Here is a 56,106-nt window from a genome sequence, read left to right as displayed (position 1 = left end):
GTGTTTTTTAAAAAGATAGAAAAGAAGAAAGGTGGTTTGGCGATTGCCAAACTTCTGATTATGGGGGCTGGGGATGGAAGGCTCGGGGGTATGGCGCTTGGTTCTGGCTGAGAGCGGTTGTCGAGAATTAGCGAACGGCCTTTATTTTTGCTTTTAGACTTAATTGTGGTCTGTTCCGACTTAATTCGCTCTCATTTCGACTTAATTTTTCTTATTTAGACTTAATCCGAGCCAGGAGATACCCATCGTGGTATTCGTGGGACGCGCACTTAACGCTTAAAACCCCCTCACAACCCTCAAAATACGAAGAAGATGGCCAAAAACCATCTTCCACCTCGCGATATTCTACAGCAAAAAGCTCTAAAATCCACCCCAAAACCCTCAAGCAGCTCCTACAACCAACATCCAAGCCAAAACCTCACTTAAAAACATCAGATGCCACACACAAATCCCCTAATCAGCTCTCCCTATCAACTCCACTCCACATAATTTCACGGTAAACGTGATTTTATTCACGGTAATACTCCATATATTCACGGATAAGCTTCATAATTTCACGGATAATACTTTTTATCGAATTTTCGACAACTACACCCACTAGCTAATACTTAAAACTACGCCAGCAACTAACTAACACACAACACACACACTAACCAACATTTCTCTACACAATATCCCACCAATTTTATGCTAAACTAAAAGATAAAAAACAATGGGGAGGCCATATATCATGAAGAATGTTCATTTTGATACATCCAGCGTACATGCAAGTGGTCATAATAGTGTGAAGTCTGTAAGTAAGATCAATCCGATCTATCAGACATCAGCTTTTTCTTTTAACGATTTAGACGACCTAGAGGATTATTTTAGAGGAAAGAACGATTACTTATATACACGTATGAACAACCCCAACCAAAACGATTTTGCGAATGGTGTCGCAAACCTTGAACAAGCTCCTGCCGGTGTTGTGACATCATCCGGTATGTCAGCCATTTTAGTTGGTATCTTAGCGGTCGCACAAGTTGGTGATCATATACTAGCATGTGATGATTTGTATGGCGGCACCTATCAGCTTCTTTCTGATGACCTCAAAAGCTTTGGAATCGAAACGACGTTCGTTTCATTCAAGGACCTAGATGAGGTTAAACGAAACATCCGTAACAACACAAAACTCATTTATTCAGAATCCATAACAAATCCTTTATTGCGTGTAGAGAATCTAGAGGGACTTGTTGCTCTTGCAGAAGAACATAATCTTACTACGATGATTGATAATACATTCGCCACACCTTATGTACTTCAGCCGTATACGAAAGGTGTCGATCTTGTTGTTCATAGTGCGACGAAATATTTAAATGGACATAGCGACGTGACAGCAGGTGTAGTAGTAGGAAAAGAGGAGTTAATCGCAAAAGCTCAAGCGAAAATGATTCACCTGGGCTGTAATCTAGGACCGTTTGATGCGTGGTTAGCATCCAGAGGATTGAAGACGTTAAGCGTGCGTATGGAGCGTCATATCTCGAACGCCACAGAATTAGCGAACCAGCTTAAACAGACAGAGGGAATTAAAACCGTCTACTATCCAGAATACGTGAGTGAAAACGGAAATTCATCAATTGTTACGATCGAACTCGACGAGAAAAGCAGCGTGCATACGTTCTTTAAGTCATTGGATTGGGTTCATATCGTTCCAACGCTTGCTGGTGTAGAAACTACGGTCTCGTATCCACTCGGAACTTCTCACCGTTCACTACCAGCTGAAACATGTGAAAAATTGGGGATCAATAAGAATGTAATCCGAATATCTGTGGGTATTGAAAATATTGAGGATATCGTAACTGTCTTTAAAGAAGCTGCCAAAAAAGCCCTGTTACAATAGGGCTTTTGGGCTTTTTACTGTAATAAAAACGAATTGTTTCTTTTTGTCGAAATGTGATATGATACCTGAGTGAAAGCGCTTCATCATATACATCAAGGGAGGCATAAAAATGAAGCCAAAACAAGAATTACATCGTGGGCTCGAAGAACGACATATTACACTTATGTCACTCGGGGCCGCTATTGGAGTGGGCTTATTTTTAGGGTCAGCTTCAGCAATTGAAATGGCGGGGCCAGCAATTTTATTAGCATATGCATTAGGCGGATCTGTAATGTTCATCATTATGCGAGCGTTAGGTGAGATGGCGATTCATCAACCTGTTGCCGGATCTTTTAGCCGTTATGCTAAAAACTATATTGGACCACTAGCCGGTTATTTAACAGGCTGGAACTATTGGTTCTTATGGATCGTAACATGTATGGCTGAAATCACAGCCGTAGGTATTTATATGAAGATGTGGTATCCAGATGTACCTGTGTGGATCTGGGCACTATCAGCACTCGTGATTATGGCGAGCATCAACTTGCTTGCGATAAAAGCGTATGGAGAGTTTGAATTCTGGTTCGCACTTATCAAGATCGTTGCCATCGTATTGATGATTATTACTGGTTTAGGCATGATACTATTTGGTTTTGGTAACGGTGGAGTTGCAACAGGGATCAGTAACCTTTGGGAAAATGGCGGTTTTGCACCAAACGGCATACAGGGAATCCTCATGTCTATGCAGATGGTTATGTTTGCATTCTTAGGAATCGAGATGATCGGTGTTACAGCAGGTGAGGTTAAAAATCCTGAAAAATCTTTAGCAAGAGCCGTAAACTCTGTATTCTGGCGTATCCTGATTTTCTACGTAGGGGCATTATTTGTTATCATGTCCATCTATCCGTGGGATCAGATCGGAACGCAAGGGAGTCCGTTCGTTCTTACTTTTGAAAAAATCGGTATCGGACAAGCTGCTGGTATCATTAACTTTGTCGTACTAACTGCGGCATTATCCAGCTGTAATAGTGGAATATTCAGCACAGGACGCATGCTTTTCAACCTGGCTGAACAAAAACAAGCACCAGCTAAACTTCATAAAGTAAGTAAAACGGGCGTACCATCTGTAGCTGTATTAGTTTCAGCCGGAGCACTTCTGATTGGAGTCGTGTTAAACTATCTTGTTCCTGAAAAAGTATTCGTGTGGGTAACAAGTATTTCAACATTCGGAGCGATCTGGACTTGGTCGATTATTCTTGTGTCTCAGCTTAAGTTCCGCAGAAGCTTAAGTAAAGAAGAAAAGAAAACATTGAAATTTAAAGTTCCGTTCTTCCCCTATGGATCATATATCGCACTAGCTATTCTAATCTTTGTTGTCGGACTCATGGCATACTTCCCAGATACACGTATCGCCTTGATCGTAGGGCCTTGTTGGTTGATCTTATTAACAGCGATCTACTATTTAAAAGGGTTCAACAAACGTCCTGAGAATAACGATAAAGTGGCATAAAATAGAGGGCACAGGAAATAAATAAAATTTCTTGTGCCTAATATTTTTAAAACACTTGCATCATACTAAGATACATGATATATTAATAAATGTCCGAAACAAGTTGTTATCTAAACCAGAGAAAACAACATTTTATAACGTCGCGGGGTGGAGCAGTCTGGTAGCTCGTCGGGCTCATAACCCGAAGGTCGCAGGTTCAAATCCTGTCCCCGCAACCAATTTAAATTTCATGAACTACGTCGAGTAAACGTCTAGCCATGAAATATCGGGAGTGCCCATTGGGTGCAACCAATTAAATTTACTACATCAAATTACATACTAAGCTGGACCCGTGGTGTAGTGGTTAACATGCCTGCCTGTCACGCAGGAGATCGCCGGTTCGACCCCGGTCGGGTCCGCCACTTTTAAAAACGAAACAAGGTTTCGTGTTTTTTTATGTCTAAAAGTAAGTTAAACTAATATACAACTGTCACCTTAGGAGTTTTATTATAATCCTAAGGCTTTTTTATAATTTGAATTGTCTTTAAGTTTATTCTTAGCTGTTTTTTAAGCTGTTGTTTCCGCTCCAGGTGCTTCGCTTTCCGCGGGGCAGGCGGTGAGCCACATTCCTAATGTTTCACATTTAAGTGTCTCACCTGTCTAGTTGCAGTGGCTAAGCCCCTCGAGGTCAAAATTAAACGGTCCAGAAGGCAAATTACGCCTTCCTAGCCCATTCACCTTTTGCTGGTCGGAGCTGAACGAGCCACTTCCACTTTTTCGGACTGCCCACCTGTCCCGCAGGAGTCTCACACCTTGCACTCCAATCAACTTAATCATTGAAGTCTTTTTGAAAAAAGCTAACAGCAATGATCTATTTAGAAAACAAACTAAAGTAAAGACCAGAGAGGAGCACATCCATGATTAAAGATGAATTTGAATGGATCAACAGCATCACGCCTCGGCACTTTTTTCAAAAAGAGGTGGTTCAAGGTATCGGTGATGATGCTGCTCTTTGGTCGGTGAATGAAGAGATGGATCAAATCGTTTGTGTCGATACAATGGTAGAAGGCGTTCATTTTACAAGGAATACGTTATCTCCTTATCAAGCAGGCTTTAAAGCACTTGCTGTGAACGTGAGTGACATTGCTGCGATGGGTGGTATTCCGCAGTTCTACCTCGTCTCGATCGCGATTCCTTCAGAATGGACAGAGGAAGAGCTGCAAGAGATCTATCGTGGCATGAGCGAACTCGCAATGAAATATAAAATGGATCTTATGGGTGGAGATACCGTTTCTACAAAAGGACCGTTAGTATTATCAGTGACGGTTATTGGAAAAGTAGAAAAGGGTAGATCTTTATTAAGAAGTAACGCGAGACCAGGAGACTCTGTATTTGTAACAGGAACAACTGGAGAATCAGCGGCAGGACTCAACGTTCTGCTTGGAAAAACAAGGCATGCTGATTTTAAGGCAAATGAAGAAAAATGGATAAGTCAGCATCAGATGCCCCTTCCACATATCGAGCAAGGAAGACTTTTCGCAGGAAGCGGTTTTCGCATTTCCTTAAACGATGTTAGTGACGGAGTAGCGAGTGAATTGAATGAGATCGCTGAAGCAAGTAACGTTTCCATTCATATAGAAAGAAACAGTCTGCCTGTTAGTGAGTCCTTAAGAGATTTACCAGAGGCGGACGTGCTCAACCACCAGTTGTTTGGTGGGGAAGATTATGTGCTTGTTGGGACGGCGTCAGAAGAAGATTTTAAGGTGCTGTCAGATACTTTCAAACAACATGCACTGCCGTTTTATGAAATCGGTAAAGTTGGAGAAGCTGGTAAGGCAGAAGTCTATCTTCACAAACAGGACGCCAAGCCTGAACTTCTTACGAAAAAAGGATTTAATCATTTTAGGGAAAGGTAAGGGGAAGTCATGAGTACTTATCAATACGAAACAAAGTCAGCGGAAGAAACGATGTCTTTTGCCGAAAAGCTGGGCTCACTTCTTCAAAAAGGAGATGTACTCACACTGGCTGGAGATCTTGGAGCGGGAAAGACGACTTTTACAAAAGGACTCGCAAAAGGGCTCGGAGTGACCCGTACAGTGAACTCTCCTACTTTTACCATCATTAAAGAATACAGCGGTCGACTTCCGCTATATCATATGGACGTGTACCGATTAGAAGACTCGGACGAAGATCTAGGATTTGACGAGTACTTTTCGGGAGAAGGCGTTTGTGTGGTCGAGTGGGCCGTATTTATAGAAGACTATTTACCAGAGGAAAGACTTGAACTCGTTATCTCACATAAAGGCGACGATGAGCGCGAGATTCAATTAAAACCTATCGGAAGCAGATACGAAGAACGCGTTAAGGAGATTATGTAATGAAAGTTCTTGCAATAGATACATCCAATCTTGTGATGGGGATCTCGGTATTGGATGAAGGAAAAGTGCTCGGTGAGTATATTACAAACTTAAAAAAGAATCATTCGATACGAGTGATGCCCGCGATTGAAGAAGTGTTAAAAGAGACCGGGGTAAAACCTGCAGAACTTGATCGCATCGTGGTGGCGAAAGGACCAGGATCTTATACAGGTGTCAGAATCGGTGTAACGATCGCAAAGACACTTGCGTGGACGCTGAAAAAAGAACTCGTTGGGATCTCGAGCCTTGAAGTGCTCGCTCAGAGCGGGAAATACTTTGATGGCTATACGGTTCCATTATTCGATGCGCGCCGCACGCAGCTCTTTACGGGGCTTTACGGAAGAAATGATTCAGGAGAGTTTCAAAATCTTTGGGAAGACGGAATCATCTTATTAAAAGATTGGTTGGACAAGCTTCAAGAGCTAGATAAAAAGATATTATTCGTCGGGAACGATTTACCTCTGCACCAAGAGACGATTCAGAACGTGTTAGGCGATCAAGCTGTTTTTGGACAAGTATCCGATCACAATCCGCGTCCAAGCGAACTCGGACGTATCGGTATGACGAGCGAACCGGTTGAAATCCATTCGTTTACTCCAAGCTATCTTCAGTTGGCAGAAGCAGAAGTGAACTGGCTGAAGTCACAGGGGAAGTAGGGTGGATTTGATGGGAGAGCCTTATACATTCAGACTGGCAAAAGTAAGCGACATAGATGATATCCTTGGAATCGAGCAAGCATCGTTTGCTGTTCCATGGTCCCGAGAAGCTTTTTACAGAGAAATTGTTGAGAACCAGTTCGCTCATTACCTTGTTATCGAAGACTCCTTTCAGCCGGTCGGTTATTGCGGCATCTGGCTCGTTATGGATGAAGCACATGTTACGAATATCGCGATCCTTCCTTCATATAGAGGAAGAAAGCTAGGGGAGATGCTCATGAGAGAAGCGATCAAGCTCGCGAAGATGCATGGCGCTGTATCGATGACGCTAGAGGCACGCGTAAGTAATCATGTTGCACAGAATTTATATAAAAAACTAGGATTTGAAGCAGGCGGTATCCGGAAAAACTATTATAGCGATAATGGTGAAGATGCTTTAGTCATGTGGGTGGAATTATGATAAAAGATGAATTGATATTAGCGATAGAAACAAGCTGTGATGAGACAGCGGTAGCGATTGTGAAGAACGGTACAGAACTGTTGGCAAACGTTGTCGCGTCACAGATTGAGAGTCATAAGCGATTTGGCGGCGTTGTTCCTGAAGTGGCGTCACGCCATCATGTAGAGGAAATTACGGTCGTGATTGAAGAAGCATTGAATCAAGCAGAATTAGAGCCAGGAGATCTCACGGCTGTTGCCGTAACAGAAGGGCCAGGACTTGTTGGAGCACTCTTAATCGGTGTTAACGCAGCGAAAGCGTTCGCCTTTGCACATGGTCTGCCGCTCGTACCTGTGCATCATATCGCAGGGCATATCTACGCGAACAGACTCGTAAAAGAAATGACGTTTCCGCTGTTGTCCCTTATCGTCTCAGGCGGACATACAGAGCTCGTTCTGATGGAGGAGCACGGAACGTTCAAAGTAATCGGTGAAACAAGAGACGACGCAGCAGGTGAAGCGTATGATAAAGTGGCGCGAACGCTTAACATGCCATATCCAGGCGGACCTCATATCGACAAGCTGGCACAAGAGGGAGAAGCAAATATTGACCTGCCTCGCGCTTGGCTAGAGCCAGAATCTCTTGATTTCAGCTTCAGCGGCTTAAAGTCAGCCGTGATCAATACGGTTCATAATGCAACACAGCGCGGAGAAGTGATCAAGCCAGAAGATCTTGCAGCGAGCTTTCAAGCAAGTGTTGTGGATGTACTTGTGGAAAAAACATACCGTGCCGCAGAACAATATAACGTAAAACAAGTCCTCTTAGCCGGAGGAGTAGCGGCAAACAAAGGACTTCGTCATATGTTGGAGAACCGTTTTAGTGAAACGAAGTACGACCTTGTCATTCCTCCGCTTCACTTATGCACAGATAATGCTGCCATGATCGGAGCTGCAGGGAGTGTAGCGTACCAAAAAGGAACGCGTGGAGATATGGCATTAAACGGTGTACCAGGGTTAGATTTAGAAGCGCAATAAGAAAAAAGCTCTTTTCCTTTAATGAGGAGAAGAGCTTTTTTAGTTATCGACGTAATTCGACACAAATCCACTTCGTTTTTGTGGAAAAGTTATAAACAGGTCTGTGGATAATGTGGACAAAGGTTTTGAAACATTTGAAATAAAGGGTTTGTGTTATACACAATTCACATCATGTATACACATGTTCGTGTGGATAACGTGGATAAGTCGTCGAAATAAGTAAAATCCACAGGTCGAACTGTGGATAAGATTTTATAGTAGTAACGTTTTAAGATGTTTTGGGGCTTTTGCTATTGAAATGGTGTGTAGTATGTGTGGATGATATGTCGAAATGTGCGAAGACCAACTTGAAGATGAATAAAAAAAGCTGACATCCTCAAATAAGTAAGGATATCAGCTTTCAACTTAAGCATTCTGAAGTTCTTCCCATTCTTCCATTAACGTTTCCATCTCTTCGTTCAAAGCATCTAGCTGAGATTGGAATTCTTGTGTTTTTTCATAATCCTGAAATACTTCGGGTTTACAAAGTTCAGCTTCGGCCGAAGCGATTTTCGTTTCGAGTCCTTCAAGCACACTCTCAATCTCCTCGATACGACGCTGTCTTTTTCGATCGAGCTTCTTCGCTTCTTTATCGATCGAGTTCTTTGCACCGTTTCCTTGGGTGGAAGAAGGAGTATTAGCCGCGTTTTCTGCTTTCTGACGAGCGGCGATTTCTTCGCGTGTTTTCATCTCATTTTTCTTTTCCGTGTAATAGTCGTAGTCACCTAGATACTCGGTCATGCCTGTTGGCGCGAGTTCAACGACTTTCGTGGCGATACGGTTGATGAAATAACGGTCATGCGATACGAAAAGAATCGTACCAGGATAGTGGATCAGAGCTTGTTCAAGAATCTCTTTGCTGTCGAGATCCAAATGGTTCGTCGGCTCGTCCAGCAGAAGAAGGTTTCCTTTCTCCATCATGAGCTTCGCTAGAGCAAGACGTGCCTTCTGACCACCGCTAAGTTCTGTTACAAGCTTCAATACATCATCACCGCTAAACAGGAACTGTCCGAGGATCGAACGAATCTCTTTTTCCGTTTTTTCCGGATAGTCATCCCATAGCTCGTTTAGTAAGGTCTTGCGTGAATGAAGATCCGCTTGTTCCTGATCATAGTGAGAGATCATAAGTCCGCTGCCATAACGTATATCGCCCGATATGAGCGGCAGCTGCTTACGTATCACTTTTAATAACGTCGATTTCCCGATTCCGTTCGGTCCGACGATCGCCACGCTATCTTGGCGGTTTATCGCTACCGATACGTTCTTAAATAGTGGCTCACCATCTTCATACCCCGTGCTTACGTTATCAAGCTTCAGCACATCGTTCCCACTTTGTCTCTCAATCTCAAAAGAAAAGCTAGCAGACTTTTCTGCACCAGCAGGACGCTCTTTCAATTCCATCTTCTCTAACTGTTTGCGACGACTCTGTGCACGTTTCGTAGTTGAAGCACGCACGATATTACGCTGAATAAAATCTTCTAACTTCGCAACCTGGTCTTGCTGTTTCTCAAACTCTTTCATCTCTTGAGCGAAGCGCTCCGCTTTTTGCTCTAGATAGCTAGAATAGTTACCTGTGAAACGGTACGATCGTTTTCTCGAAACCTCATAAACGGTCGTTACGATCTTATCGAGGAAATACCGGTCATGGGAGACGATCAAGATGCCGCCGGGATAACTCTGCAAATATTGCTCGAGCCACGTTAATGTTTTGATGTCTAAATGGTTCGTCGGCTCATCGAGAATAAGTAGATCTGGTTTTGTTAAAAGAAGCTTCGCAAGTGCGAGTCTCGTTTTTTGTCCACCACTCAAGGTGTTGATCTTCGTATCGCGATCAAAATCGGCAAACTGAAAGCCATGAAGCACCGTACGAATCTCCGCTTCATACTGATAGCCGCCTTCGTCTTTAAACGTAACCTGCAGCGCATCATAGTCTTTCAAAAGACGTTCGTACTCCGCTGCATTCGCAATCACTTCTGGATCACCCATGCGCGCTTCCATCTCACGCAGCTTTTTCTCTTTTTTACGAAGGTCTTCAAACACAGAGAGCATCTCGTTCCAGATCGATTCATCCGAATCTAGCCCCGCATCCTGTGCAAGATAGCCAGTCTTCACGTCTTTCGGAATCATGACATGACCAGAATCATAGGAATACTCACCAGTAATCACGCGAAGCAGCGTAGATTTACCCGCACCGTTCCGCCCAACAAGAGCGATCCGCTCGCCCTTCTGAACCTCTAGTTTTATATTCGATAAAATAACGTCCGCGCCAAACGACTTCGTAACGTCCTGAACTTGTAAAATAATCATTGTAATTTCACCTCTATGGAAAAAGGGTGGTTTTATTAAATGGCTTCCTAAAATGATTGGAATTATTGCTTCATTGTAAAGTTGATTGGAGCGTAAGGTGCGAGACTCCTGCGGGACAGGTGGGCAGGTGAGACACTTATACGTGAAACGTACGAATGTGGCTCACCGCCTGCCCCGCGGAAAGCGAAGCACCTGGAACGGAAATCAACTACATTCAACAATCATGCAATCAGCCTTTATACAAATAACCCTGTCTAACTAGTAGTTTAGCGTAGTTTGGAGATTCGCGCCAACAAAGGGAATGTTCAACATTTTGCAATAATTACAAGTAAAATCTTAACGACAATAAAAGCGGTTTCGTGTATATTCATCATGAGGAGGGGTTTTATGACAGAGTTTACCCATTTTAACGAAGATGGCCGTGCACGGATGGTTGATATTTCGGAAAAAGAAACATCTCACCGAACAGCCGTAGCGGTAAGCGGGGTAACGGTTTCTGAAGAAGTCTTCCTTAAGGTCAAAGAAAACGGATTTAAAAAAGGGGACGTTCTAGCCGTCGCGCAGATCGCTGGAATCATGGCTGCCAAAAAGACCTCTGACTGGATCCCGATGTGTCACCCGTTATCACTAACTGGCGTTGATCTGTCTTTTTCATGGGATGAATTGGCGGACAGCATGTATAAATTAAACATTCAAGTCGAAGTGAAAACGAAAGGCAGCACCGGCGTTGAGATGGAGGCGATAACAGCGGCTTCTGCAGCAGCGTTAACCGTCTATGATATGTGTAAAGCAGCGGATAAAGGAATGGTGATCGGGCCTACATATCTCCAATCGAAAACAGGAGGCAAGAATGGGGACTTTCTACGTTCTTCAAGCCCTGACAAAATATGATACAATAGGAATAGATAAGCTTTCTACACTTGGAGGGCTCCAAATATGAACCAAGATCAGTTAAAAATACCACACGCAACAGCAAAACGGCTGCCCTTGTATTATCGTTTTTTGAAAAACTTATCATCTTCCGGTAAACAAAGGGTGTCTTCTGCTGAATTAAGCGAAGCCGTGAAAGTAGATTCTGCGACGATCCGCAGAGATTTTTCTTATTTCGGCGCATTAGGCAAAAAGGGTTATGGCTACAATGTTAATTATCTGCTGTCGTTCTTCGCGAAAACGTTGAACCAGGATGAAACGACTACCGTAGCATTAATCGGAGTAGGTAACTTAGGTACTGCCTTTTTACATTACAATTTCACCAAAAATAACAATACCAAAATAGAAGTCGCATTCGATGTAGACAAAGCTAAAATCGGCAGCGAAATTGCTGGAGTTCCGATTTATCACACAGAAGACATCGAGCAAGAGCTGAAGAACCGAGGTATTGATGTTGCGATCTTGACTGTTCCAGTCGGAGCGGCTCAACCGATCGCAGATCAGTTAGAGCGCGCAGGTGTAACTGGCATCTTAAACTTCACACCCGCACGATTGACCGTCTCACCAGAGATTCGTGTTCATCACATCGATTTAGCTGTTGAATTGCAATCGCTTGTTTATTTTATGAAAAACTATTCTTAAAACAAGGAGGTAATCGTTATGTTAGGACCAGGAAGTATCGCGGTAATCGGACTTGCAGCTCTTGTTATGTTTGGACCGAAAAAGCTGCCTGAGCTAGGAAAAGCAGCAGGTAAAACGCTTCGCGAGTTCAAGAATGCAACAAAAGGCATGATGGACGAAGAAGATGACAGCAAAAAGGAACGCGAACAACTGAAGAAGTAAGGATGTTTGTCTATGACCTCTGAAAAAAATATGTCGCTATACGGTCACATTGGCGAATTACGAAAGCGCATCATGTGGGCGATCCTAGCTTTCTTCGTATTCTTGATCGCTGGATTTTTCTTAGCCAAGCCCGTGATCGTATATCTGCAAAGTGACCCAATCGCAAAGAACATTCAGATGAACGCTTTTCATCTAACCGATCCACTGAACGTGTACATGACGTTTGCCTTCTTCATCGGCCTCGTCCTATCCGCACCAGTGGTGTTGTACCAACTCTGGGCATTCATCAGCCCGGGGCTTTATGAGAACGAACGAAAAGTAACGCTCATGTACATCCCGATCGCATTCATGCTCTTCTTAACGGGACTCGCATTTTCGTACTTTATTCTTTTTCCTTTCGTTGTCAGCTTCATGGGAAATGTTGCCGTGGCACTTAGTGTAGAAGGTGAATACGGAATTCAGGAATACTTCTCATTCCTATTCAACATCACACTGCCGTTCGGATTGTTGTTCCAGTTCCCGGTCTTGATCATGTTTCTGACTCGACTTGGAATCGTAACACCTGATCTCCTCAAGAGCATACGAAAAGTAGCCTACTTTGGAATTTTAGTAGTAGCCGGATTGATTACACCGCCAGAGCTGCTGTCTCACTTAATGGTTACATTCCCGCTTATTCTGTTATACGAAATCAGCATCATCATTTCGAAGGCAGCTTATAAAAAACGAATGAAAGCCGAAGTCGAAGCACTCGTAAAAGAACGAGAAGCACAAGCAGAAGCTATGTATCATGATTAAAAAGAGGATGACTCCACGCGGGGAATCCTCTTTTTTGTGTGGTTGGAGTGAAGCTGCGGTATGGGAGAGTGGGAGTGGACAGTAAATGTGCAAAAGTGGACAGTATTTCTTCAAAAGTGGACAGTAAAACTCAAAAAGTGGACAGTATTTTCTTAAAAGTGGACAGTAAGCATCGTTTGAGGTGGCTTGCGGGCTACTCAGGTGTCACCTAAAGTACTGAAGCAGCCTTCGTTTTGGTACTGGGTTCGATAATCTGTCGGATTCGAAGATTAATCTGTCCGATTGGCCGTATAATCTGTCCAATCTCCAGCATAATCTGTCCATTTCAGCCAATAATCTGTCCAATCCCACATCGACCATTGGCCAGCCCTACAATGCCCCACCCAAAGTCCAACACAAACAAAAAAACTGCCTCCATCAGAAGCAGTTTCCCCATATTATTTCTTCTTTTTTCTTTTTAAGTGGCTGTTTAATGCAAAATAGCGGATGGCATTCGCGTAGTCGAAGGTAGCTACGATCATCGTGATAATCGTCCAGAAGCTTGTCATGCCGTACTCGCTTGCGTAATGAACGGCTAAGTACGTAAAGACGACTCCGATCCCTAGATATAAAAATGCCATAAACAGTGGTGATGTCTTCATAATAGTCCTCCAATAATCAATTGCGCTGTTTCTAGCTGTTGTTCCATTTCCTTGATTTTATCGGCAAATAATACTTGAATGATCAAAACGAGCGTGTTCATGGCAACGTGTGCCGCGATCGGAACGATAAGACGTTGGGTCCGAACATAAAGAAAAGCGAACGTGAAGCCCATTGCCGTGTAGATTAATAAGTGTGTGAAGTCCGCATGAACAGCAGCAAAGATTAACGAACTGATCAAAGCAGAGATAAAGAAATTAAAGCGTTTATGAAGAGAGCCAAAAATGATCTTTCGGAAGATGATCTCTTCTAGTATTGGCCCAACGATGGCCGTTACAATCATAAAATATTTAACGTTTTTAACGATTTCTACGAGTTGCTTCGTGTTCTCTGATCCAGGCTGAATACCAAACAGGTTCATCTCGATCATGCTCGCGATAATTTGAGCGGCGTACGCCATGAAAATACCGATGATCGACCATAGAACGGCAGATCCTTTTGAGACGCGCTTAGTATTTCGGTGGCGTTCTCTCATTTCAGGGATCAGCATGTAAAGGATAATAACAAGAGCCGCGATAAAGCTGAACGTTCCCCACATTCCAAAAAGTTGATTTCTAGGAACACCAAGTTCATTTAACAGTGGAATCCCAATGTAACCTGAGAATTGCATCACGATATATATGAAGATGATCCACCAATATTTTTTCTTCAAATTACCTTCTCCTTTACGTACATCCCTAAAAATAATTACGTTTTATACCTCTTTATATGCTTACCCATTTTAACATAGAATAGGCAGGGCTCGCGAGGATATCGAATTTGCGGGTAATTCGATTTATATTTATATTTCTCACTTGCAAATTTTTTTAGTTTTATTTATTATTAGAAATGGAGTTAGCACTCACTAACAAAGAGTGCTAATAAGAAATCTTTTAACTATTTAAGGAGGGTGTTTCACTTGTTAAAGCCACTAGGTGACCGTATTATTATTGAGCTTGTAGAAGGTGAAGAAAAAACTGCAAGCGGCATTGTATTGCCAGATTCAGCAAAAGAAAAGCCTCAAGAAGGAAAAGTTGTTGCTGTAGGTACGGGCCGTGTAACGGATAACGGCGAGCGTATCTCTTTAGAAGTTTCTGAAGGCAACACGATTATTTTCTCAAAATACGCAGGTACAGAAGTTAAGTACCAAGGTAAAGAATTCTTGATTCTTCGTGAGTCTGACGTTTTAGCGATCGTAGGCTAATCGTTAGGTAACTGGGAAGCTTCAATATTTTGAAGCTACATAAATCAAACATAAAGCATATGTAAGTCACTAACTTTTAAAATTAATGGGAGGGTTTTTACATGGCTAAAGATATTAAATTTAGTGAAGACGCACGTCGCTCAATGCTTCGTGGTGTTGATGCACTAGCAAACGCTGTAAAAGTAACACTTGGACCAAAAGGACGTAACGTTGTGCTTGAGAAGAAATTCGGTTCTCCTCTAATCACAAACGACGGTGTTACAATCGCAAAAGAAATCGAGCTTGAAGATGCATTCGAAAACATGGGTGCTAAGCTTGTAGCTGAAGTTGCGAGCAAAACGAACGACGTAGCAGGAGACGGAACAACAACTGCAACGGTTCTTGCTCAAGCGATGATCCGTGAAGGATTAAAGAACGTAACAAGCGGAGCAAACCCAATGGTACTTCGCAAAGGGATCGAAAAAGCAACGGCTGCTGCTGTTCAAGAACTAAAAGCGATCTCTAAACCAATCGAAGGCAAAGAGTCTATCGCACAAGTTGCGGCGATTTCTGCAGCTGACGAAGAAGTAGGACAATTGATTGCTGAAGCGATGGAGCGCGTTGGAAACGACGGTGTTATCACGATTGAAGAATCTAAAGGATTCACAACAGAGCTAGAAGTGGTTGAAGGAATGCAGTTCGACCGCGGATACGCATCTCCATACATGGTAACAAACTCTGACAAGATGGAAGCAGAGCTTGAGAACCCGTACATCCTTATCACAGATAAGAAGATTACGAACATCCAAGAAATCCTTCCAGTTCTTGAGCAAGTGGTACAACAAGGGAAATCTCTATTGTTGATCGCTGAAGACGTTGAAGGTGAAGCACTTGCTACTTTAGTAGTTAACAAGCTTCGCGGAACATTCAATGCAGTAGCTGTAAAAGCTCCTGGATTCGGTGACCGCCGTAAAGCAATGCTAGAAGACATCGCAGTTTTAACTGGCGGTGAAGTAATTACTGAAGAGCTAGGTCTTGACCTTAAGACTGCAAACATCACGCAGCTTGGAACAGCTTCTAAAGTTGTGGTTACAAAAGAAAACACAACAATCGTAGAAGGTGCTGGAGATTCTTCTAAAATCGCAGCTCGTGTTAACCAAATTAAAGCACAACTCGAAGAAACAACTTCTGAGTTTGATAAAGAAAAATTACAAGAGCGCTTAGCGAAATTAGCTGGTGGAGTAGCAGTAATCAAAGTTGGTGCAGCTACAGAAACTGAGCTAAAAGAGCGTAAACTTCGTATCGAAGACGCACTAAACTCTACGCGTGCAGCGGTTGAAGAGGGTATCGTATCCGGTGGTGGTACAGCTCTAGTTAACGTGCTAAAAGCGATCGCTCAAGTAGAAGCGACTGGCGACGAGTTAACAGGTGTGAAACTAGTACTTCGTGCACTAGAAGAGCCAGTTCGTCAAATCGCACACAACGCAGGTCTTGAAGGATCTGTAGTGGTTGAGCGCCTGAAGAACGAAGAAATCGGAATCGGCTTCAACGCAGCAACTGGCGAGTGGGTAAACATGTTCGAATCCGGAATCGTTGACCCTACTAAGGTTACACGTTCAGCTCTACAAAACGCAGCATCGGTATCTGCAATGTTCTTAACAACAGAAGCAGTAATCGCGGATAAGCCAGAAGAAAACGCTGGCGGCGGAATGCCTGACATGTCCGGCATGGGCATGGGTGGAATGGGCGGAATGATGTAATAACGCCCACAAAACCCAAGTGGGTTTGTGAGTTTAAAAACTGTGGAATGCTAGCTAGCATTTTGCTGAAATAAAGGATTTACCAGGAGCTTCTTATAAGTTGATTAAACTTATAAGAAGCTTTTTTTATATTATTCATTGGATAATTAAGGAACTTTATTATACTATTTATTGTATAAATGAAAGAAATAAAGTATTAGCCTGCACAAAATACTAATTTCTTTAAACACTGAAAAAGTTGACCCTAAAAATTAAACTGAAAAGGAACAATGAAAAATGATACTGATTAAAAATAGAAACAAACTAGCATTTATGTTTATACTTGTTTTACTTTTAGTAGGATGTACGAATGCGAAAGAAAATAGCTCCGAAAAAGAGAAGCTTGATAAATCCAAGCCTCTGCCCATTGGCACAGTCGTAAAGTTAAAGCAGATGAAGAAAAGCGTCATGATTTATGGCTACAATCAAATTCAAGTAAGTACTGGAAAACAATATGATTACATAGCGGTCCCGTACCCGGAAGGTAATATTTCTCCCGATTATAATGTGTTTTTTAACCGTAACTTTATTGAGAAGGTTATGTACGGTGGGTATGATTCAGAAGAAGGAAAAAAGCTGCGTAAGAAGGTAGAAAGCAACATGAAAGGCAATTAAGGAGAAATTCCAGAGTTATTAATGATTTGACGGAATTTTAATCTTATCATCTAGACACCAATTAAAGCTCAGCTACCTTTTTAACTCAAAAGGATACAACAGCAGTTTGTCAAAATAATAAAGCTATCTATGATACAGCAATGGAGGAACATTACAAAGTAAATGAAAATATCAGACTTAATGAATGTCATTGAACCCGCTGACTTAGTACATATGTCTATGTCCAGTGATAAAAAATGGTTAGCACTTTGTGTAAATGGAGAGTTAGTAGATAAGAAGTCGAATGGTGTTTCGATGGCTGTTGCGGGAACAACACAATGGGTTTGTAATTTGTATACAGGTGAAGCATTTCCGATTGCTCCAGCTGCAAAGAGTAGCTGGGCGGGAGTATGGTCTCCTGAAGGTAAGACACTTGCCTTTTTTGCGGATATTGGAGGAACGGCCCGTTTATGGTTATGGGATTCTACAAACCATAGTCTTCATTTAGCTGCAGATTTAATCGTCCGACCATTCTTTGGCTTTGAAAAACCAATTTGGACAAAAGACGGCAAACAAATCATTATAAAAACTATGCCTGACACACCAATAAATGAAAATGATTTTTACTCGAATTGGGAAAAGTCTGAATCACATACTAAACTACCACAACAGGTAAAGGTATTTGATACAGGTGACATTTCTGATCGAGAAGTGATTGAAGATCTAAATAACTGGGCTGATCGTTATCGGGCAGACATTCGTATGATTTCTGTTGAGAGTCAACGTGTTACAACTCTTTGTAAAGGGTTGCGACCAGTAGGGATGAAACTTTCAACAGATGGTAACTACCTTGCTTTCACGCATTGTTTGGGTGAAGAAAATAGGAATACCCAACAAAATATTTTTGAATTATGGATATGCCCACTCAATCCTAGCGATACAACTGAGGTAAAATGTGTCTCTTCAAAAATACATATGATGTATGGTGTAAGTTTTAGTTGGGGAAACGACAATACATCTATCTACTACACTACAAGCGGGCCATTGTCAGATGGAGGCTTATGGGTTGCAAACACAATTACCAATACAAATGAGCTATTATTCCAAGATAAAACAAATCATTTAGGGCATGATTTTGAATCACCAAAAGTAACAAGTAATGATGATGTAGTCATGATTGCAGGAGGAAAGCTATGGTATTATCGTTCAACTTCTGGTTCGCTAAATCACTTTTCTTTGTCGGAAGGACGCATTATTGTTGCAGGGTTTCCGATCACTAAGGATAACCAAATTGTGGTTCAGACTCATGAACCTTTAGAAGTAAGGGATGGATTTTGGAACATTGATTGTGTTACAGGAGTAGCCAATCAAATACTTGAAGAACCAAAAGGGCACCTTCCATGGTTTGAAGGTGGAGCTGCTTATTGTGACCACATGACAGAAACAATAGCTTATCTATTTCAGGATGCTGATCTTCCACCAACAATAAGGGTATTTGATGCTGCATCTAAAAGTAGTACTGATGTAACGTTATCAAAATTAGAGACAGATACGTTTGGTTCTTCGGAAATCATTCGATGGAAGGGTGAGCATCAAGAGTTGAGGGGAGCTCTACTACTACCTAAAGATAGTAAGGGGCTAGTTCCTGCAATCATTAGAGTTTACCCTGGCTCTATGCAATCCAATAATGTTCGATTATTTGGCATGAGTCCATCCATGTGTGATAATCACCAAATATTTGCTTCACACGGGTATGCTGTATTTTCCCCTGACTTACCTATGAAAAGAACACATGAACCAGCAGAAGAAATTACGAAAATGATCGCTGATGCTTATGAGGCTTTAATTAAACATACAAACATTGATTCAGAGAGAATTGGAATTATAGGACATTCCTTTGGTGGTTATTCAACATTAGTAGCTATAACAAAATTGCCACATTTTAAAGCAGCTATTGTATCGTCAGGAATAGGAAATCTAATCAGCTATTACACACAGTTTGATATTAACTCGAACTTGAACTATGGAAGTATTGAAGACGGACAATTTAACATAGGTGCTACATTATGGGAAGAGCGAGAACGATATATAAGAAATTCTCCATTGTTTGAGTTTCACAAGATACAGACGCCTGTACTAATCACGCAAGGAACAAGAGACCATTTATGCTATGCAGAAGCTGGACCTATATTTTCTTCATTAAATCGATTAAATAAAACGGCTCAGTTGGTATTATATGATGATGAAGAACATTACCAAGGAACGTGGCGGCGAGAAAACCTTGAGGATTATTATGAGCGCGTTCTGAAGTGGTTAGATAAGTACTTATAATTATATTTAATAAAATTTACACAATGGAAGTCATCCTCTAAGAGAAAGGCTTCCATTATGTAATCTGTAGTTAACTATTTCTCAACCTTCTCCCCAAAAGCCTCAGGAATCATCGTAAACCCTTCAATAACTGTATCTTCTTCCACTTCGATCATGAGATACCGTTTACCACTAAGCTGCACTTGCTTCACGTACCTTAGATCTTGTGGACTAATTGAAATTTTAGCTACCTTCGTGTCGATCTTAATTGACTTCGAGTTGTATTTCGGAACAACATTGCTTGCTTTTATTTCATACTTATCATCATCAATCACTTTTTGAAAAGCGGATTCTACCTTTTCCACACTGATATCTTCAACACCGCTCGCTTTCAAAACGCGTTCAACGTCTTTAGAATCCAAGCGTGGGTGTTCTTCCTCTTCGTTCTCTTCAATCATTCGGTTGATCTCTTCATATACATTGGAGAGAGTAGAGGTGTTTAATTGATCTTGCGTTACGTCTTTAATGATTTCTTCAAACACGATCTTATCGTCTTTTGCTGTCATGATTTCTTCGCCATTTAAAACGTCCACGATGAATTCATAATCAGGCTCATGAACTTTACCTGCTGAATACAGGATGTGGTTCACGTCTGCTGCATTATCGCTGAAACAAGGGAAGAGGAATCCTCCGATCGGCGCGTTCAGGTTAATAACAGGATCGACCACGAAATTGTACTTGAACTCTTTTTCCACATAATCAAAGAGCAGTTCTTTCTTCGGTTCTTGTGTATTATTTATGCTGCACAAAATAAAGGGGAAAGAATAGACAGCATCACGTTCACTAATCTCAGCCTCATCATTTTTGCGCTTTGTCGGCTTATAGTATTCTCCCTTAATAAAGGTGATCACGATATCCTTTTCGTACTGACGGTTTAGTAGCATTTTTCCTACCATTTGAAGCATACGTTCTTTCCAGTCTTCTGTATCGCTAGCAAGTAATCCCTGATGCAGAATAAGCTGGCTATTGTTTTCAGCATTTCTATTAAACTTTAATTCAAATAACTTTTCATCGAGATTTCCACCAAGCAATTTTTTAAAGTTATTATAGAAGAGCTCTTGTTGTTCAGGATCTAGCATCTCAAAAGGCTGACTCACGTGATGATAGATTTCGCTGGATTCTTTCGTAATATACACATTAAAAATGCTGGAGATCTTCAGTAGATCATTCTCTTTTTTGAACTGTTTTCGTATTTGAGCGATATCTTTTTTGTTCATGCTTGTATACACTCCTAAGTTGTTGCGATTTAATTCGACACTCTCTATATGTCTAACAGGGAAGTATTCTTTATTTTAACATTCAGAAGGAGTGAAGTGTGAAGGTGAAGTTTTGTTGGTTCATAGATTGGTTGCATTAGTAGTTTAATATCTTTTTTAATTTAACAACATCAACTCGTTGCAGGGTATAACCCGTACTCGTATCGTCGGCATACATAATCAAGCCATTATCATTTTCTTTTTGTAACCAAAGTAAAAAGCTTTCCTTATTACCGTTTAAATCAACAAGAGTCATTTCTAAATTATTTTTTGACACATCTAAAATTCCAGTTATTCTTTCAGCAGATTGTATCGCATCTCTAGCAATTCTAACGGCCTTGTTATTTTTAAAAGTCTTATTCACTTCACCTGTAACGATAAGCGCTTCTTTTTTATCCTGTATAATGAGATTTGGAGCGGTCTCTTTACTTTCAGAATAAACGCTGCACCCAGCAAACAAGATACTTAACGTAATAAGAATTAGTTTAAGTAATGACTTCTTCATTTTACACCCCTTAAAATATCCGTTTTATGGTAAGTCGCATCATATTCTTAAAAGGTTTCAGTGAACTTCTTAAATATAAAAAACCCCATATCGCATAGCGGTTAAGCCGATACGATACAGGGTCTCTGTTACTAAAGAATTCTTTTCTTAATACGTGCTACGAGTGGAACCACAACAAGTCCAGCAAATCCAACTTGCAGAACGTTTCCTGGAATGGATCCGAATGGTACGATCCAGTTGCTGTAAAGCACAACTTCTGCAAAATAATAGCCTACCACTTTAATCAGCATAGCTACCACAACTGCCATTGAGTAGACGAGTACTCGTTTACCTGGTACTTTTTCTGCGATAACGCCCGCTACATAGCCCATTGCACCAACGATAATAAACGTGAACGGAGCCCAAATGGTGTAACCGGATAGAAGATCAAATAAGCCCATTCCGAAAGCACCTGCAATAGCACCTGTTCTTCTGCCAAAAACAAAAGCTGCTACGAATAGAGGAATGTTACCTAAGTGGATAAGACCACCGTTTCCTGCGATCGGAAGCTTAATATTGATGAACATCGTTGCAACAAGCGTTAGTGCCACGAATAGTGCGCTGATGACTAACATTCTTGTTTTCGTCGATTGTATTGATGAATAAGTAGTATTCATACCATAACCTCTTTCATAAAAAATGAATGTAAAAAAATGATTGCACTTATTCATTATATATGTCCTTATTCTTTTAGAAAACAGCTATTTTATGGGTAGGGTGAAGAAATAGAAAAATAAACTAGTGGAATGAGCGAGTTTCTCAAAAGGAAAGAAGGGGAGAACGACACATTTGCCGAAATCTATTTTGTAGAGCATAGACGTATCGATACAGTTCATTGCGAATGCCTATAGTAGAGGAATTAAACGATATGTATCACATGGCGATATAAGGAATAGATGAAGAGAAATGAAGGAGGCCCGATATGCGACGTGATATACAACCGAATGAACGAGCTTTCTCCTCCAAGGAAGTTGCAGAAGAAGTAGGGATTGCAACACCTACTGTTCGAAAGTATGGACAAATTTTAGAACGAAACGGATACGAGTTTTTAAAGGATGGAGATCGACGTATCTTCGTTCAATCTGACATCGAATCGCTCATAGCGCTACGCGATACAGATAAGCCATTAGACGATACAGCTAAAGATCTCGTGCTTCAACAAAAAGAAAGATTGAAAGAAACGATTCAAACGGACGTAGCGTTACCCGATACATATGAGAACCTTCCACAAGACCCTAATCAATTACGAGAAGTCTTGATGATGCTAGCGAATGAATTAGCAGCGACACGCGAGATGAATGCGCAGCTGACAAACGATATGTCAGAGCTTAAAGTAACCGTATCAAGACTTCAGCAAGATCATCATGCGATCAGTGCAAATGTTGGAAATGCAGCTCAGAAAACGAACGCTAAGATTGAGAAGCTGACCAATCAACAGAAAGAACAATACGAAGCATTGCTAGAACAGGAAAAAGAGAAAAGTGAACTTCTGCAACAAGAAATTCAAAAGTTAAGAGAAGAAAATGTTAAAGAATGGCGCCTACAGAACGATTTTAATAGACGACTAGAAATCGTGGTTCAAAGCCGACCGAAAAGCAAATGGGAAGCGATTCTATCTCTATTTAGAAAGTAAGTTTTGTGTATCGGGGGGCGATACGGTCATGCGTTATGAAGCTCTTTTTACAGAGGTATATCGTGACGTGATATGGACTTTATAACGATACAAGAATAAATCTTCAACATTCAATCGTCATATTTCTACAATTTCCCGAGAAATATCTACAAAAACAGCATACTTATTAAGCTTGGGAAATTAGAGTTTAATAACTCAAAACAATATTTAGAAAGAGCGATTACGGTGCACTGTTTAGGGTGCATCTTTTTTATTTGTTCACTAATATCGAATCTGCTCTTTTTTTGTAAAAAAACAAGGAATATCGTCTGTCTGATGAGAATATTTAAAGGAAAGAAAAAATTAAATAATGTAGAGACAGAAATGTTAGAGGGGAGTCTATCATGAGCGCTAGAAATGAAAAGACATTTGAATATCATCCTCATCTTAGAGAGGTCATCGCAAACGTAGAAAAAGTTATGGTAGGTAAGAAGAAGGTTACAGAGTTAACGCTTGTTTCGTTATTAGCAGGGGGACATGTTTTACTTGAAGACGTACCAGGAGTAGGGAAGACGATGATGGTGCGTTCCATCGCTAAATCTCTGGGCCTAACTTTTAACCGCATCCAGTTCACACCTGATTTATTGCCTTCTGATATGACGGGGGTATCGATATATAACCAAAAAGATATGAGTTTTGAATTTAGACCGGGTCCTCTCGTTGGAAACATCATTCTCGCCGATGAGATCAACCGTACGTCACCGAAGACGCAATCGGCACTTCTTGAATCGATGGAAGAAATGAGCATGACGGTTGATGGACAGACGCACATACTGCCCGATCCTTTCTTAGTTATGGCTACACAAAATCCGATCGAATACGAAGGAACTTATCCGCTTCCAGAAGCACAGCTTGACCGTTTCTTAATGAAGCTTACGATGGGGTATCCAACTCCTGAGGAAGAGTTTAATGTACTGAACGTGATTGGAAACGAACACCCGATCCATCTCCTTAAACCAGCCATCTCGCCTGAAGAGATCTCAGAATTGAAAACAGCTGTGAAGAACATCTATGTATCAGATTCGATCAAGCGATATATCGTTGATCTGATCAATCGTACACGTAACCATAAATCCATTGCGCTCGGTGTCAGTCCGCGTGGATCACTCGCGTTATTAAAAGCAGCACAGGCTTTTGCCCTTCTTATGAACCGTGATTTTGTTATCCCTGATGATGTGAAATACTTAGCACCGTATGTTCTTGTTCATCGTGTACTATTAAAACCTGAAGCCCGCTTTGAAGGGGTCTCAGCAGAAGAAGTAATCAATGAGCTTTTGGCACGTGTGCCTGCACCTATTCATAAGGAACAGCATGCATAATGAAGGCGTTTCTTCATAAATTTCGGGAGCGGTATAAAACACCGATCGGGTTTTCAGGGATCATCTTTTTACTACTTGTTACGTTCTCTTTTTCCATGTTTCAAGGTGGATTCGTAAGCTGGTTTCTATTTTACAGTGTACTTCCGCTTGTTCTTTATTCTATAACGATGGCTTTCTATCCGATACAGAGATTGAAAGTCGAGCGATATATCTCTAAAAACAAATTGATGGCAGGCGAAGAAATAGAAGTGACAATTGTCATCAAACGACGCAGCAACTTTCCGCTCTTTTACGTAGTGTTAGAGGACGTGCTGCCAGAGGTGCTGCTTCGTGAAACGCGATACGAGGGCAATACGCATCAGATCCAGTCTCGCATCCTGTTGTTTCCGTTGTTCAGAAAGCATCTGGAATACTCGTATACCATAAATCCCGCACCGCGCGGATTGTTTAAATTCGATCAGATACAAATCAGTACAGGCGACATCTTTGGCTTTGTTTTGAAAAGCACGAGTGTATCCGTTCAAGACCAGATCTTTGTGTACCCGCAGTACCAGGATATTGAGCGGTGGGAAGCAGGGAAGATGCTGCAATCTGGTATGAAAAAGGTCGGAAAGCGTTCGTTTACTGACTATACATCGACAGTCAGTGTTCGTGATTATGTCGCTGGCGACCGAATGAACTGGCTGCACTGGAAAGCGAGTGCGAGGTCGAACAAGCTGCTGACGAAAGTGTTCGAACAGCAACGGAACGATGATTTTGTAATTGTGCTCGATCATTGTGAAAAGAGCTACGGCACGCATGATTGGCTGTTTGAACGCGGCGTATCGCTTGCGGCATCCATCGTTCACTATGCGATCTCAAAGGGTGGTTCGATCGGTTATCATCCGCTATCTGGAAAAGAAATCCCGATGAATATTGGGGTTGAACAAGAGTGGCGGATTCTTCACGAACTGGCAAAAGTGAAGTCAGACGTGAAGCTGCCATTTGAAGAACGGTTGAAGCAGGAATACATGGCTGGTTATATGGAAGGAAAGACGGCACTTATCATATCGCCGAACCTTTCTGAATACACGATGAAAACGCTCGAGCTTATCGCATCCAGACAGCAAACGAACGTGATTTTCTTTTACTTAGCGCTTGATTCTAAACTTAAGAGTCAAGAACTCACGTATATCTCTCGAATCAGACAGTTCGGTGTGCCTGTAACACCGATTATTGGTTCTGACTTTAACGAAGCGCTGAAGGCAGGTGGCACGTATGCCTCAATCTAATCAGCAACAAGCGTCAACACTACACGTTTTAGTTCTGTACGGCTTAGGCTTCCTTCTTTTATGGGAGTGGTTAAGACCGCTTAAAGAGCTTACGACGACGAACGATATCCAGATTTTCGTGATGTACACGTTGTTTTTGTTTATCGTAACGTATTTTCAGCTTCCGTTCTGGATCTCATTTCCGGTGAAATTGGGAGCGATGTTATATGCGCTTCATTCGCTTTACTTTTTTGATGTTTTCTTATCGTTTAAGTGGGTTCCGTTTCTGATTGAAGATATCAAATATAATCTAGGGCTTTTTTCAGACCAGAACTGGAACGAGATGACGTCTCTTTCCAGGAGTCTTCTGTTCTTTATTTTACTCTGGCTCGTCAGTTATTTGATGCATTATTGGCTCGTCCAGACACGCAGAATCTTCCTGTTCTTCTTGATCACGGTTATCTATATTTCGATACTCGATACATTTACGGTGTATGATGGGAAGTTTGCGATCATCCGTACCGTTTTCATCGGACTGATCTTGGTCGGTATCTTACGAATGATGAAGATTATTGAAACGCAAGGGTTTTCTCTTTTAAAAGGAAAGTTTCCTGTTCTTTGGGTGGCACCACTTTCTGGAGTCATTGCATTGTCGTCAGCTCTAGGGTATGTGGCACCAAAAGCATCTCCAATCTGGCCAGATCCTGTTCCGTTTCTTCAGAACATGTCAGGAAAAGATGGAGAAGAAGGACTAGGAAAAGGCGCTGGGATCGCAAAGATTGGTTATGGTGAAAACGACAGCCAGCTTGGTGGGCCGTTTGAGTTCGACTATACGCCGATCTTCACCGCTTATGATAACGGCAGGCATTATTGGCGGATAGAAACGAAAGAATTCTACACCGGTAAAGGGTGGGAAAATAAGATTCCGACTCAAGCGATCTCTTTAGAAGCAGATAATCCTTCAGCCGATACGAATTACACGAGAGTCTGGGAAGATGGATTAGAAATGAAAGACCATAAAGCACGTATTGAAGCGGAAAAACGAAAAGAATATTCATTTTTAATGATTCCAGGAAAGTTAACCAACATTAAAGCAGAATCGGATATCAACTATCAGTTAGATGGTGTAAACGGAAAAATTTCTACCTTTCAAGGTGGGAGAGAAGAGAAACTTTCTGAATACGAGATGGACTACCAGTTACCTGTAATAAAAGAAGAACAATTAAAAGCTTCCAACAATCAATACCCCGTTTATATAACAGAAAATTACCTGCAGCTGCCTGAAACGTTGCCGCAGCGGGTTAAAGATCTTGCGCAAGACGTTACTGCCGACCAACCAACGCTCTACGATAAAGTCAAAACGGTCGAAGGCTATTTTGCTAAAAACGCTTATGGCTATAATACGATCGAAGTTGCGGTTCCAAAGGGCGATGAAGATTACGTTGATCAATTTTTGTTTGAAACGAAAATAGGGTATTGCGATAACTTCTCAACGTCGATGGTCGTGATGCTGCGTTCTGTTGGCATACCTGCTCGCTGGGTGAAAGGCTTCACTCCTGGAACCTTTGAGGCGCTTGGTGATGATGGTCTTCGTGAATATACCGTTACAAACGCAAACGCCCACTCGTGGGTAGAAGTGTATTTTTCAGGAATCGGATGGGTTCCTTTCGAGCCGACGCGCGGATTTGATAATCCGTTCGAGCCGGAGAGTGAAGAAACGGATTCAACACCAGCTGCACCAGTTCCGACTCAGCCGGACAAGCCTGAAAAAGACGTAACGAAGGACGATAGCTCTGCTTCTGGAGAGAAAACGGGTTCAAGTTCAATCCTGAAATCTGTTGGAACGCTAGCTGTAGTTCTGTTAATCGGCCTTGTTGTGATCGCTGGGCTGGCTTATCTGTTCCGCAGAAAATGGCTTCGTCAGTACACGATTTGGCGCTACAAACACAAAAAAGGCGCTGATAGCTTTGAACAAGCCTTTGAACGCTTGATGTGGCTATTAAAGGTATATGGCATAAAAAGAAGACCTGCTTTTACGTTGAGAGAGTATGCTCTATATGTTGACAGAGAGCTTGATACAAAGGATATGAGAATCCTCGCGAAAGCTTATGAAGGCGTTCAATTCAGTCCTAAAAAGCAGTCGGATCTGTGGAATGATTTCCATAAAGAATTGTGGGAAAATTTAATTAAAAGAATCCACCCTTGACCGCTATAACAGGCATTGTTAGAATGTCTTTAAGATTATAGTGTCAGATAATATTCTCCTTCGTATATCCTCGATAATAAGGTTCGAGAGTCTCTACCGGGTTGCCGAAAATGACCTGACTATGAAGGCAGGATTCTTTATAGCTACATTTTAAGGAATTCTGCCTTTGTTTTTGTATGTGGAAAACAAGGGTAGAATTCTTTTTTGTTTTATAAAGAAAGTGTAAAGATAGACAAGCTGACGGATACTATAGCTGATAATAATAGATGGGGTGAGTACATGAGCGTAACGAATGATTTGCACGTAATGAGTGAAATGATCGTTGTGTTAGATTTCGGTGGACAATATAATCAGTTGATTGCACGTCGTATCCGTGATTTAGGAGTATACAGTGAATTACATCCGCACACGACAACGGCGGAAGATATAAAGAAAATGAACCCAAAAGGAATCATCTTCTCTGGTGGACCTAACTCTGTTTATGCAGAAGGGGCACCAGCTTGTGATCCAGCTATTTTTGATCTGGATATCCCAGTGCTTGGTATCTGTTATGGTATGCAGTTGATGAGCTATCACTTCGGCGGTAAAGTAGAGCGCGCGAGCCACCGTGAATACGGTAAAGCAGAAATCACTGTAACAAACACGAACAAGCTCTATGAAAAACTTCCAGAACAACAAGTGGTATGGATGAGCCATAGCGACTTAGTTGTTGCGCCACCAGAAGGTTTCGTAACAGACGCTACGAGTCTTTCTTGTCCTGTAGCTGCGATGAGTGATGTATCTCGTAAACTTTACGGCGTACAATTCCACCCAGAAGTTCGTCATTCAGAGTACGGTATCGAGTTTCTTGATAACTTCGTAAAATCTGTTTGTGAATGTGAAGGCAACTGGACGATGGAAAACTGGATCGAAGACGAAATTCAAAAGATCCGTGACGTTGTTGGCGACAAAAAAGTGATCTGCGCAATGTCAGGTGGCGTTGACTCATCTGTTGTTGCTGTTCTTGTTCATAAAGCGATCGGTGACCAATTAACATGTATCTTCGTTGATCACGGTCTTCTTCGTAAAGATGAAGCAGATCAAGTAATGAAAACGTTCAGCGAAGGGTTCAACATCAACATCATCAAAGTCGATGCAAAAGAGCGTTTCTTAAGCAAGCTTGAAGGTGTTTCTGATCCTGAGAAGAAACGTAAGATCATCGGTAACGAATTTATCTACGTATTTGATGAAGAAGCGTCAAACCTTCAAGGCATCGAATTCCTTGCACAAGGTACGCTTTACACAGATATCGTAGAGAGCGGTACAGCAACTGCACAAACGATCAAGTCTCACCATAATGTTGGAGGACTTCCTGAAGACATGCAGTTCAAATTGATCGAGCCTCTTAACACACTCTTTAAAGACGAAGTTCGTAAAGTAGGTACAGAGCTTGGAATTCCTGAGCACATCGTATGGCGTCAGCCGTTCCCAGGCCCTGGTCTAGGAATCCGTGTACTTGGTGCGATTACAGAAGAAAAATTAGAAATCGTTCGTGAGTCTGATTTCATTCTTCGTGAAGAAATCGCAAAAGCAGGCTTAGAGCGTGAAGTGTGGCAATATTTCACAGTCCTACCTGACATCCGAAGTGTTGGTGTTATGGGTGACGCTCGTACGTACGATTATACGATCGGTATCCGTGCGGTAACATCAATCGACGGAATGACTTCTGACTGGGCACGTATCCCTTGGGACGTTCTTGAAAAGATCTCTACTCGTATCGTAAACGAAGTCGATCACATCAACCGCGTGGTGTATGATATTACGTCTAAGCCACCAGCAACTATCGAGTGGGAATAGGTATGTAAGCGAAAACACGAACGATTATCGTAAAATAACATAAAATCATTCGTAAAAACGCTTGACGTACGACAAAGTTCGACCTATACTCAAATAGTAATTAAAAATTAAATGTATTTCCTACGTATAAATTCGGGGATATGGCCCGAAAGTTTCTACCAGACTGCCGTAAATGGTCTGACTACGAAGGATTTTTGAAACATGGCGCACATGCTCTCTTTGCATAGGCCACGTTTCATTAACTCTTACGTATTCAGACCCAAGGGCTTGTCCCTTGGGTCTTTTTGTTTGAACAAAGATGCTTTTGAAAGTAGTTGATTTCCGCTCCAGGTGCTTCGCTTTCCGTGGGGCAGGCGGTGAGCCACTTGCCGCTTTGCGCCATTAAGTGTCTCACCTGACCGCTTGTCCCACAGGAGTCTCGCACCTTACGCTCCAATCAACTTTTCAATGATGCAAAGTTCAAACCCCATAAGTCAGTAAAATAAGCTTTTTCGATTTTATACGTAGACAGGGTATAGGGGGATATATAGATGGAAAAGTATTTTGGTTTCAAGGAGTTCAACACTTCTTACAAAAAAGAAGCAACAGCGGGATTAACAACGTTCCTTGCGATGGCTTACATTTTATTCGTTAACCCATCCGTATTAGGCGATGCTGGAATGGATAAAGGTGCCGTGTTCACGGCAACTGCACTTGCAGCGGCCCTTGGAACACTTTTCATGGGGATCGTAGCGAAGTATCCGATCGCACTTGCTCCAGGTATGGGACTTAACGCATTCTTCGCCTATTCAGTAGTCTTAGTCATGGATATCCCGTGGCAAACAGCTCTTGCTGGCGTATTGATGTCTGGTATTATCTTTATCTTTATTACATTATTTAAAATTCGTGAAACCATCATAAACGCGATCCCAGAAGATTTGAAGTTCGCTGCAGCGTCAGGTATCGGACTGTTCATCGCATTCATCGGACTGAAGAACGCAGGAATCGTCGCTCCAAGCGAAGCTACACTTGTATCTCTTGGTGACTTAACACAAGGTCCAACACTTCTTGCAATCTTTGGTTTTATCATTACGATTTTAATGATGATCCGAAACGTTCGTGGAGGAATCTTCTACGGAATGGTGATCACAGCTGTAGTTGGTATCTTTGCTGGCTTGATCAATAAGCCTGATCAAATCGTAGGAGCGATTCCGAGCCTTGCGCCAACATTCGGACAAGCGTTCTCTCACTTTGATCAAATTTTTACAATAGACATGATGATCGTTGTTCTAACGTTCTTTATCGTTGATTTCTTTGATACAGCAGGAACATTGATGGCAGTTGCTTCACAAGCCGGAATCATGAAAGACAACAAGCTGCCTCGTGCAGGTAAAGCGTTGCTTGCCGATTCATCCGCGATCGCAGTTGGTGCGATTCTTGGAACATCTTCAACAACAGCTTACATCGAATCAGCTTCAGGTGTAGCTGCAGGTGGACGTACAGGATTCACATCTGTTGTAACGGGTGGATTATTCTTATTAGCTCTTTTCTTCTCACCATTATTAGTTGTCGTAACACCATCTGTAACAGCACCAGCACTTATCATCGTCGGTGTGCTAATGGTATCTGTATTAAGTAAAATCAAGTGGGACCGTTTAGAAATCGCAGTACCAGCATTTTTAACCCTAATCGCAATGCCGCTCACATACAGCATCGCAACAGGGATCGCACTAGGATTCGTTATGTACCCACTAACAATGACAGTAAAAGGACGTTTCAAAGAAGTTCACCCGATCATGTGGGTTCTCTTCATCGTCTTCATCAGCTATTTCGTATTCTTAGTCGAATAGTGAAAAACATTCGTTGGGAATGTCCGTTTTCGGGCATTCCTTTTTTGCATGTGTAGGAAAACAAATAAAAAGATAGCCGATAACTTTAAGGAAGAGAGATGCAAAAAATAAGTTTCTTCATTATAATAGTGTGCAGAAAGAAGATTAAGGGAGAAGTGGGAAATGGAAGCAATGTGGAGCGTTTGGTTTTTTGTAGTAGGAGCCGTATTAGCCTCGTTCGGCGGAGTAATCGGCTATCGTCTGCCAAAAGGAATGAAGATCGTAGGGGTAGAACGTTCACAATGTGACCATTGCGAAAGACAGCTAAAATGGTACGAGCTGTTTCCCATCGTTTCGTATCTCACTGCGGGCGCAAAGTGTAAAACATGTAAGAAGCGGATCCCCCTTTTATATACGATGGTGGAGCTCGCAACTGGTGCTCTTTATAGTTTTTCATACATAAAATTCGGTTTCTCTATCGAATTGTTGTTAGCCTGTTCACTCGTTTTATTATGCGCCATCATTACCGTTTCCGACCTATTGTACTTTATTATCTCGGACAAAGTGCTGATCGTATTTTTCGTGTGGTTCCTAGCCTTACAAGTGATCTTTGAACCAAGAGGTTGGATAGATGCAGGCGTTGGAAGTCTGCTCGGATTCTTATTCTTGTTATTGTTAGCGGTTCTCTCTAAAGGCGGAATCGGCGGTGGAGACATTAAGCTGATGGGCGTATTAGGTCTTGTACTCGGGTTTCAAGGAGCATATCTAACACTGATGGTCGCGTCCATCGTAGGGGTATTAGTCGCAATCGTAGGATTAGTAACGAAGAAATATAACCGAAAGACCGCAATACCGTTCGGACCATATTTAGCGGTAGGCGCGTTAGGGACGTTTTATTATAGTGAAGAGTTGTTGGGGTTGATTTTTTAATGCTATATTAAGTTGAAGAGTTAGAAACTATTTGTTTAGAACTGGCGTAAGAATAATATTATGTTTTTGTTAGAAGATTTTAATACCGAGTAGGAGGTATAATATGCAATTGTGGTTAATTATTTTTTGTAACCTTTTAGCAATTTTCTTAGGGTTAATATTTGGAATTGGATTCTATAAAAAGAAAAGAAATGAAATAGGGGACACAAAAGGAAAAATATTAGGTATAAGTATTTTTGTTTTTGTTATGATTTTTTTTAATGGAATACTTGTATACACTGATTTTAAGGATGAACAGAGAGAGAAAAGTGCACTTAGTGAAATGGAAATGAATTATAAAGAAAACGGGGTTTCCAATCAAGAAAGCTATAAAAACTTAAACTTAGCGGTAAGAACATATAGTATTAATAAAAAGAAATATTATGAAGTGTACGTATCAAATTTTAATAAAAAAGTAACCTTTACTGGAAAAGTTCTTATAACAGTAAAAGATGATAAAGAAAAAGTCGGGGAAATTACAACTGAAAAGATAACACTTAAGCCTGGTGAGAAAATGATGATTGATTCATACACCGGACCTAAATATTATGATGAGTATTCGTGGAAATGGATTGGCGAACTTAAATAGATTTTGTAATGATATGCGAACCCAGTATACTGTTGGAATTGGTGAATACAATTAAAACTTGTTTTAAAAAGCCGCGTAAACATATGTTTACGCGGCTTTTTAAGATTTAAGTCTTTATTCCTAGTAGTTAATGTTTAGTTCAAAAGTATGAAACTCTTGCAATATGGGCTTTTTAGGTTTTAGAATGTAAATTTTGTGGAAATTAAATTTTAGAATTAATGGTTATTTATGTATTATAACTGTGATTATATTCCTAGTATAGTTATTTTGTAGGGTTGTCGAAAAGAGTCGAAGTTTGAAGGAGGATAGTAAGAAGGTTGTGGATAAGTGCTATAAACCTTTATAAGCCAAGGATTTAGAGGGGTTGACGCTCTTGGAAAATATGTGATAGTTTTGGCATAGAAAAAAACAGAAGATATGACAAATTATATTAAAGTTATGATTTAAGTACATTTTTGTAGGAAGTAGGTATATGAAACAATGATTGAGTCAAAACGTCGAGCATTTATCTTTATAACTCTAGCAATTCTTCTAGCACTCATCGCAGGTTTTTTAGTACTTCAAAAAGTACGACAACTTAATGCTGATTTAGGTGGCATGACAAAAATTTATGTGGCAAAAGAAAACGTTCCATCCCGTGAATTATTAACTCCTGATGACGTAACTACTGAGGAAATACCCAATAGGTATATTACAGCTTCTCACATCACAGAACGGAAAGACTTAGTGGATAAGGTTGCCACGGTACCATTGACCAAAGGTGATATTATTACAAAAAACATGTTAAAACAAACTTCCAGTGTTTTGAATGAGGACAACAGATTAGTAATGCTTTATGCGTCAGATAAAGTTCGTTTCGATGAAGAAGTTGAGGCACTTGATCGAGTTGATATTATAGTTTCTCAACAACTAGAAGGTAAGCCGAAAACTGAAATCTTTATGTCAGACGTTAAGGTAAGTAGGGCTTATAGAACAGACAAAAAGCAGTTTTACGGAGTGGCACTAGAAGTATCTATAGAAGACACATCTAAATTAGTTCATATACAAAACTATTCTGATAGTGTTCGTGTAATAAAAGCTAATGTTGGACAAGCAGTTAACAAATCTCCTGAAGCAAATGAACCTAGTAAAGAAGCACCTAAAGCTCCACCAGTTCAACAAGAGCAAAAGGCTCCAAATACTAAAGAGACGAAAGATAAGCCTGCTCAACAACCAACAAAGCCAGCAGAACAGCCAGTAAAAAACTAGAAAAGATCGTTATACAATGGAGGACGAAAAATGCTTCAAGATCGGAAGTTATTAATTGTTAGTGATAATTCGGAGTTAACAGATCAGATTCATTTTCTTTCAGAACATTTTATAAAAGTAGATACCGTAAATTCTCATGAAGTTTTTAAAGAACTTGATAGATCAGCACCTGATATTATTATCGTCATAAAAACAGATGATTCTACTGTTGAATTGGTTCAAAGTATTAATGCAGATAATTCAATACCTATCCTGTTTTTAACAGAAACACAAGACTTTATTTTATTGCGAGATGTAATTCGCGCTGGAGCGGTTGACTATTTTGTTATTCCAGATGAAATTTCTTTATTTGAGAAAAGACTCCAAGCCATTATTAAGAGGTTAGAAACGAATGAAACTGGTGTACAAGAGAGTCATAACACTTCATTTAAAAGAGGCAGGGGACAAGTCATCTCTTTTTACAGTGCAAAGGGAGGTAGCGGTAAAACGTTTGTGGCATCTTCTTTCGCTCAGACACTTAAATTAGAATCAACTGCACAGGTGCTCTTGATAGATCTTAATCTTCAATTTGGAGGGATCGAAACTTATCTTAGTATTGAAAGCACACGTTCACTAATTGATTTAACTCCAGTTATAGAAGAGCTAACTGAATCTCATATACAAAATGTTAGTGAAAAGGAAAATCATTCAAAGCTAGAAATTCTTTTAAGCCCTAAAGATGCAGAAACAGCGGAAGGAATAACACAGGACTTTATAGCTAAATTAATTCGAGCATGTAGAAGAAATTATGATTTTGTGATTTTAGATCTTCCTTCATATATTGACGACAAAACGTATATTGCCCTAGAAGAATCTGATGTTATTAATTATATATTAAATTTAGATACACCTTCTTTAAGAGCATTTAAAGATGCAGAACAATTGTTCCAAAGGCTTGGAATAGATGTAAATGAAAGGCTCCAAATTATTGTAAATAAAACCGGTAAAGAAAATGAGATATCCGTAACAGATATTAAGGACCTTGTAACTGCACCGGTCATAACAGATATACGTTATGACAAAAAAACAGTTCAACCTTTAATTAATAAAGGTTTGCCACTTCAAAAAGTTCCTAATGAAAAGAAGCTATCTCAACCTGCTAAAGATATTAAAAAATGGGTTTTATCAAATCTAAATTAATTTTCAAAAATAAGGAAGGAGGTAAAATATGTCGATTTTTAACCGTGAAAAGGATTTACCTTCTCTAAAAAAAACCAATATAAACAACACTTATTCTAACCCATATATTGACAAGCTTGTCGAACATTATAAAGGGCGTTTATTACATGAGACTAATCTAGAACAACTTACAAGTTTAAGTAGAGGAGAAATGAGGCTATCAATTGAAAAGCTTGTAAGTTCATTCATGTCTGAAGAGAAGGTTATTATTCCAAGGCATGATAAAGAAGCTTTGCTTATTAGATTAATAGATGAATCAGTAGGTTTTGGACCTTTGGAACCGTTATTAAATGATCCAGATATTACGGAGATTCTTATTAATGGACATAAGGAAATATTTATCGAGAAGAACGGACAATTAAAAAAAACCAATATTCAATTTAAAGATGAAAATCATGTGAGGCACATTGTAGATAGAGTTGTTGCTCCACTCGGTCGAAGAATTGATGAGAGTTCTCCAATGGTTGATGCTAGACTTCATGATGGAAGTCGTGTAAATGCTGTTATTCCTCCGGTAAGTTTAAATGGTACTTTGGTTTCAATTCGAAAATTTAGAAAAGACCCATTTAAGATGGAAGATTTGATTGATTTTCATTCTATGGATGAGTCGATGTCTACTTTTTTACAAGCAATTATTAAAGCAAAATTAAATGTCTTAATTTCTGGAGGTACTGGAAGTGGAAAAACTACACTTCTTAATGCGCTTGCAAGAGCAATACCCCCTTCAGAACGTGTTATAACAATCGAGGATTCTGCAGAACTCAAACTTGATAGAGCAAGTGTAGTAGGAATGGAAGCAAGACCTCCAAACGTTGAAGGTTCAGGTGAGATTACCATTAGGCAACTAGTTAAAAATGCTCTGCGTATGCGTCCAGATCGAATAATTGTAGGTGAGGTTAGGGGATCCGAGGCTTTTGATATGCTCCAAGCCATGAATACAGGTCATGAAGGATCAATGACGACCGTCCATGCTAATTCACCATTCGATGCTCTAAGTCGTGTTGAAGGTATGGTTATCATGTCCGGAATGGATTTACCTTCTGAAGTCATAAGAGAATATATTGTAGGAGCTCTGGATTTTATCGTTCAAGGTGAGCGTTTGTCTGATGGTAAACGTAAGATTGTATCTATTGCAGAAGTATTTAAAGATGAAAACGAAAAGGTTCAGATGAAAGAAATTTTTAAATTTAATCGAACTGGCATGGGTGAAAACGGTAAGGTACTAGGATATTTCACGCCAACAGGAAATGTACCTAAGTGTTTAGAAAGGCTTAAGGTGTTTGGAATAAATATTGATGAATCTCTGTTTTGGCCAAAGGAGGTTATGTCGAATGATACCGTCTATTCTGTTTAGTTTTTCTGTTATTCTTTTTATCATCGGCTTCTATCAATATTTAGGATTTAGATCACACAAAAAAGATTGGAGACAAAAGGTCTCGAAGTATTTTCCAACTCAAAAAAGAAAAAGCAAGATTGTTGTTTGGGGAAACAAATTTGATCAGACAGATCTGGCTAAACCATTGAATGATAAATTGCAAAAAGCTAGTGTTTCGTTAACTGCATCAGAGTTACTTGGAGCTCTAATTGTTGGTTGTTTAGGAATAACGGTAATATTTACAAACTTATTTGATGTACCTTTGCTTATTAGTTTTCTATTAGGAATATTTACTGCAGGTCTTACCTATTGGCTATTATTTTTAATAAGACAAAATCGTTATTACGAACGGTTGAACAGTCAACTTTCTGAAGTGTGTCGCTTATTAGGAAACTCCGCCAGAGCCGGAATGACTATTAATCAGGGTATAGAAATGATAGCTAGAGAGGCTGCTTCTCCTGCTAGAGAGGAATTTTCAAGAGTTGCAAGTGAACTTAGGCTGGGTGTTGATTTTGACAAAGCTATGCGTGATTTGCAGGATAGAATTCCCTCGAGAGAATTTCAATTATTTATTGCGACATTATTAATTCAGAAAAAATCAGGCGGTAATCTTTTTTCGATACTTGATGAGATGGCTAACACTTTAGAAGAAAGAAAAATACTAAATCAAACGATTAAAACAATGACTGCTGAACAAAGATATATTTCATATTTTGTGCCAGCTTTACCCATATTGTTATTGCTTATTATGAATCAAATAGTTGATGGATTTCTCGAACCACTTTCTAGTATTCCTGGTATTATACTTGGGACAATTTTTATTATAGGGACAGGCATTACTTTTATTCTTGTTAGAAAAGTAACAAATATAAAGGTGTAATTATGGATACTCTCATTTTATTAGCAATTTTATTTTGTTGGCTATTTCTAATTATTGGCCTATATAGTTGGTATCAATTTAGAAATAAAAAAGCTTTAATACAAACACATATTAAAGAATCTATTTTTTATGAAGAACAACATCTAAGAAAGAAAGATACAGTGTTAGTAAAAGTAATAAAGAAATTAACTAAACAAGCTGATGATTTTTCTGCAATTGGTCAAAGAATTGACTTATTTAGTGAATCACATGAAGTAGAAGATTGGTTAAAAAAATCTAGTTATCCGCTTGATTTAACAGTTGAAAGATTTCAAGGGTTAAAAATAGTATTTGCCTTGATTGGATTTGGTATAGGTACAACTTCATTACTACTAGGTCTACCATTATCGAACTTTGGCATAGTTCTATTACCTGTTGGGGGTTACTTCATGCCGATTATCTGGTTAAAACAAAAAGCAAAGCAAAGACAAGATAACCTAAGGTATGACTTGCCTGATTTTTTGGATACTGTAAGTGTTAGCTTACAAGCTGGAATAGGATTAGATCAGGCATTAAGAGAAGTAGTTAAATTTTTTTCAGGTCCTTTGCGAGAAGAATTTGGCCGTTTTAATCAGGAAATTGATTTAGGCGTTGAACGTGAAAAAGCGTATCGAAATTTACTAGCTAGAAATGATAACCCGGAATTTCAAACGTTAATTAAGTCGCTTATTCAAGGGATGACTCTAGGTGTGCCAGTTGCTACGACTTTTAAAATTCAAGCAGAGGACATGCGAACAATAAGGCAAGAACAAGTAAAAGAAAAAGCGGCTAAAGCTTCTCCAAAGATAACACTAATTACAACTTTCATAGTCATGCCAACTGCAATATTCTTAATTGGTGGATTGATGATCATGAACATGTTCATGGGAGATAACAACATATTAGGAGTTTTTCAAAAGTAAACATAGTTTCAACTTTTAAGTTTTTTGCTTAAAAGTAAATATAAAAAACAACTAGGAGGAAATTATTATGCAAAAGTTAAGTATTGCACTTTATTTAAGAGTTCAAGAGGCTTTAAAAAATCAAAAAGGTGCTCAATCTTTGGAGTGGCTTGGAATTGCAGCATTATTAATAATGGTAGTAGGCATAGCATCAACTTTCTTAGGTGGAGCTGGTAAAGGCCGTATTGAGGCTGTATTGGAAGGGATCATAAGCTCTATTGAAGATCAAGTTGGAGGTAAATAAACATAACCAGGCAAGTGAAGATGTTTTTCTTCACTTGCCTGTTAACTAAATGGAGGGAGTCTTTAGACAGCTATGAAACCAAATAATATTTTCATCATCGCGGTAATAATCTTATTATTAACAATATCATTAGTGGCATGTTCAAATGATGAAAGTAAGGGTCAGATTAAGCAAACAAAAGAATCATCTGTTTCAAATGATGATAAAGCTGAAGATGATTCAAGTAAGGGAGATTTTAATAGTATAAGTGATGCTTCCAAACCTTCAGGGAATTTAGAGGAAATATTGATTTATCCAACAGGTCAATTTGCTGGGTTAGATTTTAGAGCAAATGATACTGATAAGAATCGAGTATTAGAAACCTTCAAAGACTTTCCGAAATTAGATGATACTACAAACGAAGAGATGTTAGATCAATACTGGGCAAAAATGGTCTCTTTATATCACGAAGATTATCCAAGTCCAGATCAAGTGCTTGAAGGAATAAAACTACAGTCTTTTGGAAATCCCGAACTTGATGATGAAAGATATCATTTTAAAGAAAATTTAAATGTTGAGATCATTTTAGATGCAAGTGGAAGTATGGCTGCTAAGATAGGAAATAAAACCAAAATGGAGCTTGCAAAAGATTCTATTAAAGAGTTTGCTTCTAAACTACCTAGTAACGCAAATGTAGCATTAAGAGTCTACGGCCATAAAGGTAGCGGCAACGACAGTGATAAAGCATTATCTTGTGGTAGCTCTGAGTTGGTTTATTCCTTGCAAAAATTTGACGATGCGGATTTTAGTAATTCTTTAAATAAATTTAAACCTGCTGGTTGGACTCCTATTGCATTAGCATTAAATGAAGCTAAAAAAGATTTAAGTACTTTTGATAGTGCAACAAATACAAATATTATTTATCTAGTTAGTGATGGCATTGCAACATGTGATGATGATCCAGTTAAAGCTGGTCAATCCATAGCCAATTCTAATATTGAGCCAATCGTTAATATTCTAGGTTTTGATATCGATAGTAAAGGTCAAAAACAATTAATGGATATTGCAAAAGCATCTAAAGGAACTTATGCTTCTGTAAACAATGCTGAACAATTAAACCAGGAGTTAGATAAAGCTAAGCAAATAGCTGAGCTTTGGAATGATTGGAAAGAAAGTGCTGATCGAGATGCAAAAAGCCAATTCATTGATCAGAAGTTTGATATCCTCTATTTTTCAAATGATTTTGCAGAAGCATATATAAGAGAAAATAACAATTACAGGTATACTATCAGACATTTAAGAGATGAAGGGGAAATTAGTAAAAAAAGCTGGAGATATTTAGACAATAAACGTATTGACCGTTTTGAAACAATGAAAAAATATAGACAAGATATTGAAAAACAATTGGATTCAATAAATGAAGGTAACTTAGAAGATGCGCAAAAGGAATTGGAGAAGTTAGCAGAAGAGAACAAACCTAAATAGGATGAAGATCTAGGGGCTGCAATAAATGAAAAAAACTTTCGCTTTAATTCAAAAAAAGAATAATCAAAAAGGAGCAATATCCTTTGAATTTTTAGGAATATTACCTTTTTACTTCTTACTATTAATGCTCTTATGGCAGGCTGTTGCATTTGGGTACGCAGTGTTATCTACTCAGTCGGCAATGAACGAAGCTGCAAAAGTAATTTCAACAGGTGGGACACAAGATGAAGCTGTTAATCAAGCAAGTCAAATTGTTGGTGGTGGAAAATTAGTAAACTTTCAATCTGTCAATTTTTCACCTGTAGATACTAATGGTGATTTCACAGCTACCATAAATGTAGAATTGGGATTAGTTTTCATACCCGATGAATGGAGAAGTAAAGACTTTTTTTGGATCCCTTTCGAATTATCAACAGATAGCAGAGTGATTAGTTATGAATAATGAACGTGGGAATGCAACGTTTTATTTAATTTGGCTTTTAGGTCTAACTGCTCTGCTATTTTTCTTTGTCATTAATATTTCAAAGGTTTTTTTTGCCAGCGAACAAGCAACAAATGCAGCAGAACATGCGAGTTTGGCAGCTACGGATGTAGTCTATGATGCTGTGAATGAAGCTGTTAGTGATTTTGATAGTCATCCTATACATGGCCCTCTATTTTTTGCAAGTCATGGACTAAAATCTTTAAAAGATATTATAGAAAAGAGAAAGCTAGAAATTCGTTCATCAGATGCAAATATAACAGATTCTGAAGCGCAGATTATTGCAATAAATGAAGTTTTAAGTGAAGAAATTCCTCAGAATAAAGAATTACATGATTTAGTGAAAAGTCATTTAGAAAAAACAGACACAATCTTTGCCATACAATCTGTAGCTAGCCAAAATATTATAAGTAATGGTGCAAAAGATAACAATGCCTCCATAAAATATTTTAATTCCGATGAACGTATTGAGGTTGATGCTGAGGCTGATTCAAAACTTACAAGCTTTCAAGGTTTTTTTGAAAAGAGTTTAAAAGAAATAAGTAAAACCGGGCAAGGCCCAGAAGTACCTTTTGTAAAGTATTTAAACGGTTGGAGTGACCGAGAAATACCCTTAGATTTTTAATTAACAGGAGGTGGGAAGAGTGAGAATAAAAAGATTGGTTTCGAAGTTTGCCGCTATAACAGCATTTACGATATTGATTTTACATACATTTCCTCTTATTGCTTTAGCTGGTGAATCTATTACACCTGGAAAGCCTATTACACCCGGAAAGCCTATTACACCTGGTTCAGCAATTACTCCCGGTAGCCCAATTATACCTGGTGAATCTATACAGCCAGGTACACCTATAACCCCCGGGTCTTCAATTCAACCAGGTTCTCCAATCATTCCAGGGAGTCCTCTAAAACCTGGAAGTGGGGATGGGATTGACCCTAATAGTCCATGGGCAAACCCTGACAATGGAAATGTGAATCCAAATACAAAACCAGGAACAAGTCCAGAGAATAGCGATGTTCCTACTGATGAAGAAGGAAATACTTCGGAAAATCCCCAAGAGGTTGAAGGTGGTAATTCAGCATCATCGGACAATAATTCTAAAAACGATTCCTTTACAGATAGTCCCCTATATAAGTCTGGGAAATGGGTTTTGAAAGATTTTATCATGAGTGGTCTTGAGACTGGAGCAGCAGATGGTGCAAATGATTTTAGCCAAATTGATTGGAGAAAGGCAAACTTTTCTGATTTTAGTAATAAAGCGTTAAGAGCAGCTTTAGGTGAAATGGTTGATACAGATACTGAAGCAGGCCAAGCTGCAAAATTTGCTCTAGACTCCATGACTGGTTACGATAATTATAAAGCTGTTTCAAATTTTTTGAAAACACCCACTGAGATTAAGTCAAGTTATGAATTAATGAAAACGGTCAATAATTTGTCGTTTAATCAAGCATCTAATCTAAATAAAGTTAAAAACTTTGGTAGCTTTATAAGTGATGTTTCAAAGCCAATGGAGATTAACAAAACAACTTTTCTTGGTAAAATTGCATTACCATTTGCTGTTGTTAATGTAGGGATATCTGGTACTGAAATGGTGAATAGTTTTTCTAAAGGGAAAATTGCGGAGGGTATTGGTGCTTTAGGAGAAACTTTAATGTCTGGAGCGGTTATTGCTTCCGCTACTGGATTTGGAGCACCTGTCGCTACAGGTTTAGCTGTTGTTGGAGGCGCTTTATGGGCAGGTTCTAAAATTTATGAGCATCGTAAAACGATAGTTAAAGCAATCAAAGATCCTGTTGGAACAGCGGTGAAAGCTGGAAAGGGAATTGTAAAAGGAGTATCTAAAGTTACTGGAGAAATTGCCGGATGGTTTAGTTAGGAGATAATATGTTATCAATAAATACATTACCTTCAAGAATTGATCAATCTTTAAATGAATTTAATAAACAAAAGGAAAAGCCTGATGTATATCCTTCGGCGTTTCTTGTTGATAACAAAAAATACTACTACTTTACATTCAATCCCTCAGCAGAGAAGTTAATTATTGATGAAGATGGGCAAATTAAATCATTGGAAGAAATTAAATATGTGGCTTTATTGGCAAATAGTTATTATGTTGGTCTTTTAAGTATTTTAAATGGCCGAAAATGGGTTAAAGCGAAAACAAAGAAAAATTATATGAAATTAGAGAAAATTCTTTTAAATATAAAAGATGAACTAACTAATGCTTCAAACGATGAAAGTATTTTGCAATCCATAGATCAATTTATCTATACAGCAAGAACTATAATATCTCTTCAAATAGAAATTGAACAAGCTGTAAAAAACGGTATAGAAAAAGTACAATCAACCAATAAGAGCGGAATAGTTACCAAAGAAGATTTTAATGAGCTACGTTCTTTAACTCTTAAAATGGTGAGAGCAGCACATCAGCAGAATACTATTCAAATTGAAACCGAAGAGGACCGTCAAAAAATATTTGATTTTTTATCCAATCAATCGTTTCTTAAAGATCCTAAGTTAGCCTTTTACAATCTTCAACTCAGTCCATTTAAGAAATTTATGATAAGTAGTGAGTCTAGTATAGGAAAAGAAGTGTTAGATATGGATTATGTTTGGTCTGAAGACGTACCTCTAGAAGAACATCCGAATGTAGGGGAAGTGTTAGCTCAGTATAAAAACCCAAGAACGTAGGTGTAAAGTTGAAAAATATAATTTTAAAATCATTATATATGTACAAGTTAAATATAAAGAAAATTATTTTACTTGGATTTACCATAATAATCCCTTTGCAAGTACTATTTACTTTTTTCACAAACCTTATTGCTTTACCGTTTTCTATTTTTGAAATTCGTTTGTGGGAAACGATGGTTCAGTTGTTTTTTACTGTTATAACTTTTTCTTTAATACAATTACCCTTTATTTCTTTATTTCAGTTAGATATTCAAGATGAAGAGTATAGAGTTGGACACATATATGGATTATCACTTCAAAAAGGTTTTATGATCTACCTACTAAGTATTATCTGTGCAGTTATTATACTAGCAGGAGCAATTTTATTTATTGTTCCAGGCATTATATTAATGGTATTTCTGATTGCTATACCTCAAGCAACAGTTATTGAAAATAAGACATGGTGGAAAGCTGTTAAACAATCTATAAGATTTGCAAAGCAGAATTTCACAAGATTGTTTATGCTGATTTTAATCTTTATGGTTTTGGATTTTTTAATTAGTTATGTTTCGTATTTTTTAGCTCTTTTTACAAGTAATTCATTTATTGTATTAAATTTATTTATTATGTTAGGAAATGCAGTAATTCTTCCTTTCTTTATATTCTCAATTTCTTATTTATATCATGAATGGATACATGGTAGCGACGATGAAATTCATTCCAGAAATATTGGAGATTTCAGAAGAAAGGCCATTTATTAAAGAAGGGGTGGATTAGTGGCTGTGGCTAGTAACTTATTGAAATGGAAAAAGAATTATCTATATCTCTTTATTGTATTTTATATAATAATTTGGCCAATTGCTTACTATTTTTATACACAAGGGAATACTTCCTTTTTTTATGCATTGGTTCCAGTTGCTGTTGCACTTCCTACTATTAGACGAAATCATTTACGAACGATTGAACGAAAAGAAGAAGAAAGTATCTAAAAAGAGATGTTAATACATCTCTTTTTTTATAAAAAAATAAGGTGGAATATTCCATGAGGTCTAGAAATACGCATATGTTGTCTTATTTTCTACTTTTACTCATCCTATTTACGGCATGCGCCAACTCAGAAGAAGTAAATGAACCTGCAGACTCAAAAAAGGAAGTTAAGCAAGAAACGAAAAAAGAAAGTAAACCCGAAAAGGTAGAATCTGATAGTAAATTAAAAAAGGAAATTCCCCCAGCTCCTACTTCTATTAATGAGGTTTTTGCATATCCAAATGGAAAATTTGCTGGAAAAGAAGTATATGATACTACAAGTGGTGTAAAAGAAGAGCTTTTAAAATACATGCCTAAACTGGATGAGAACGCAAGTGACGAGACCTTAGATTTGTATTTCAATAACCTTGTAGCCCTCTATTGGAATGGCTTTACAGATCCGGCTACTCTTGTTGACAAGTGGAAGTTGTATTCGTTCGGTAGCCCGGAAATTGAAGACCCTAAATTTCAATTTAAAGAAAATTATAATGTGGAAATTATATTAGATGCAAGCGGTTCTATGGCTAAGAAGGTGAAAGGTAAAACTCAAATGGAATTAGCCAAAGAAGCTATTGATAACTTCGTACAATCTTTACCTGATAAAGCGAACGTGGGATTGCGAGTATATGGCCATAAAGGGAGTGGATCGGACTCGGATAAAAAACTGTCTTGCGAAAGCTCAGATCTAGTGTATCCTATAGCATCTTATAATGCGGCTGAGTTTGATAAAGCGCTGAATCAATTTCAGCCTAAAGGATGGACGCCAATCACATTAGCGTTAGAAGAGGCACAAAAAGATTTAGCGAAATATCCAGCAGATAAGAATAACAATATTGTATTTCTAGTGAGTGACGGTATTGAAACATGTGAGGGTGATCCTGTTACAGCAGCTAAGAAATTAGTAGATTCTAATATTTCTCCGATCGTTAACGTTATCGGCTTTAATGTTGATGGGAAAGGGCAAAAACAGTTAAAAGACGTAGCTGCCGCAGCTGGTGGAATCTATACAGATATTAACGATCAAACTCAGTTAAAAAAAGAATTTGAGCGAGTTGAAGAAATAGCAAAACGTTGGGAACAGTGGAAGAAAGATTCTCTTAGAGAAGCGGATGCCATAAAAGTAGAGCGTTATTTTGAGGCTCTTGGTTTTACTAATGAATGGGACAGTAAAAAAAGAAAGCTATCTATTAATATTAGCGGCTCAATTACCTATCTTTCGAATGAGGATTATATAACGAGAGATCAAAGAGAAATTCTAGAAGAAAAAGAAGAGAAATTAAATGAGTTTATTGAGAAATCAGGTCTAGAAGTAGAAAATTATTTGAATTCCATGAACGAAAAAACGTTTGAACAAATGAAGAGGGATATAAACGAGAAATATAACCTTAATTAGAAGATTAGCTAGGAGGAATTTGATGTCAAAAAGTGAAAAGAAATGGCGTCGTTTTTATATGATGATGTACATCTTTATTTATGGGATTTATGTTCCTTACAATCTCTTCATGTGGTTAGGTGGAAGTGAAGGGTTTCCGTATGCCATGTTGGGTATCGCTTTAGGTCTGCCTATGATGAAGAAAAATCATATAAACAATATTCGTGAAAAGGAGCAAAATATAATTAGGAAATAGGATTTTTTTAAAGGAGAGGAAATAACGATAGAAAATAACGTGAAAAAACACAAAAAATTTCTCGAGACAATTGATAAGACGAACTATTTAATTGCTTGTGAAGATAAATATTATAGTGTAATAGGTTATTTAAGATTTGGACAAACAAAAGGGTACTTAATTTTAAATAAAGATGGAAGTGTATGTGCAAGAGATCAATCAATACAGCCTTTTAGAATGTTTATGGTATTTAATTCATATATGCTTAGTTTTACAACTGTTGGATTAGAAGAGAAAAATAAACCTACAGGGGCATTTCAAGAAACTATAAAACTTTTGCAGTTTTCTTTAACCAAGAACCATAGAATTAAAGATGAGGTAACACATGCTATTTCTGTGTTAGAGAAATTGGATAAAGGATTTAACAGATTAAGAGGAATTTACGAAGAGGTTAAACGAGTATTTAATAATGAAGTAAAGGCAAAGAGCACATTAGATAAAAAAATTACAAATCGAATTTCTGATTTAATGACGGAATTTACTGAAAGACAATATGAACACCTATATCTGCAGATTGGATTGAAAGAAACATACACATCCATTCTTAATGAGATAAGCAATAAGGATATTAAAGATAACCAGGTAAAAAAACAAATTAAGGAAATGCAAAAATTGTTAAGGTATTTGGTTGAAGATGAATACCAGACCAATTTAAAGAAAAGTATAATTGAATTTGAAACAAATATTCATGGAAAACAAACCTCTTTTTATACCGAAGATCATGAACATTGGAAAGAGAAGCTTAATTCAAATATCAATGAAAAGATGGAAAACAACTTTAAAAATGATATCCTCACCATGCTAAGGAATTAATTTGCAGGTTTGATGCCAAGTTACGTAATTAGAAACTATTTCAACCTAAATTCGTAATATTTATTACACTATAGGATTTGCAAAAGAGATGGAAATCCCATCTCTTTTCTTTTTAACTACAAAATAGAAGAAATTAAATAGGAGTGTGAGAAGTGATAAGCAAAGTAGATAGATGGAGAAAGAACTATCTGTATCTCTTTATTATATTTTACGGAGCAATAGGACCAATTTCCTTTTACCTTTTTAAACAAGGTTATACCTCCCTTTTTTATGGTTTGGTACCCATTGCTGTCGCGCTTCCGAGTGTTAGAAGTAACCATTTGGGACTTCTTGAAAGAAAAGAAGAAAGTATGAAACGTATTAGGTAAAAATATTTAACAAAGGAGTGCAACAAATGAAAAACAAACTAACCAATTCTCTTCTGCTTCTCATGGTTTTGACACTAACCGCCTGTACATCAGACCAAAACCCATCTGCCAAACCTGAACAAGAAGAGAAAAAAGACAAGTACACGACACTTGCTGAAAAAGCGAACAATGAGGATAAATTAGAGAAGTTAGAACTTCTTCCATACGCAGAAGAAGTGGAAGCGACGTTATCGAGCCCTAAGTACAAAGAGTTTACGGCAAACTCGACTGTACTTATTAAAGGTAAGGCGAAAAAGTATAACAGTTTCAAGTCAGACCATGTATGGATCAAAGTAAGAAGTGATGAAGATGGGCCGAACGGTCGCGACTTCAGCTATTACGCTCCTTTGAAGGAAGGCAAGTTTGAACAGAAGATTCAGCTGTTTAATGGGAAGGGAAATTATTCTGTCAAAGTGAGTGTACCGAGCGATTCGGCTGAAGATTACTATTATGATATTGCCTCATTTGATGTAGAGAACGTAAACCCTGAGATTAAGAGAGATATTGCTTATACGAAGAACGCATTTCAAAATGATTTAAAGTTAAAAAATTCCATAAATGGGTATATGGAAAGAGATGGGTCTTTTGAGCTAGAGGGTGAGGTTGCTGATTCTAGTGTTGAACAGCTTATGGTTGAGCTTAAGAAAGAAAGTGAATCTACTAAAATTATGATTCCGGTTGAGAATGGAAAGTTCGCACATAAAATCCCTCTTTATTATGGTGCGGGTGTTCATGAGGTACAGATCATGACGCCTAAAGAAGGATCAACCGACTTTTTTACAGATGCGGCTCACTTATATGTAAAAAATTTATCTAGTGAATCCTTTGAACCTGTGAAGTATTCCTCTGCTTATGAGGAAAAAGGCTTCAAACTTGAGTCCCCAGAAGTAGGCGGTGAAAAAGCGGATCTGACATACAAGATTAAAGGAAGAATTGATCCAAAAGGTGAGGATGCAAACAAGACGAATGTCGTTTTTGTTCAGACAGAGAAAGACGACCTAAAAGCGATGTACGCGATTCCAGTTAAAAACAATAAGTTTGAGGGAGAGTTTTTCCTCCGTTTTGGACCTGGGAAATACGAAGTGTCTTTAATGGCACCAGAATTCCAAAAAACGAACGGATATATGCAGTACTTTGTTGGTGTAGCAAATTTCGCGGTTGAGAATACAAACACGAGTGATCAAAGATTCACCTTGCCATCTAGAGGTATTCAGTCGGATGCTCCTGAGATTAAGAAATTAGCAGCGCAACTAACGAAAAATAAAAAGACTGATAAAGAAAAAGCACTAGCAGTATACGAGTATGTCGCAAAAAACGTGAGCTATGATGTAGGCAAGCTAAACAATCGAACGTTTGAGTTTGATGACAGTGCGTTAAAAACGTTGGACGAAAAAGAAGGCGTTTGTCAGGACTTTGCGTATTTAGCGATTGCTCTTTTACGTGCAAGTGGTATGGCAGCGCAGATGGTAACAGGGTTTGCTGGGCAGAATCATGCGTGGGTAGAGACAAAGGTGGACGGACGCTGGTTAACGATGGATCCAACATGGGGATCAGGTTATCTGCAGAACAACAAGTTCGTTCCAAAGTTCACCATGGAATACTTTGATCCAAAACCAGCAGAGTTTCAGAAAACACATACCAAAAAAGAGGTGGAATTTTAAGAATTAATGATAACAATTAAGAGTTTGCCGGACCATATATTAAATATTGCCAAAGGATTTCAGGAGAATAATAAACAAATTCATGTTTTTCCTTCCTTACTAGATATTGAAGGCGATAGATACTATTATTTTAAATTCTCAACTAAACGAGGACAGTTAATAGTAAGAGAAGATGGAGCGGTTTTACCTATTAATCAAGTAAAAAAAGCTTTTGTATACGGATTGGTTTATAACACTTCATTTGAAAACATTACTGAATTTGGACTTGAATGGGTTGAAAGTGGTACTTTACAACGCTATCAAAAGCTGTGCCGAATTTTAACGAAACTTTCTTCAACTATTCATCAACAAGCACCACAAGAGGTTATTAAGAGCCTTACCAATTTCAAAGAATGTGCAGATGAGATTATTAAAGAACAGAAAAATATAGAGTTTGTAGTAGGAAAAAGTTTTGAGTTGGCTTCAAAAACGAATGATTTAGAACTTGTCACAATGGATGACTGTATACAAATGCGTAAATACAATGAAAGTATGGTTAGGTCTGCTTTTAAACAGAATGAAGTGCAGTTAGAAACAGAAGAAGATAGAGCTCGGGTGTTTAAATATATTTGGACTAAAAAGTTTTCTTATAATTTAAAGTTAATTCCTATTATTATCCAACTTTTTCCATATAAAAACCACATGAGAACAAGTCAAACCATTGGATCGGATGAAATGGAGAGTATCAAAATTATGATATCCAAAGATGTAATTATTGAGCAATCCGAAGATGCTCTAGCAGCTTTAAACACTTTAAGAAATCCATCTAATTAGTTTAGTGTGGTTATTTGCACTTATCCAAAAAATAAAAACGATGGAGACGTGTTTATGTTCTTCTATATCTATTAATATACGGCTAGTCGCACCGTTAAGTTTGGTTTTCTATTTCAAATTTTATAAAGATTTTTAATAATGTGCATGGAGAATAATGCTTCAAGGGAAAGTACTTACTTGTTAAGGAGATGAGTCATGGCTATTGAAGCAAATTTTAAAAAACATAAGCGGTTCTTAGAGACTATTGAAATAGCAAAATACAATGTTGTTATTCATGATAGTTTCTATAAATTTTGCGTATACAATAAATTTGGCAAGGCAAAAGGATATCTAGCATTACAAGCCAATGGGACGGAATGCCGAAGAGATGAAGCCATAGACCCTTATTACTTATTCTTAAAATTTAATTCATATCTCACAGGCATTGTTTATCAAGGTAGAGAGGAAATGAATAAACCTACAGCAGTATTTAAAGACACTATAAATTTATTAGAAAAAATTAAACCTTTTGTACAATCTAACTCAATTCACGTGAATAATGCTGTTTCAAAAATTACAAATCTAGATAATGGATTTTTAAGATTTAAGACATTACATGATGATGCACTAAAATTATATGATGAAGTGATTAAACTAGGAGAGTTAGAGAAATCAAATGTAGATAAAGTAGACTATCTAATGAATGAATTTTCTATTCAACAATATAAGAATCTATACTTACAACTTAGCATGAAAGAAGATTTTACTGCATTAACTCAAGAATTAAAAAACTATAACAGTAGTGGGAAAGATAAAGAGAATATAAAAAAAGCATTAGATATCTTCAGTTTTCTAAGTGGGAAAAAATATATAGATGATATCTATGAAAACTTAAAACAGTTTGAGGTAGATGAACAAGGAAATAAGATGGTTTTTTATGACCAATCCAACGATTGGGAAGCTAAGTTTATTGAGATCACAAACAAGAGGAGCAATAAAGACTTTGAAATTGAAGCTTTGTCTATGTTAAGAAACTAATTGTTTAATGGTTAGGGGGCAAAGGACTTGCCTCGTATAGAAGCAACTCTGATTGCTAGGTGAACAAAAGTAACAAAAATACCTACGAATTCGCCAAAGACCCTTTCAAATCTTTAGGAGATGAATTATGTCAATAGAAGCAAATTTTAAACAGTATAAACGCTTCCTAGAAAAAATAGATATAGCAAAGTATACAGTTATTTGTAATGACTCTCGTTTTCGCGTAGCGGCCTATAACAAATTAGGTAGTACAAAAGGTTATTTAGTTTTACGTGAGGATGGAGATGTCGCCTCCAGAGATGAAGCAATTCCTCCGTATAGAATGTTTATTGCATTTAACTCGTATATGTTTGGTCTTTATGAACAAGGACAAGCAGAAAGTAATAAACCGACAGCGATTTTAAAAGATACGATAAATCTTTTAAATGAAATTAAACCGTTTGTTACAACAAGTAAAGATGACATTGAGACTGCTATTAAAAATATTCAAGAATTAGATAACGGTTATAAAAGAATTAAAGAAATACGGCCAGAAGCTATGAAAATCTTTAATAATATGATGAAAGAAGCCATATTAGATCAAGTTGTATTAGACAATATTACATTGTTAATGAAAGAATTTACGCTTCTTCAGTATAAGCATCTATATATTCAGATAGTGGCAAAAAAACAATTTGTCCGTATTTCTAAAGAACTTAGTACAGTTTTGAAGACTCTAAGTGGTAATGAAAGAAAAACAGCAGCAAAAGCGGAAGATGTATTCAAATTTTTAACGGAAGAAAAATATCAATCTGGATTAAGAAAAAGTTTAATAGAATTTGAAAAAGATCCTCAAGGTAATCAAATTCCTTTTTTCGAGCGTTCTAATTGGCAAGAAGCATTAGACCGAAATACGGATGACAAAAATGATATTTTGTTCGAAAAAACATTATTGTCACAGCTTAGAAATTAAAAAAGGTATCAAAAGTCTGGTCCTATCTTTGGCTAAAAGATTATCTTTATAAGCTGGTTATGCAACTATGCAAGGGTTTAATACCCATGGCCTTGAAAAAAAGGTATAAGAGAAACTACTAAGAAGGGAATTTGTTATTAAATGAACAAATCTAGTAATTTATTTGCTGTCATTTTTATCGTTCTACTTCTTCTATTAACCGCATGCTCAACCGAAAAAACAGCATCGGATACTGATGAAAAGAAAAAAGAACCCAAAAAAGAGACGGTTGAAAAAGCGCCTACTGATCCTGAAGAGATGGTGAAACAGGGTGCAGGTAAGTATAACGAAAAGGTAAAAGATCTTGAAGGTGATGCTCTTGATAAAGAGATTAACAAAATCACAAAGAACTATCCTAAAGGTATGAAGGCTGAGGAAGCCTTTAACCGAATTGTTGCTGGATTCGCTGCCAATCATCAGCCTGGGTTTCAGGAGTTAGAGGACTTTGACATTTCGTTTGAAGAAGTAGAGGCGTATGAGAAGTATCAAGAAGAAAGTGAAGACGGAGAGGAGAAGAAGGAAGGTCCTCTTAATGTTGCCATTCTTTTAGATGCAAGCGGTAGTATGGCAGGAAAGGTTTCAGGAACGGATAAAATGACGGCGGCAAAAGAAGCGTTGAAGAAGTTTGCAGGTGGATTGCCTGATGACGCGAACGTCATGCTGCGCGTCTATGGACATAAAGGAAGTAACGCTGATAAAGACAAGAAGGTCTCATGTGAAAGTACGGAAGTTATGTACCCTTTAGGCGCATATAATGAAGGAACTTTCCGACAATCTCTCTCTAAATTCAAGCCAACCGGTTGGACACCGCTCGCAGCTTCCATTGAAGCGGCTGAAAAGGATCTACAAGGAAAAGAGGGAAATAACGTCATTTACATCGTGAGTGATGGAATTGAGACATGTGACGGAAATCCTGTAGAAGCGGCGAAAAAGTTACACGAGTCGAACATCAAGGCAGAAGTAAACATTATTGGCTTTGATGTAGATAACGAAAGCCAACAACAGCTAAAAGCAGTAGCAGAAGCAGGTGGAGGTGAATTCCAATCGGTTTCTTCTCAAAAAGAATTGTTTGATGAAGTGGATTCCAACTGGTCTGAAGCGATGCATGATGCCAGTATCAACTGGAGTTCATCGATGGATTCATCAAGCGTAAATTGGAGTAGTTCGGGTAAGGGTCATTCTATGAGAAAAGTGTATTCAAAGATTTTGGATAGCCTTATAGATGAATTTGGGTTGCTACGAAGCGTGAAAATGGAATTATATAAAAAAGAAAAGTTGTCTAAAGAGGAATTGGAGAAGTTAGACGATCTCATTTCGGAAAGAAATAAAACTCTTAAAGAATATGCCTCTCAAAAACATGATGCTAGACAAGAAGAATTGAATCAAGAAACAGACAGAGTACTAAAACTCATTGATGAATACGCGGAAGATGCCAGAGTAGAATAGGGGATTGAATCTTGACTAAATTAAAGTTTTTATTCATAACTACAAGCATTGCCCTAATGGTTTCGGGGTGTAGTAGTAACGAATCAACAAGCGGTAATAAAGAAAAGCAAGAACAAGAGAGTAAAAGTGAAAAAGAATCTGTTAAGGTCACAGATAAAAAAGCAAAAGCACCTAAAGACCAAGGTGAATATGAAGTATGGTTTGAAGGAGAGGCAGATCGTAAAGGGAAGCTGATTACGGTTAAAGGTCAAACGAATCTTATTTCAAACTCTAACCTATTAGTTACGATGGATAGTGTAGAAGATACTTTAATTGGTGGTTCAGATCGAATACAGGTTAGTGAAGACGGTACTTTTGAAACAGATTTAAAAATACCAAAAAGCTCTGAAGGTTTAATTGAAGTTAAAATAGAGTTTGATCCTCATTCCGACAATCAACCAATCAAAGATCACTATGGAGAAAACGGTGAAAAATTGAAAGGTCCGTTTGTCAGGTTGCAAGAAGAATCAGATATGCAGCAGAACATCACACTTTTAACCCTTGAAATTCCTCAGGATGAATCGAATGCTTCTGCTAAAATAAAGAAGCCTGAATGGGAAAAGCCTGAAGATTACGGTGCTCCTACAATTCGATTAGATGAACCCGACATTCAAAAAGATGATAAGTATCTTTATATAGAAGGAAAGTCAAATCTGTTAGAGGGTACAAGATTGAAAGGGAGCTTGGATATTCCGAATTATATTGTCTCAGGATTATCGGATGTGACTAATGTTAATCCCGACGGATCATACAAATTAATCATTGAAAAACCTTCAAGCATGAACAAATTGAAGGATGTTAAGGAATACGAAGTGGTTTTGAGTGTTAGTCCAGCGGATAATCAGTGGAAATCAAACTTAGAAGTATACGGCGTAAATGGCGAGAAATTTATGGGTGATTACGTTGTCGATCAAAATGGAGTAAAAGAGATTGAAAAGCGTCTTTCCATCTCAGAATAAGAAGTAGCCCGATGATCTTCTAGGTTATCGGGCTTTTTACTATGTTTAACAACCACACAAATAGAGAAAAATGAAGAGAGAGAAAGGCGGGACTCATACATGAGCTATGAAGATTTAGCATTACATACAGATAAGTATCAAATTAATATGATGTACGCCCATTGGAAAAACGGAACGCATAACAACATTCGAGTATTTGAAGCCTTTTTCCGAAAAAATCCGTTTAAAAGCGGGTATGCGGTGTTCGCGGGACTTGAGCGAATCATTCGTTATTTGGAGCATCTTCATTTTAATGAGGAAGATATCGACTATTTAAGAACACAAGAAGAAGAATATGAGGAACTTTTCTTAGAGGAGTTAAAGAACTTCACCTTTTCGGGAGAGCTATTTTCGGTAAAAGAAGGAACGGTCGTTTTTCCGAATGAGCCGTTAATTCGCATTAAGTGCCGTGTGTTTGAAGCGCACTTGTTGGAAACAGCGCTGCTTAATTTCATGAACTATCAAACATTGATCGCAACGAAAGCGGCTCGAATTCGGTATGTCACTCCTGATGATCAGTTGATGGAGTTTGGAACTCGCCGCGCCCAGGAAGCAGATGCTGCAATATGGGGTGCACGTGCAGCATACATTGCAGGCTTTGATGCCACATCGAACATGCGCGCCGGAAAACTATTCGGTATTCCTACTAAAGGAACGCATGCACATGCGTGGGTTCAAGATCATGATTCAGAAGAAGAGGCGTTTGAACGGTTTGCAGAAGCTCTGCCTAATCAAAGCGTTTTACTTGTAGATACGTACAATACGTTAAAAAGCGGAGTACCAAACGCGATAAAAATTGGATTAAAGATGAAGGAAGCGGGGAAATCACTCAAGGGTATCCGGTTGGATAGTGGTGATTTAGCATACCTATCCATTCAGGCTCGGAAAATGTTAGATAAAGCAGGTCTAACGGATGTGGGAATCGTAGCAAGTAATGACTTGGATGACGATGTGATTTCAGATTTAAAAGCACAAGGTGCAACAATCACTTCTTGGGGAGTTGGGACGCAACTTATTACGGCATCAGATCAGCCTGCACTCGGAGGCGTTTATAAAGTTGTAGCTAAATATGAAAACGGAGAATTTGTACCCACGATCAAAATCTCATCTAATGTAGAGAAAATCACAACACCTGGATATAAAAAGGTCTACCGAATCATCAACTCAAACGGAAAAGCAGAAGCGGATTACATTGCGATGGATGATGAAGTGCTCCCAGAAAAAGATATTAAACTATTTGATCCGGTGCACACATACAAAAGCAAAATGGTTTCTTCCTTTACTGCCGAAGAACTGCTACAGCCCGTTTATATAGAAGGAAAGCTTGTGTATGACCTTCCGAACCTAGAAGAAATTCGGCGCTATCATCAGGAACAGCTTGGTTTGTTCTGGCCGCAGCACTTACGAAGATTGAATCCACAAGAGTATTTTGTCGATCTTTCCGTTCAAGTATGGAAGACGAAAAACGATCTTTTAGAGAAGCATTCCTTATAGAAAGCAAACCTCTTTTCGACACGAAAAGAGGTTTTTTAATAAAATCTTTAAAAAAGCGTTGACGGGCGTCCGTATCGTTGATATAGTAATAAACGTTGTTGCTTTTCTTACATAACGTTCGACAAAAACAAACATAAACTTTTAAAAAAGTTGTTGCTTCGAAAGAAGATATGTGGTAAGATAGTTTTTGTCGCTGCTTTAAGAGAGTGACGCGGTAAAAGAAAAAAGTTCTTTGAAAACTGAACAAAAGAAATAGGTAAGGAATTAAGAATTAATTCCGTCAGTTTTAAATC

General features: G+C 38.6%; 52 protein-coding genes, 2 tRNA genes and 2 riboswitches. Of the genes, 48 read left to right on the top strand and 6 right to left on the bottom strand.

The genetic code is table 11. The features are described 5' to 3' along the window. Positions 1–730 precede the first annotated feature (730 nt). The 9 genes from IHV09_RS21785 to tsaD all read left to right on the top strand — a co-directional run bounded on the left by IHV09_RS21785 (position 731) and on the right by tsaD (position 7,893). Positions 731–1,879, top strand: a complete 1,149-nt coding sequence (locus tag IHV09_RS21785; RefSeq protein ID WP_197265452.1) for a trans-sulfuration enzyme family protein — start codon at positions 731–733, stop codon at positions 1,877–1,879. 109 nt (positions 1,880–1,988) lie between these two features. Further along, positions 1,989–3,368, top strand: a complete 1,380-nt coding sequence (locus tag IHV09_RS21780) for an amino acid permease (protein WP_197265451.1) — start codon at positions 1,989–1,991, stop codon at positions 3,366–3,368. Positions 3,369–3,509: 141 nt separating this feature from the next. Further along, positions 3,510–3,586 (top strand) — tRNA-Met (locus IHV09_RS21775). A 107-nt stretch (positions 3,587–3,693) separates the two neighbouring features. Then, positions 3,694–3,769: transfer RNA gene (locus IHV09_RS21770), tRNA-Asp, on the top strand. Positions 3,770–4,264: 495 nt separating this feature from the next. Further along, a complete protein-coding gene (gene thiL / locus IHV09_RS21765) occupies positions 4,265–5,263 on the top strand; it encodes a thiamine-phosphate kinase (protein ID WP_197265450.1) in 999 nt (332 codons plus the stop codon). A gap of 9 nt (positions 5,264–5,272) precedes the next feature. After that, on the top strand, positions 5,273–5,725 hold the full coding sequence (tsaE, locus tag IHV09_RS21760; protein WP_197265449.1) for a tRNA (adenosine(37)-N6)-threonylcarbamoyltransferase complex ATPase subunit type 1 TsaE: 453 nt from the start codon (positions 5,273–5,275) through the stop codon (positions 5,723–5,725). Beyond that, the gene (gene tsaB, locus IHV09_RS21755; protein ID WP_197265448.1) at positions 5,725–6,420 is read left to right on the top strand and encodes a tRNA (adenosine(37)-N6)-threonylcarbamoyltransferase complex dimerization subunit type 1 TsaB; all 696 of its coding nucleotides are present in this window, start codon (positions 5,725–5,727) and stop codon (positions 6,418–6,420) included. The genes tsaE and tsaB overlap by 1 nt, the downstream gene beginning before the upstream one ends. A 10-nt stretch (positions 6,421–6,430) precedes the next feature. Continuing rightward, positions 6,431–6,880: a ribosomal protein S18-alanine N-acetyltransferase gene (gene rimI, locus IHV09_RS21750; RefSeq protein WP_066399684.1), complete on the top strand. Its 450-nt coding sequence runs from the start codon at positions 6,431–6,433 to the stop codon at positions 6,878–6,880. Beyond that, the gene (gene tsaD / locus IHV09_RS21745; RefSeq protein ID WP_197265447.1) at positions 6,877–7,893 is read left to right on the top strand and encodes a tRNA (adenosine(37)-N6)-threonylcarbamoyltransferase complex transferase subunit TsaD; all 1,017 of its coding nucleotides are present in this window, start codon (positions 6,877–6,879) and stop codon (positions 7,891–7,893) included. The genes rimI and tsaD overlap by 4 nt, the downstream gene beginning before the upstream one ends. Before the next feature lie 405 nt (positions 7,894–8,298). On the opposite strand, the gene IHV09_RS21740 is transcribed toward tsaD, so the two are convergent. Next, positions 8,299–10,239, bottom strand: coding sequence for an ABC-F family ATP-binding cassette domain-containing protein (locus IHV09_RS21740; protein ID WP_197265446.1), 1,941 nt, complete (start codon positions 10,237–10,239; stop codon positions 8,299–8,301). 387 nt (positions 10,240–10,626) lie between these two features. Between IHV09_RS21740 and moaC the strand changes: the two genes are divergently transcribed. Genes moaC through tatC form a run of 4 tightly spaced genes read left to right on the top strand, consistent with a single transcriptional unit; the run spans position 10,627 to position 12,807 of the window. Next, positions 10,627–11,130, top strand: coding sequence for a cyclic pyranopterin monophosphate synthase MoaC (moaC, locus tag IHV09_RS21735; protein ID WP_197265445.1), 504 nt, complete (start codon positions 10,627–10,629; stop codon positions 11,128–11,130). Between the two features lie 45 nt (positions 11,131–11,175). Beyond that, positions 11,176–11,811 carry a redox-sensing transcriptional repressor Rex gene (locus IHV09_RS21730; protein WP_144704923.1) on the top strand — a complete coding sequence of 212 codons (636 nt, stop codon included), beginning with the start codon at positions 11,176–11,178 and terminating at the stop codon, positions 11,809–11,811. An 18-nt stretch (positions 11,812–11,829) separates the two neighbouring features. Continuing rightward, positions 11,830–12,012: a twin-arginine translocase TatA/TatE family subunit gene (locus tag IHV09_RS21725; RefSeq protein ID WP_191755387.1), complete on the top strand. Its 183-nt coding sequence runs from the start codon at positions 11,830–11,832 to the stop codon at positions 12,010–12,012. Positions 12,013–12,024: 12 nt separating this feature from the next. Next, the gene (tatC, locus tag IHV09_RS21720) at positions 12,025–12,807 is read left to right on the top strand and encodes a twin-arginine translocase subunit TatC (protein WP_197134602.1); all 783 of its coding nucleotides are present in this window, start codon (positions 12,025–12,027) and stop codon (positions 12,805–12,807) included. A 437-nt stretch (positions 12,808–13,244) separates the two neighbouring features. Here tatC and IHV09_RS21715 read toward each other — a convergent pair whose 3' ends face one another. Continuing rightward, positions 13,245–13,448: a YdiK family protein gene (locus tag IHV09_RS21715; RefSeq protein ID WP_197134599.1), complete on the bottom strand. Its 204-nt coding sequence runs from the start codon at positions 13,446–13,448 to the stop codon at positions 13,245–13,247. Continuing rightward, positions 13,445–14,158 (bottom strand): CPBP family intramembrane glutamic endopeptidase, encoded by a 714-nt coding sequence (locus IHV09_RS21710; protein WP_197192223.1) that lies wholly within the window; start codon positions 14,156–14,158, stop codon positions 13,445–13,447. The genes IHV09_RS21715 and IHV09_RS21710 overlap by 4 nt, the downstream gene beginning before the upstream one ends. Before the next feature lie 246 nt (positions 14,159–14,404). Here IHV09_RS21710 and groES point away from each other — a divergent pair, with 246 nt between their 5' ends. From groES to IHV09_RS21690, 4 genes are all read left to right on the top strand, one after another. Further along, a complete protein-coding gene (gene groES, locus IHV09_RS21705; protein WP_137792218.1) occupies positions 14,405–14,689 on the top strand; it encodes a co-chaperone GroES in 285 nt (94 codons plus the stop codon). A 101-nt stretch (positions 14,690–14,790) separates the two neighbouring features. Continuing rightward, positions 14,791–16,428 carry a chaperonin GroEL gene (gene groL, locus IHV09_RS21700; protein WP_137792217.1) on the top strand — a complete coding sequence of 546 codons (1,638 nt, stop codon included), beginning with the start codon at positions 14,791–14,793 and terminating at the stop codon, positions 16,426–16,428. A 276-nt stretch (positions 16,429–16,704) separates the two neighbouring features. After that, positions 16,705–17,082, top strand: a complete 378-nt coding sequence (locus IHV09_RS21695) for a DUF4176 domain-containing protein (RefSeq protein ID WP_231618452.1) — start codon at positions 16,705–16,707, stop codon at positions 17,080–17,082. Between the two features lie 162 nt (positions 17,083–17,244). Further along, positions 17,245–19,392 carry a S9 family peptidase gene (locus IHV09_RS21690; RefSeq protein ID WP_197265444.1) on the top strand — a complete coding sequence of 716 codons (2,148 nt, stop codon included), beginning with the start codon at positions 17,245–17,247 and terminating at the stop codon, positions 19,390–19,392. A 74-nt stretch (positions 19,393–19,466) separates the two neighbouring features. Here the strand turns inward: IHV09_RS21690 and IHV09_RS21685 are convergent, their stop codons facing one another. The 3 genes from IHV09_RS21685 to IHV09_RS21675 all read right to left on the bottom strand — a co-directional run bounded on the left by IHV09_RS21685 (position 19,467) and on the right by IHV09_RS21675 (position 21,848). Next, the gene (locus IHV09_RS21685; protein WP_197265443.1) at positions 19,467–20,648 is read right to left on the bottom strand and encodes a DUF4317 domain-containing protein; all 1,182 of its coding nucleotides are present in this window, start codon (positions 20,646–20,648) and stop codon (positions 19,467–19,469) included. 136 nt (positions 20,649–20,784) lie between these two features. Further along, positions 20,785–21,192, bottom strand: coding sequence for a hypothetical protein (locus tag IHV09_RS21680; RefSeq protein WP_197265442.1), 408 nt, complete (start codon positions 21,190–21,192; stop codon positions 20,785–20,787). Between the two features lie 131 nt (positions 21,193–21,323). After that, the gene (locus tag IHV09_RS21675; protein WP_197265441.1) at positions 21,324–21,848 is read right to left on the bottom strand and encodes an ECF transporter S component; all 525 of its coding nucleotides are present in this window, start codon (positions 21,846–21,848) and stop codon (positions 21,324–21,326) included. A gap of 305 nt (positions 21,849–22,153) precedes the next feature. On the opposite strand from IHV09_RS21675, the gene IHV09_RS21670 reads away from it, so the two are divergent. The 31 genes from IHV09_RS21670 to IHV09_RS21520 all read left to right on the top strand — a co-directional run bounded on the left by IHV09_RS21670 (position 22,154) and on the right by IHV09_RS21520 (position 55,813). Continuing rightward, complete coding sequence (locus IHV09_RS21670) at positions 22,154–22,864, top strand: hypothetical protein (protein WP_197265440.1); 711 nt, start codon at positions 22,154–22,156, stop codon at positions 22,862–22,864. Between the two features lie 383 nt (positions 22,865–23,247). After that, positions 23,248–24,222: an AAA family ATPase gene (locus IHV09_RS21665; protein WP_197134580.1), complete on the top strand. Its 975-nt coding sequence runs from the start codon at positions 23,248–23,250 to the stop codon at positions 24,220–24,222. Further along, the gene (locus IHV09_RS21660; protein ID WP_197265439.1) at positions 24,222–25,493 is read left to right on the top strand and encodes a DUF58 domain-containing protein; all 1,272 of its coding nucleotides are present in this window, start codon (positions 24,222–24,224) and stop codon (positions 25,491–25,493) included. Before IHV09_RS21665 ends, IHV09_RS21660 begins: the two co-directional genes overlap by 1 nt. Then, positions 25,480–27,678, top strand: a complete 2,199-nt coding sequence (locus IHV09_RS21655; RefSeq protein ID WP_197265438.1) for a transglutaminase domain-containing protein — start codon at positions 25,480–25,482, stop codon at positions 27,676–27,678. The genes IHV09_RS21660 and IHV09_RS21655 overlap by 14 nt, the downstream gene beginning before the upstream one ends. A 40-nt stretch (positions 27,679–27,718) precedes the next feature. After that, a riboswitch (purine riboswitch) is annotated at positions 27,719–27,820 on the top strand. Positions 27,821–27,957: 137 nt separating this feature from the next. After that, a complete protein-coding gene (gene guaA, locus IHV09_RS21650; RefSeq protein ID WP_305069396.1) occupies positions 27,958–29,514 on the top strand; it encodes a glutamine-hydrolyzing GMP synthase in 1,557 nt (518 codons plus the stop codon). 102 nt (positions 29,515–29,616) lie between these two features. After that, a riboswitch (purine riboswitch) is annotated at positions 29,617–29,718 on the top strand. Between the two features lie 326 nt (positions 29,719–30,044). Further along, positions 30,045–31,343 (top strand): NCS2 family permease, encoded by a 1,299-nt coding sequence (locus IHV09_RS21645; RefSeq protein ID WP_144705005.1) that lies wholly within the window; start codon positions 30,045–30,047, stop codon positions 31,341–31,343. Between the two features lie 162 nt (positions 31,344–31,505). Next, positions 31,506–32,252 carry a prepilin peptidase gene (locus IHV09_RS21640; protein ID WP_197265437.1) on the top strand — a complete coding sequence of 249 codons (747 nt, stop codon included), beginning with the start codon at positions 31,506–31,508 and terminating at the stop codon, positions 32,250–32,252. 103 nt (positions 32,253–32,355) lie between these two features. Then, positions 32,356–32,880: a hypothetical protein gene (locus IHV09_RS21635; RefSeq protein ID WP_197192235.1), complete on the top strand. Its 525-nt coding sequence runs from the start codon at positions 32,356–32,358 to the stop codon at positions 32,878–32,880. Between the two features lie 480 nt (positions 32,881–33,360). Further along, the gene (gene cpaB / locus IHV09_RS21630) at positions 33,361–34,128 is read left to right on the top strand and encodes a Flp pilus assembly protein CpaB (protein ID WP_197192236.1); all 768 of its coding nucleotides are present in this window, start codon (positions 33,361–33,363) and stop codon (positions 34,126–34,128) included. Positions 34,129–34,158: 30 nt separating this feature from the next. Further along, positions 34,159–35,307: an AAA family ATPase gene (locus tag IHV09_RS21625; protein ID WP_197192237.1), complete on the top strand. Its 1,149-nt coding sequence runs from the start codon at positions 34,159–34,161 to the stop codon at positions 35,305–35,307. Positions 35,308–35,335: 28 nt separating this feature from the next. Next, the gene (locus IHV09_RS21620; RefSeq protein WP_197192238.1) at positions 35,336–36,700 is read left to right on the top strand and encodes a CpaF family protein; all 1,365 of its coding nucleotides are present in this window, start codon (positions 35,336–35,338) and stop codon (positions 36,698–36,700) included. After that, entirely contained in the window at positions 36,678–37,601 is a 924-nt protein-coding gene (locus tag IHV09_RS21615; RefSeq protein ID WP_197265436.1) for a type II secretion system F family protein, read from the top strand. Before IHV09_RS21620 ends, IHV09_RS21615 begins: the two co-directional genes overlap by 23 nt. Positions 37,602–37,603: 2 nt before the next feature. Beyond that, the gene (locus IHV09_RS21610; protein ID WP_197192240.1) at positions 37,604–38,542 is read left to right on the top strand and encodes a type II secretion system F family protein; all 939 of its coding nucleotides are present in this window, start codon (positions 37,604–37,606) and stop codon (positions 38,540–38,542) included. Between the two features lie 67 nt (positions 38,543–38,609). Next, positions 38,610–38,825, top strand: a complete 216-nt coding sequence (locus IHV09_RS21605; protein WP_197192241.1) for a hypothetical protein — start codon at positions 38,610–38,612, stop codon at positions 38,823–38,825. 72 nt (positions 38,826–38,897) lie between these two features. Continuing rightward, a complete protein-coding gene (locus IHV09_RS21600) occupies positions 38,898–40,289 on the top strand; it encodes a VWA domain-containing protein (protein WP_197265435.1) in 1,392 nt (463 codons plus the stop codon). Positions 40,290–40,314: 25 nt separating this feature from the next. Then, on the top strand, positions 40,315–40,731 hold the full coding sequence (locus IHV09_RS21595; protein ID WP_197192243.1) for a TadE/TadG family type IV pilus assembly protein: 417 nt from the start codon (positions 40,315–40,317) through the stop codon (positions 40,729–40,731). Further along, positions 40,724–41,395 carry a Tad domain-containing protein gene (locus IHV09_RS21590; RefSeq protein ID WP_197192244.1) on the top strand — a complete coding sequence of 224 codons (672 nt, stop codon included), beginning with the start codon at positions 40,724–40,726 and terminating at the stop codon, positions 41,393–41,395. Before IHV09_RS21595 ends, IHV09_RS21590 begins: the two co-directional genes overlap by 8 nt. 19 nt (positions 41,396–41,414) lie before the next feature. Further along, positions 41,415–42,647, top strand: a complete 1,233-nt coding sequence (locus IHV09_RS21585; protein ID WP_197265434.1) for a hypothetical protein — start codon at positions 41,415–41,417, stop codon at positions 42,645–42,647. 8 nt (positions 42,648–42,655) lie between these two features. Then, a complete protein-coding gene (locus IHV09_RS21580) occupies positions 42,656–43,462 on the top strand; it encodes a hypothetical protein (RefSeq protein WP_197192246.1) in 807 nt (268 codons plus the stop codon). Positions 43,463–43,470: 8 nt separating this feature from the next. Beyond that, a complete protein-coding gene (locus IHV09_RS21575) occupies positions 43,471–44,202 on the top strand; it encodes a hypothetical protein (RefSeq protein WP_197192247.1) in 732 nt (243 codons plus the stop codon). A 21-nt stretch (positions 44,203–44,223) separates the two neighbouring features. After that, positions 44,224–44,430: a hypothetical protein gene (locus IHV09_RS21570; RefSeq protein ID WP_197192248.1), complete on the top strand. Its 207-nt coding sequence runs from the start codon at positions 44,224–44,226 to the stop codon at positions 44,428–44,430. A 53-nt stretch (positions 44,431–44,483) separates the two neighbouring features. Then, positions 44,484–45,860: a VWA domain-containing protein gene (locus IHV09_RS21565; protein WP_197192249.1), complete on the top strand. Its 1,377-nt coding sequence runs from the start codon at positions 44,484–44,486 to the stop codon at positions 45,858–45,860. 22 nt (positions 45,861–45,882) lie between these two features. Continuing rightward, positions 45,883–46,095 carry a hypothetical protein gene (locus IHV09_RS21560; protein ID WP_197192250.1) on the top strand — a complete coding sequence of 71 codons (213 nt, stop codon included), beginning with the start codon at positions 45,883–45,885 and terminating at the stop codon, positions 46,093–46,095. A 39-nt stretch (positions 46,096–46,134) separates the two neighbouring features. Then, positions 46,135–46,947, top strand: a complete 813-nt coding sequence (locus IHV09_RS21555) for a hypothetical protein (protein WP_197192251.1) — start codon at positions 46,135–46,137, stop codon at positions 46,945–46,947. A 394-nt stretch (positions 46,948–47,341) separates the two neighbouring features. Then, entirely contained in the window at positions 47,342–49,015 is a 1,674-nt protein-coding gene (locus IHV09_RS21550; RefSeq protein ID WP_197192252.1) for a transglutaminase-like domain-containing protein, read from the top strand. A 6-nt stretch (positions 49,016–49,021) separates the two neighbouring features. Continuing rightward, entirely contained in the window at positions 49,022–49,828 is an 807-nt protein-coding gene (locus tag IHV09_RS21545; RefSeq protein WP_197265433.1) for a hypothetical protein, read from the top strand. A 195-nt stretch (positions 49,829–50,023) separates the two neighbouring features. Beyond that, positions 50,024–50,845 carry a hypothetical protein gene (locus IHV09_RS21540; protein ID WP_197192255.1) on the top strand — a complete coding sequence of 274 codons (822 nt, stop codon included), beginning with the start codon at positions 50,024–50,026 and terminating at the stop codon, positions 50,843–50,845. 127 nt (positions 50,846–50,972) lie between these two features. Next, positions 50,973–51,797 carry a hypothetical protein gene (locus tag IHV09_RS21535; protein ID WP_197192256.1) on the top strand — a complete coding sequence of 275 codons (825 nt, stop codon included), beginning with the start codon at positions 50,973–50,975 and terminating at the stop codon, positions 51,795–51,797. A 141-nt stretch (positions 51,798–51,938) separates the two neighbouring features. Next, the gene (locus IHV09_RS21530) at positions 51,939–53,282 is read left to right on the top strand and encodes a VWA domain-containing protein (protein ID WP_197265432.1); all 1,344 of its coding nucleotides are present in this window, start codon (positions 51,939–51,941) and stop codon (positions 53,280–53,282) included. Between the two features lie 11 nt (positions 53,283–53,293). Next, complete coding sequence (locus IHV09_RS21525) at positions 53,294–54,280, top strand: hypothetical protein (protein ID WP_197192258.1); 987 nt, start codon at positions 53,294–53,296, stop codon at positions 54,278–54,280. Between the two features lie 99 nt (positions 54,281–54,379). After that, on the top strand, positions 54,380–55,813 hold the full coding sequence (locus IHV09_RS21520; protein WP_197265431.1) for a nicotinate phosphoribosyltransferase: 1,434 nt from the start codon (positions 54,380–54,382) through the stop codon (positions 55,811–55,813). Positions 55,814–56,106 lie beyond the last annotated feature (293 nt).

It is taken from the genome of Fictibacillus sp. 23RED33, from assembly GCF_015903925.1.
Lineage (GTDB): Bacteria > Bacillota > Bacilli > Bacillales > Fictibacillaceae > Fictibacillus > Fictibacillus phosphorivorans.
The sequence above is the reverse complement of the archived record's forward strand: the minus strand, read 5'-3'. Positions and strand labels throughout refer to the sequence as shown.

Excerpts from the sequence above, each read along its gene's own strand:
- IHV09_RS21785 (WP_197265452.1), top strand. The coding sequence starts at position 731 with ATGAAGAATGTTCATTTTGATACATCCAGCGTACATGCAAGTGGTCAT.
- IHV09_RS21780 (WP_197265451.1), top strand. The coding sequence starts at position 1,989 with ATGAAGCCAAAACAAGAATTACATCGTGGGCTCGAAGAACGACATATT.
- thiL (WP_197265450.1), top strand. The coding sequence starts at position 4,265 with ATGATTAAAGATGAATTTGAATGGATCAACAGCATCACGCCTCGGCAC.
- tsaE (WP_197265449.1), top strand. The coding sequence starts at position 5,273 with ATGAGTACTTATCAATACGAAACAAAGTCAGCGGAAGAAACGATGTCT.
- tsaB (WP_197265448.1), top strand. The coding sequence starts at position 5,725 with ATGAAAGTTCTTGCAATAGATACATCCAATCTTGTGATGGGGATCTCG.
- rimI (WP_066399684.1), top strand. The coding sequence starts at position 6,431 with ATGGGAGAGCCTTATACATTCAGACTGGCAAAAGTAAGCGACATAGAT.
- tsaD (WP_197265447.1), top strand. The coding sequence starts at position 6,877 with ATGATAAAAGATGAATTGATATTAGCGATAGAAACAAGCTGTGATGAG.
- IHV09_RS21740 (WP_197265446.1), bottom strand. The coding sequence starts at position 10,239 with ATGATTATTTTACAAGTTCAGGACGTTACGAAGTCGTTTGGCGCGGAC.
- moaC (WP_197265445.1), top strand. The coding sequence starts at position 10,627 with ATGACAGAGTTTACCCATTTTAACGAAGATGGCCGTGCACGGATGGTT.
- IHV09_RS21730 (WP_144704923.1), top strand. The coding sequence starts at position 11,176 with ATGAACCAAGATCAGTTAAAAATACCACACGCAACAGCAAAACGGCTG.
- IHV09_RS21725 (WP_191755387.1), top strand. The coding sequence starts at position 11,830 with ATGTTAGGACCAGGAAGTATCGCGGTAATCGGACTTGCAGCTCTTGTT.
- tatC (WP_197134602.1), top strand. The coding sequence starts at position 12,025 with ATGACCTCTGAAAAAAATATGTCGCTATACGGTCACATTGGCGAATTA.
- IHV09_RS21715 (WP_197134599.1), bottom strand. The coding sequence starts at position 13,448 with ATGAAGACATCACCACTGTTTATGGCATTTTTATATCTAGGGATCGGA.
- groL (WP_137792217.1), top strand. The coding sequence starts at position 14,791 with ATGGCTAAAGATATTAAATTTAGTGAAGACGCACGTCGCTCAATGCTT.
- IHV09_RS21695 (WP_231618452.1), top strand. The coding sequence starts at position 16,705 with ATGATACTGATTAAAAATAGAAACAAACTAGCATTTATGTTTATACTT.
- IHV09_RS21690 (WP_197265444.1), top strand. The coding sequence starts at position 17,245 with ATGAAAATATCAGACTTAATGAATGTCATTGAACCCGCTGACTTAGTA.
- IHV09_RS21685 (WP_197265443.1), bottom strand. The coding sequence starts at position 20,648 with ATGAACAAAAAAGATATCGCTCAAATACGAAAACAGTTCAAAAAAGAG.
- IHV09_RS21680 (WP_197265442.1), bottom strand. The coding sequence starts at position 21,192 with ATGAAGAAGTCATTACTTAAACTAATTCTTATTACGTTAAGTATCTTG.
- IHV09_RS21675 (WP_197265441.1), bottom strand. The coding sequence starts at position 21,848 with ATGAATACTACTTATTCATCAATACAATCGACGAAAACAAGAATGTTA.
- IHV09_RS21670 (WP_197265440.1), top strand. The coding sequence starts at position 22,154 with ATGCGACGTGATATACAACCGAATGAACGAGCTTTCTCCTCCAAGGAA.
- IHV09_RS21665 (WP_197134580.1), top strand. The coding sequence starts at position 23,248 with ATGAGCGCTAGAAATGAAAAGACATTTGAATATCATCCTCATCTTAGA.
- IHV09_RS21660 (WP_197265439.1), top strand. The coding sequence starts at position 24,222 with ATGAAGGCGTTTCTTCATAAATTTCGGGAGCGGTATAAAACACCGATC.
- IHV09_RS21655 (WP_197265438.1), top strand. The coding sequence starts at position 25,480 with ATGCCTCAATCTAATCAGCAACAAGCGTCAACACTACACGTTTTAGTT.
- guaA (WP_305069396.1), top strand. The coding sequence starts at position 27,958 with ATGAGCGTAACGAATGATTTGCACGTAATGAGTGAAATGATCGTTGTG.
- IHV09_RS21645 (WP_144705005.1), top strand. The coding sequence starts at position 30,045 with ATGGAAAAGTATTTTGGTTTCAAGGAGTTCAACACTTCTTACAAAAAA.
- IHV09_RS21640 (WP_197265437.1), top strand. The coding sequence starts at position 31,506 with ATGGAAGCAATGTGGAGCGTTTGGTTTTTTGTAGTAGGAGCCGTATTA.
- IHV09_RS21635 (WP_197192235.1), top strand. The coding sequence starts at position 32,356 with ATGCAATTGTGGTTAATTATTTTTTGTAACCTTTTAGCAATTTTCTTA.
- cpaB (WP_197192236.1), top strand. The coding sequence starts at position 33,361 with ATGATTGAGTCAAAACGTCGAGCATTTATCTTTATAACTCTAGCAATT.
- IHV09_RS21625 (WP_197192237.1), top strand. The coding sequence starts at position 34,159 with ATGCTTCAAGATCGGAAGTTATTAATTGTTAGTGATAATTCGGAGTTA.
- IHV09_RS21620 (WP_197192238.1), top strand. The coding sequence starts at position 35,336 with ATGTCGATTTTTAACCGTGAAAAGGATTTACCTTCTCTAAAAAAAACC.
- IHV09_RS21615 (WP_197265436.1), top strand. The coding sequence starts at position 36,678 with ATGATACCGTCTATTCTGTTTAGTTTTTCTGTTATTCTTTTTATCATC.
- IHV09_RS21610 (WP_197192240.1), top strand. The coding sequence starts at position 37,604 with ATGGATACTCTCATTTTATTAGCAATTTTATTTTGTTGGCTATTTCTA.
- IHV09_RS21605 (WP_197192241.1), top strand. The coding sequence starts at position 38,610 with ATGCAAAAGTTAAGTATTGCACTTTATTTAAGAGTTCAAGAGGCTTTA.
- IHV09_RS21600 (WP_197265435.1), top strand. The coding sequence starts at position 38,898 with ATGAAACCAAATAATATTTTCATCATCGCGGTAATAATCTTATTATTA.
- IHV09_RS21595 (WP_197192243.1), top strand. The coding sequence starts at position 40,315 with ATGAAAAAAACTTTCGCTTTAATTCAAAAAAAGAATAATCAAAAAGGA.
- IHV09_RS21590 (WP_197192244.1), top strand. The coding sequence starts at position 40,724 with ATGAATAATGAACGTGGGAATGCAACGTTTTATTTAATTTGGCTTTTA.
- IHV09_RS21580 (WP_197192246.1), top strand. The coding sequence starts at position 42,656 with ATGTTATCAATAAATACATTACCTTCAAGAATTGATCAATCTTTAAAT.
- IHV09_RS21565 (WP_197192249.1), top strand. The coding sequence starts at position 44,484 with ATGAGGTCTAGAAATACGCATATGTTGTCTTATTTTCTACTTTTACTC.
- IHV09_RS21560 (WP_197192250.1), top strand. The coding sequence starts at position 45,883 with ATGTCAAAAAGTGAAAAGAAATGGCGTCGTTTTTATATGATGATGTAC.
- IHV09_RS21550 (WP_197192252.1), top strand. The coding sequence starts at position 47,342 with ATGAAAAACAAACTAACCAATTCTCTTCTGCTTCTCATGGTTTTGACA.
- IHV09_RS21545 (WP_197265433.1), top strand. The coding sequence starts at position 49,022 with ATGATAACAATTAAGAGTTTGCCGGACCATATATTAAATATTGCCAAA.
- IHV09_RS21540 (WP_197192255.1), top strand. The coding sequence starts at position 50,024 with ATGGCTATTGAAGCAAATTTTAAAAAACATAAGCGGTTCTTAGAGACT.
- IHV09_RS21535 (WP_197192256.1), top strand. The coding sequence starts at position 50,973 with ATGTCAATAGAAGCAAATTTTAAACAGTATAAACGCTTCCTAGAAAAA.
- IHV09_RS21530 (WP_197265432.1), top strand. The coding sequence starts at position 51,939 with ATGAACAAATCTAGTAATTTATTTGCTGTCATTTTTATCGTTCTACTT.
- IHV09_RS21520 (WP_197265431.1), top strand. The coding sequence starts at position 54,380 with ATGAGCTATGAAGATTTAGCATTACATACAGATAAGTATCAAATTAAT.